Source organism: Streptomyces sp. NPDC043726, from assembly GCF_056436565.1.
The window spans coordinates 338,203-392,597 of the sequence record NZ_JBWKCI010000002.1 but is presented as its reverse complement, the minus strand read 5'-3'; the positions used below and the strand labels follow the sequence as shown (position 1 = coordinate 392,597).

General features: G+C 70.4%; 57 protein-coding genes and 4 pseudogenes (1 of these 61 running past the window's edge). 31 read left to right on the top strand and 30 right to left on the bottom strand.

The genetic code is table 11. The annotated features are described in order from the left end of the window. Window positions 1-923: the 5' portion of an FAD/NAD(P)-binding protein gene (locus AC068Z_RS06540; protein WP_478552905.1), read on the bottom strand. Its footprint begins 508 nt before the window's first position; 923 of the gene's 1,431 nt are visible here — the first part of the coding sequence; the start codon lies at window positions 921-923; its stop codon lies off the left edge, out of view. A gap of 164 nt (window positions 924-1,087) precedes the next feature. Here AC068Z_RS06540 and AC068Z_RS06535 point away from each other — a divergent pair, with 164 nt between their 5' ends. From AC068Z_RS06535 to AC068Z_RS06520, 4 genes and pseudogenes are all read left to right on the top strand, one after another. Next, window positions 1,088-2,251 carry a helix-turn-helix domain-containing protein gene (locus AC068Z_RS06535; protein ID WP_478552903.1) on the top strand — a complete coding sequence of 388 codons (1,164 nt, stop codon included), beginning with the start codon at window positions 1,088-1,090 and terminating at the stop codon, window positions 2,249-2,251. Further along, a pseudogene (locus tag AC068Z_RS06530) lies at window positions 2,239-2,316 on the top strand (aminoglycoside phosphotransferase family protein); the annotation flags it as partial. The gene AC068Z_RS06535 and the pseudogene AC068Z_RS06530, both read left to right, overlap by 13 nt. Before the next feature lie 95 nt (window positions 2,317-2,411). Continuing rightward, window positions 2,412-3,254, top strand: coding sequence for an alpha/beta fold hydrolase (locus AC068Z_RS06525; RefSeq protein ID WP_478552901.1), 843 nt, complete (start codon window positions 2,412-2,414; stop codon window positions 3,252-3,254). A gap of 75 nt (window positions 3,255-3,329) precedes the next feature. Next, window positions 3,330-3,881 (top strand): SMI1/KNR4 family protein, encoded by a 552-nt coding sequence (locus AC068Z_RS06520; RefSeq protein WP_478552899.1) that lies wholly within the window; start codon window positions 3,330-3,332, stop codon window positions 3,879-3,881. A 30-nt stretch (window positions 3,882-3,911) separates the two neighbouring features. On the opposite strand, the gene AC068Z_RS06515 is transcribed toward AC068Z_RS06520, so the two are convergent. Beyond that, window positions 3,912-4,589, bottom strand: coding sequence for a DUF4232 domain-containing protein (locus AC068Z_RS06515; protein WP_478552898.1), 678 nt, complete (start codon window positions 4,587-4,589; stop codon window positions 3,912-3,914). 450 nt (window positions 4,590-5,039) lie between these two features. On the opposite strand from AC068Z_RS06515, the gene AC068Z_RS06510 reads away from it, so the two are divergent. After that, window positions 5,040-5,453 (top strand): cytidine/deoxycytidylate deaminase family protein, encoded by a 414-nt coding sequence (locus tag AC068Z_RS06510; RefSeq protein ID WP_478553746.1) that lies wholly within the window; start codon window positions 5,040-5,042, stop codon window positions 5,451-5,453. Between the two features lie 16 nt (window positions 5,454-5,469). Here AC068Z_RS06510 and AC068Z_RS06505 read toward each other — a convergent pair whose 3' ends face one another. After that, complete coding sequence (locus AC068Z_RS06505) at window positions 5,470-7,077, bottom strand: FAD-binding oxidoreductase (protein WP_478552896.1); 1,608 nt, start codon at window positions 7,075-7,077, stop codon at window positions 5,470-5,472. 65 nt (window positions 7,078-7,142) lie between these two features. On the opposite strand from AC068Z_RS06505, the gene AC068Z_RS06500 reads away from it, so the two are divergent. Then, complete coding sequence (locus AC068Z_RS06500) at window positions 7,143-7,787, top strand: TetR/AcrR family transcriptional regulator (RefSeq protein WP_478552894.1); 645 nt, start codon at window positions 7,143-7,145, stop codon at window positions 7,785-7,787. Between the two features lie 61 nt (window positions 7,788-7,848). Here the strand turns inward: AC068Z_RS06500 and AC068Z_RS06495 are convergent, their stop codons facing one another. After that, the gene (locus AC068Z_RS06495) at window positions 7,849-8,589 is read right to left on the bottom strand and encodes a VOC family protein (protein ID WP_478552892.1); all 741 of its coding nucleotides are present in this window, start codon (window positions 8,587-8,589) and stop codon (window positions 7,849-7,851) included. 110 nt (window positions 8,590-8,699) lie between these two features. On the opposite strand from AC068Z_RS06495, the gene AC068Z_RS06490 reads away from it, so the two are divergent. Together AC068Z_RS06490 and AC068Z_RS06485 are read left to right on the top strand one after the other, a co-directional pair. Next, window positions 8,700-9,398: a hypothetical protein gene (locus AC068Z_RS06490; protein ID WP_478552891.1), complete on the top strand. Its 699-nt coding sequence runs from the start codon at window positions 8,700-8,702 to the stop codon at window positions 9,396-9,398. Window positions 9,399-9,496: 98 nt separating this feature from the next. Further along, complete coding sequence (locus AC068Z_RS06485) at window positions 9,497-10,537, top strand: hypothetical protein (protein WP_478552889.1); 1,041 nt, start codon at window positions 9,497-9,499, stop codon at window positions 10,535-10,537. A gap of 57 nt (window positions 10,538-10,594) precedes the next feature. On the opposite strand, the gene AC068Z_RS06480 is transcribed toward AC068Z_RS06485, so the two are convergent. From AC068Z_RS06480 to AC068Z_RS06460, 5 genes are all read right to left on the bottom strand, one after another. Beyond that, on the bottom strand, window positions 10,595-10,816 hold the full coding sequence (locus AC068Z_RS06480; protein WP_478552887.1) for a hypothetical protein: 222 nt from the start codon (window positions 10,814-10,816) through the stop codon (window positions 10,595-10,597). Between the two features lie 7 nt (window positions 10,817-10,823). Then, window positions 10,824-11,804, bottom strand: a complete 981-nt coding sequence (locus tag AC068Z_RS06475) for a tetratricopeptide repeat protein (protein WP_478552885.1) — start codon at window positions 11,802-11,804, stop codon at window positions 10,824-10,826. A 54-nt stretch (window positions 11,805-11,858) separates the two neighbouring features. Further along, the gene (locus AC068Z_RS06470; RefSeq protein WP_478553744.1) at window positions 11,859-12,347 is read right to left on the bottom strand and encodes a carboxymuconolactone decarboxylase family protein; all 489 of its coding nucleotides are present in this window, start codon (window positions 12,345-12,347) and stop codon (window positions 11,859-11,861) included. 2 nt (window positions 12,348-12,349) lie between these two features. Then, window positions 12,350-13,426, bottom strand: a complete 1,077-nt coding sequence (locus AC068Z_RS06465) for an NAD(P)H-dependent amine dehydrogenase family protein (protein WP_478552883.1) — start codon at window positions 13,424-13,426, stop codon at window positions 12,350-12,352. A gap of 303 nt (window positions 13,427-13,729) precedes the next feature. Next, the gene (locus tag AC068Z_RS06460) at window positions 13,730-14,461 is read right to left on the bottom strand and encodes a DsbA family protein (protein ID WP_478552881.1); all 732 of its coding nucleotides are present in this window, start codon (window positions 14,459-14,461) and stop codon (window positions 13,730-13,732) included. 500 nt (window positions 14,462-14,961) lie between these two features. Here AC068Z_RS06460 and AC068Z_RS06455 point away from each other — a divergent pair, with 500 nt between their 5' ends. From AC068Z_RS06455 to AC068Z_RS06440, 4 genes are all read left to right on the top strand, one after another. Beyond that, complete coding sequence (locus AC068Z_RS06455) at window positions 14,962-15,651, top strand: GAF and ANTAR domain-containing protein (RefSeq protein WP_478553742.1); 690 nt, start codon at window positions 14,962-14,964, stop codon at window positions 15,649-15,651. A 460-nt stretch (window positions 15,652-16,111) separates the two neighbouring features. Continuing rightward, complete coding sequence (locus tag AC068Z_RS06450; protein WP_478552879.1) at window positions 16,112-18,958, top strand: PQQ-dependent sugar dehydrogenase; 2,847 nt, start codon at window positions 16,112-16,114, stop codon at window positions 18,956-18,958. 17 nt (window positions 18,959-18,975) lie between these two features. Continuing rightward, window positions 18,976-20,757 carry a ThuA domain-containing protein gene (locus AC068Z_RS06445; RefSeq protein ID WP_478552878.1) on the top strand — a complete coding sequence of 594 codons (1,782 nt, stop codon included), beginning with the start codon at window positions 18,976-18,978 and terminating at the stop codon, window positions 20,755-20,757. Window positions 20,758-20,869: 112 nt separating this feature from the next. Next, the gene (locus tag AC068Z_RS06440; RefSeq protein ID WP_478552877.1) at window positions 20,870-21,256 is read left to right on the top strand and encodes a nuclear transport factor 2 family protein; all 387 of its coding nucleotides are present in this window, start codon (window positions 20,870-20,872) and stop codon (window positions 21,254-21,256) included. 37 nt (window positions 21,257-21,293) lie between these two features. On the opposite strand, the gene AC068Z_RS06435 is transcribed toward AC068Z_RS06440, so the two are convergent. From AC068Z_RS06435 to AC068Z_RS06425, 3 genes are all read right to left on the bottom strand, one after another. After that, window positions 21,294-21,782 (bottom strand): universal stress protein, encoded by a 489-nt coding sequence (locus tag AC068Z_RS06435; protein ID WP_478552875.1) that lies wholly within the window; start codon window positions 21,780-21,782, stop codon window positions 21,294-21,296. Between the two features lie 4 nt (window positions 21,783-21,786). Then, window positions 21,787-23,046, bottom strand: coding sequence for an arsenic transporter (locus AC068Z_RS06430; RefSeq protein WP_478553741.1), 1,260 nt, complete (start codon window positions 23,044-23,046; stop codon window positions 21,787-21,789). A 123-nt stretch (window positions 23,047-23,169) separates the two neighbouring features. Continuing rightward, complete coding sequence (locus AC068Z_RS06425) at window positions 23,170-23,670, bottom strand: PaaI family thioesterase (protein ID WP_478552873.1); 501 nt, start codon at window positions 23,668-23,670, stop codon at window positions 23,170-23,172. Window positions 23,671-23,762: 92 nt separating this feature from the next. On the opposite strand from AC068Z_RS06425, the gene AC068Z_RS06420 reads away from it, so the two are divergent. Next, window positions 23,763-24,230 (top strand): winged helix-turn-helix transcriptional regulator, encoded by a 468-nt coding sequence (locus AC068Z_RS06420; protein ID WP_478552871.1) that lies wholly within the window; start codon window positions 23,763-23,765, stop codon window positions 24,228-24,230. 10 nt (window positions 24,231-24,240) lie between these two features. On the opposite strand, the gene AC068Z_RS06415 is transcribed toward AC068Z_RS06420, so the two are convergent. The 3 genes and pseudogenes from AC068Z_RS06415 to AC068Z_RS06405 form a co-directional block, all read right to left on the bottom strand. Beyond that, the gene (locus tag AC068Z_RS06415) at window positions 24,241-25,776 is read right to left on the bottom strand and encodes a fused MFS/spermidine synthase (RefSeq protein ID WP_478552869.1); all 1,536 of its coding nucleotides are present in this window, start codon (window positions 25,774-25,776) and stop codon (window positions 24,241-24,243) included. Between the two features lie 75 nt (window positions 25,777-25,851). After that, window positions 25,852-26,517: a nitroreductase gene (locus tag AC068Z_RS06410; protein WP_478553739.1), complete on the bottom strand. Its 666-nt coding sequence runs from the start codon at window positions 26,515-26,517 to the stop codon at window positions 25,852-25,854. Between the two features lie 30 nt (window positions 26,518-26,547). Continuing rightward, window positions 26,548-26,907: pseudogene (locus tag AC068Z_RS06405) on the bottom strand (SCO4402 family protein); the annotation flags it as partial. 68 nt (window positions 26,908-26,975) lie between these two features. Between AC068Z_RS06405 and AC068Z_RS06400 the strand changes: the two are divergent. From AC068Z_RS06400 to AC068Z_RS06380, 5 genes and pseudogenes are all read left to right on the top strand, one after another. Beyond that, window positions 26,976-27,449: a hypothetical protein gene (locus tag AC068Z_RS06400; protein WP_478552867.1), complete on the top strand. Its 474-nt coding sequence runs from the start codon at window positions 26,976-26,978 to the stop codon at window positions 27,447-27,449. Between the two features lie 20 nt (window positions 27,450-27,469). Next, window positions 27,470-27,943, top strand: coding sequence for a hypothetical protein (locus tag AC068Z_RS06395; RefSeq protein ID WP_478552865.1), 474 nt, complete (start codon window positions 27,470-27,472; stop codon window positions 27,941-27,943). Window positions 27,944-28,312: 369 nt separating this feature from the next. After that, entirely contained in the window at window positions 28,313-28,852 is a 540-nt protein-coding gene (locus tag AC068Z_RS06390) for a hypothetical protein (protein WP_478552864.1), read from the top strand. 113 nt (window positions 28,853-28,965) lie between these two features. After that, window positions 28,966-29,661 carry a class F sortase gene (locus AC068Z_RS06385; RefSeq protein WP_478552862.1) on the top strand — a complete coding sequence of 232 codons (696 nt, stop codon included), beginning with the start codon at window positions 28,966-28,968 and terminating at the stop codon, window positions 29,659-29,661. Beyond that, window positions 29,589-30,369: pseudogene (locus AC068Z_RS06380) on the top strand (sugar nucleotide-binding protein). The gene AC068Z_RS06385 and the pseudogene AC068Z_RS06380 overlap by 73 nt, the downstream one beginning before the upstream one ends. A 23-nt stretch (window positions 30,370-30,392) precedes the next feature. Here the strand turns inward: AC068Z_RS06380 and AC068Z_RS06375 are convergent. After that, window positions 30,393-30,845 carry a MarR family winged helix-turn-helix transcriptional regulator gene (locus tag AC068Z_RS06375; protein WP_478552860.1) on the bottom strand — a complete coding sequence of 151 codons (453 nt, stop codon included), beginning with the start codon at window positions 30,843-30,845 and terminating at the stop codon, window positions 30,393-30,395. Window positions 30,846-30,898: 53 nt separating this feature from the next. Between AC068Z_RS06375 and AC068Z_RS06370 the strand changes: the two genes are divergently transcribed. From AC068Z_RS06370 to AC068Z_RS06355, 4 genes are all read left to right on the top strand, one after another. Further along, window positions 30,899-31,300 carry a hypothetical protein gene (locus tag AC068Z_RS06370; protein WP_478552858.1) on the top strand — a complete coding sequence of 134 codons (402 nt, stop codon included), beginning with the start codon at window positions 30,899-30,901 and terminating at the stop codon, window positions 31,298-31,300. Window positions 31,301-31,428: 128 nt separating this feature from the next. Then, a complete protein-coding gene (locus AC068Z_RS06365; RefSeq protein ID WP_478552856.1) occupies window positions 31,429-32,109 on the top strand; it encodes an SAM-dependent methyltransferase in 681 nt (226 codons plus the stop codon). A 194-nt stretch (window positions 32,110-32,303) separates the two neighbouring features. After that, on the top strand, window positions 32,304-32,507 hold the full coding sequence (locus AC068Z_RS06360) for a cold-shock protein (protein ID WP_478552854.1): 204 nt from the start codon (window positions 32,304-32,306) through the stop codon (window positions 32,505-32,507). Window positions 32,508-32,597: 90 nt separating this feature from the next. Further along, window positions 32,598-34,307: a DEAD/DEAH box helicase gene (locus AC068Z_RS06355; RefSeq protein WP_478552852.1), complete on the top strand. Its 1,710-nt coding sequence runs from the start codon at window positions 32,598-32,600 to the stop codon at window positions 34,305-34,307. A gap of 63 nt (window positions 34,308-34,370) precedes the next feature. Here the strand turns inward: AC068Z_RS06355 and AC068Z_RS06350 are convergent, their stop codons facing one another. The 6 genes from AC068Z_RS06350 to AC068Z_RS06325 all read right to left on the bottom strand — a co-directional run bounded on the left by AC068Z_RS06350 (window position 34,371) and on the right by AC068Z_RS06325 (window position 38,747). Continuing rightward, window positions 34,371-35,237, bottom strand: a complete 867-nt coding sequence (locus tag AC068Z_RS06350; RefSeq protein WP_478552850.1) for an endonuclease/exonuclease/phosphatase family protein — start codon at window positions 35,235-35,237, stop codon at window positions 34,371-34,373. Between the two features lie 81 nt (window positions 35,238-35,318). Continuing rightward, the gene (locus AC068Z_RS06345; RefSeq protein WP_478552848.1) at window positions 35,319-35,774 is read right to left on the bottom strand and encodes a GNAT family N-acetyltransferase; all 456 of its coding nucleotides are present in this window, start codon (window positions 35,772-35,774) and stop codon (window positions 35,319-35,321) included. 57 nt (window positions 35,775-35,831) lie between these two features. After that, on the bottom strand, window positions 35,832-36,314 hold the full coding sequence (locus AC068Z_RS06340; protein WP_478552846.1) for a GNAT family N-acetyltransferase: 483 nt from the start codon (window positions 36,312-36,314) through the stop codon (window positions 35,832-35,834). Window positions 36,315-36,376: 62 nt separating this feature from the next. After that, window positions 36,377-36,946: an AAA family ATPase gene (locus AC068Z_RS06335; RefSeq protein ID WP_478553737.1), complete on the bottom strand. Its 570-nt coding sequence runs from the start codon at window positions 36,944-36,946 to the stop codon at window positions 36,377-36,379. Window positions 36,947-36,995: 49 nt separating this feature from the next. After that, window positions 36,996-37,610 (bottom strand): LysE family translocator, encoded by a 615-nt coding sequence (locus AC068Z_RS06330; RefSeq protein ID WP_478552844.1) that lies wholly within the window; start codon window positions 37,608-37,610, stop codon window positions 36,996-36,998. Between the two features lie 27 nt (window positions 37,611-37,637). After that, complete coding sequence (locus tag AC068Z_RS06325; protein ID WP_478552842.1) at window positions 37,638-38,747, bottom strand: diaminopropionate ammonia-lyase; 1,110 nt, start codon at window positions 38,745-38,747, stop codon at window positions 37,638-37,640. 118 nt (window positions 38,748-38,865) lie between these two features. On the opposite strand from AC068Z_RS06325, the gene AC068Z_RS06320 reads away from it, so the two are divergent. Next, a complete protein-coding gene (locus AC068Z_RS06320) occupies window positions 38,866-39,786 on the top strand; it encodes a LysR substrate-binding domain-containing protein (RefSeq protein ID WP_478553735.1) in 921 nt (306 codons plus the stop codon). A gap of 111 nt (window positions 39,787-39,897) precedes the next feature. After that, window positions 39,898-40,536: a DUF1707 SHOCT-like domain-containing protein gene (locus AC068Z_RS06315; protein ID WP_478552841.1), complete on the top strand. Its 639-nt coding sequence runs from the start codon at window positions 39,898-39,900 to the stop codon at window positions 40,534-40,536. 65 nt (window positions 40,537-40,601) lie between these two features. On the opposite strand, the gene AC068Z_RS06310 is transcribed toward AC068Z_RS06315, so the two are convergent. Then, entirely contained in the window at window positions 40,602-43,577 is a 2,976-nt protein-coding gene (locus tag AC068Z_RS06310) for a carbohydrate binding domain-containing protein (RefSeq protein WP_478552839.1), read from the bottom strand. A 407-nt stretch (window positions 43,578-43,984) separates the two neighbouring features. Here AC068Z_RS06310 and AC068Z_RS06305 point away from each other — a divergent pair, with 407 nt between their 5' ends. Next, window positions 43,985-44,560 carry a hypothetical protein gene (locus AC068Z_RS06305; RefSeq protein WP_478552837.1) on the top strand — a complete coding sequence of 192 codons (576 nt, stop codon included), beginning with the start codon at window positions 43,985-43,987 and terminating at the stop codon, window positions 44,558-44,560. 15 nt (window positions 44,561-44,575) lie between these two features. Here AC068Z_RS06305 and AC068Z_RS06300 read toward each other — a convergent pair whose 3' ends face one another. Continuing rightward, complete coding sequence (locus AC068Z_RS06300) at window positions 44,576-44,839, bottom strand: hypothetical protein (protein ID WP_478552836.1); 264 nt, start codon at window positions 44,837-44,839, stop codon at window positions 44,576-44,578. A gap of 163 nt (window positions 44,840-45,002) precedes the next feature. Here AC068Z_RS06300 and AC068Z_RS06295 point away from each other — a divergent pair, with 163 nt between their 5' ends. The 3 genes from AC068Z_RS06295 to AC068Z_RS06285 are packed head-to-tail and all read left to right on the top strand — an operon-like array spanning window position 45,003 to window position 46,645. Further along, complete coding sequence (locus AC068Z_RS06295) at window positions 45,003-45,497, top strand: hypothetical protein (RefSeq protein WP_478552835.1); 495 nt, start codon at window positions 45,003-45,005, stop codon at window positions 45,495-45,497. After that, a complete protein-coding gene (locus AC068Z_RS06290; protein WP_478552833.1) occupies window positions 45,494-46,057 on the top strand; it encodes an SMI1/KNR4 family protein in 564 nt (187 codons plus the stop codon). Before AC068Z_RS06295 ends, AC068Z_RS06290 begins: the two co-directional genes overlap by 4 nt. Before the next feature lie 51 nt (window positions 46,058-46,108). After that, on the top strand, window positions 46,109-46,645 hold the full coding sequence (locus tag AC068Z_RS06285; protein WP_478552831.1) for a hypothetical protein: 537 nt from the start codon (window positions 46,109-46,111) through the stop codon (window positions 46,643-46,645). Window position 46,646: 1 nt separating this feature from the next. On the opposite strand, the gene AC068Z_RS06280 is transcribed toward AC068Z_RS06285, so the two are convergent. Further along, complete coding sequence (locus AC068Z_RS06280; RefSeq protein ID WP_478552829.1) at window positions 46,647-47,021, bottom strand: VOC family protein; 375 nt, start codon at window positions 47,019-47,021, stop codon at window positions 46,647-46,649. A 126-nt stretch (window positions 47,022-47,147) separates the two neighbouring features. Here AC068Z_RS06280 and AC068Z_RS06275 point away from each other — a divergent pair, with 126 nt between their 5' ends. Next, the gene (locus tag AC068Z_RS06275; RefSeq protein WP_478552827.1) at window positions 47,148-47,711 is read left to right on the top strand and encodes a dihydrofolate reductase family protein; all 564 of its coding nucleotides are present in this window, start codon (window positions 47,148-47,150) and stop codon (window positions 47,709-47,711) included. A 230-nt stretch (window positions 47,712-47,941) separates the two neighbouring features. On the opposite strand, the gene AC068Z_RS06270 is transcribed toward AC068Z_RS06275, so the two are convergent. Beyond that, window positions 47,942-48,934, bottom strand: coding sequence for an immunity 49 family protein (locus tag AC068Z_RS06270; RefSeq protein ID WP_478552825.1), 993 nt, complete (start codon window positions 48,932-48,934; stop codon window positions 47,942-47,944). 158 nt (window positions 48,935-49,092) lie between these two features. On the opposite strand from AC068Z_RS06270, the pseudogene AC068Z_RS06265 reads away from it, so the two are divergent. Then, window positions 49,093-49,523: pseudogene (locus AC068Z_RS06265) on the top strand (GNAT family N-acetyltransferase). 84 nt (window positions 49,524-49,607) lie between these two features. Here AC068Z_RS06265 and AC068Z_RS06260 read toward each other — a convergent pair. Further along, on the bottom strand, window positions 49,608-50,408 hold the full coding sequence (locus AC068Z_RS06260) for a sporulation protein (protein ID WP_478552823.1): 801 nt from the start codon (window positions 50,406-50,408) through the stop codon (window positions 49,608-49,610). Window positions 50,409-50,487: 79 nt separating this feature from the next. Next, entirely contained in the window at window positions 50,488-51,528 is a 1,041-nt protein-coding gene (locus AC068Z_RS06255) for a DNA polymerase Y family protein (protein WP_478553733.1), read from the bottom strand. Window positions 51,529-51,656: 128 nt separating this feature from the next. Here AC068Z_RS06255 and AC068Z_RS06250 point away from each other — a divergent pair, with 128 nt between their 5' ends. Further along, window positions 51,657-52,022 (top strand): DUF6233 domain-containing protein, encoded by a 366-nt coding sequence (locus AC068Z_RS06250; RefSeq protein WP_478552821.1) that lies wholly within the window; start codon window positions 51,657-51,659, stop codon window positions 52,020-52,022. Between the two features lie 3 nt (window positions 52,023-52,025). On the opposite strand, the gene AC068Z_RS06245 is transcribed toward AC068Z_RS06250, so the two are convergent. Together AC068Z_RS06245 and AC068Z_RS06240 are read right to left on the bottom strand one after the other, a co-directional pair. Then, entirely contained in the window at window positions 52,026-53,582 is a 1,557-nt protein-coding gene (locus AC068Z_RS06245) for an FAD-dependent oxidoreductase (RefSeq protein WP_478552819.1), read from the bottom strand. Continuing rightward, window positions 53,579-54,298 (bottom strand): class I SAM-dependent methyltransferase, encoded by a 720-nt coding sequence (locus AC068Z_RS06240; RefSeq protein WP_478552817.1) that lies wholly within the window; start codon window positions 54,296-54,298, stop codon window positions 53,579-53,581. The genes AC068Z_RS06245 and AC068Z_RS06240 overlap by 4 nt, the downstream gene beginning before the upstream one ends. Between the last annotated feature and the right edge of the window lie 97 nt (window positions 54,299-54,395).

Below are 54,395 nucleotides of genomic sequence, written 5' to 3'. Positions count from 1 at the left end.
GGGTCGTCGATCGCGGCGAACTGCCGCCGGAGCCGCCGGACCGGGTCCTCCTCCTCGGTGGCCAGGAGTTCGGCCGCGAACGCGTCGAAGTCCTCCCCGGCCGCGGCCAGTTCCGCGCGCAGCAGCCCGATGAGATCGTCGAGCGTGACCCGGCCCCGCGCCCGGTGCAGCTCCGCCACCCGTTCGGCGGTCACGTGCCGGGGGCGCCGGTCGTCCGGGCGCTGCCAGACGTGCGGCAGCACGCCGCTGCGCGACAGGAGCGTGATCGGCCCCCGGTGCCCGCGAGCGGCGAGCGACACGACGACGTCCACGGCGGTCAGTCCGGCGCCGATGACCGCCACGTCGCCGTCGTCGGGGATATGGCCGAGCGTGTCGGCCAGCGGGTAGGGGTCGGCCGTGAAGCCGGGGGTGCCGGCGAGCCCGTACAGGTCCGGGGGTGTCCCTCCGCCCACACACAGCGCCAGATGGGCTGCCTCGAACTCCCCAGTGTCGTGTGTGCGCAGCACGAGCCGGGCTCCGCGGCGGGCGGCCGCTGTCACCCGGGCGGCCACGACGCGCACCACCCGGCCCTGCTCGCCCAGGGCCGCGATGGCCTTCTCGGCGGTGTGCGCGAGATACTCGCCGAAGAGTGCACGCGGGACCAGCGGCTGCCCCAGCAGTTCGTCGACGTGACTGGCGCCGCGCTCGCCCAGCCAGGCCGCGTAGTGGCCGAAGTCGCCGTGCCGGATCGACATCAGGGCGGGGGGCGTGTTCACCAGCACCGAGTCCAGGTCCGGGGCGTAGGGCCGCCCTCGCCACAGATGGGGCGACGGCTCGAAGACCGTGATCGTGCCCGCCCCGCCACCCTCGGCGCCCTTTCCGGCGGCCAGCGCGTCCAACAGGCCGACCGCTGCCGAGCCGCCTCCGACAATCGCGATGTCCATGATCTCCCTCGTTGCTGGTCGTGTCGTACGTCCTCGACCTTGGCCAACGCCGCCGCCGAACCCCATCCCCCGCGAGAGGGGCGGGCGGCGGGAATGACCCCCTCGGATGAGGGGTTGGCGTCCAGCGGTGATCCGGGCAGGCTGACCGGCGGAGGGGAATGCACATGACCGATCCATCACAGGCGGTGCTGTCGGCCGCCGAACGGGCCGCCGACGCGGTGGAGTTGTTCAGCCGCGCCTCGGCCGGGCTGCGGCGGCTGGTGCCCTACGACTCGGCCGTATGGACGGCGGCCGACCCGGAGACGGGGCTGATCACGGCCCCGATGCTGACCGAGAACCTCGGCTCCGGCGAGGGCTGTGCCGCCTACTGGGAGAGCGAACTCCTGGAAGAGAACATCGTTCCGTTCCGCGAACTGGCCCGCGCGCCCGTACCTGCCGCCACCCTGCGCGCCGCCACCGGCGATCTACCCGCCCGCAGCGCGCGCTTCCGGCGCCTCCTGCACGGCCAGGGCGTCCACGACGAACTGCGCGCGGTCCTACGGATCGGCGACCGCCCATGGGGCCTGGTCAGCCTCTTCCGCGCCACCAACGCATTCGGTACGGCCGAACTCGCCCTGCTCGCCGGCCTGTCCCGCCCGCTCGCCGCCATGCTGCGCAGCCTCGCCCGGCCCTCCCCCGCGGCGCCCCCGACGCGGTCACCCGCACCCGGCCTGATCTTCTTCGACGAGTCCGGCGAAGCCACGTCGATCAACGACGAGGCACGGCACTACCTCGCACTGCTGCCGAAAGGGCCGTCCTTCCCCTCACCGCTGGGCCTGAAGCTGCCCATCTGGGTGATCGGCACCGCACTCCAGGCACGGGCCATCGCCGACGGCCGCGACCACGGCCTCGCCCGGGTGCGCATCCGCACCACCGATGGGCAGTGGCTGAACTGCCATGCCTCCACCCTCACCGGCGTCGGCGGCCGCCCCGGCCCGGTGGCCCTGGTCATCGAGCCCGCCGCCCCCACCGACCTCGCGGTCCTGGTCGCCGAGGCCTACGGCCTGACACCGCGAGAACTCCAGATCACCCAGCTCATCGCACGCGGCATGACCACCGCCGAGATCGCCACGACGCTGTTCATCTCCCCGCACACGGTCCGCGACCACATCAAAGCCGTCTTCACCAAGACATCCGTCTCCAGCCGAGGCGAACTCGTCGCCCGCGTCTTCACCGAGCACTACTGGCCGGCCCTCCCGGAACCGACCCACATCCAGCAGCCCGGCCGACCCGCGACCCACGCCCGCGTCATGCGGTCGGGATACGGCCCTGCTGGGTTCGCTGGCTGACCGAGCACGGCTTCGACCCGTTCGCGCCGGGCTGTGAGATCGACGTACTGAGATCCCGGCTGTGAGCCTGTGCGGGGTCAGGGCGCGATAGCGGAAGCTGCTTCGCGGAAAGCGATGAGTTTGCGCAGCGGATCAGGTCTCGTATGACGTGACTGGAAAGATGACCACGGTCAAGGCAAACGACATCGCACTCGGTATCGAGTCGTTCGGCGACGCCGACGCGCCGCTCGTCCTGCTCGCAGGCGGCACGACGATGCTCTCCTGGCCCGACGCGCTCTGTGAGCGCCTCGCCGCGGGCGGGCGCCGCGTGGTGCGCTACGACCTGCGCGACAGCGGAGAGTCGACGACGGCGGATCCGAACGCGCCCGCCTACACCCTGCGCGACCTCGCCGCCGACGCGGCCGCCCTCGCTGACGCCCTCGGCGGTGGACCCGCCCACCTCGCCGGGATCGGCGTCGGCGGGATGGTCGCCCAGGTGGCGGTGCTCGACCATCCGGGAGCGTTCTCGGCACTCACCCTGGTCGGCACCCGGCCGGTTGCGCCCGGCCCGACCGATGACGACCTCCCCGACCATGACCAGGCAACGATGCGCCAACTGTTCGCCCATCCGATGCCCGACTGGACCGACCGCGAGGCGGTGGCGGAGTTCGCCGCCCTCGGTGCGGAGATCCTCGGCGACGACCCCGAGGCGGAACGCGAGCGCGCCGCGCGCATCTGGGACCGCACCCCCAGCACCGCCCCCGCGGTCCACATGGCCAACCAGATGGGCATGGTGTTCTCCAGACTCGACTGCACACCACGCTGGCGGGAGCGGCTGCCCGAGGTCGATGTCCCCACGCTCGTCGTCCACGGCGCCCGCGACTGGTTCTTCCCCGTCGGCAACGGCGAGGCACTCGCCCGCGAGATCCCCGGCGCACGGCTGCTGGTCCTCGAGACGGCCGCCACCGCGCTCCCCGAAACGGCGGTCGGCGAGGTCGCGGAGGCGATGCTCGGCCTCGGGTAGCGGACGGCGCCTGCCCCGCGACCACGTGGGATTCCGAGCAAGGGAGGGGGGCCGAGCCATTGCTAGGGTCGCCCGGTGAACAGGTGGGACGAGAGCGACGTACGCGCACGGATACGGGCGATGGCCGCGCGGGATCCGGAACGGAAGCGTTTCGGCGCGCCCACGCACCGGTACGAGCTGGCGCCTCGACTCCCGGAGGCGGAGATCCGGGATTTCGAGGAGTGCCACGGTATCGATCTGCCGGCGGAGTACCGGTCCTTTGTCGCGGAGGTGGGCAACGGCCCTGCGGGCCCCGACCACGGGCTGATGCCTTTGACCACCCCCCGCCCGGAGGCCGACGAAGTGTGGGCCGTGGACGACGAGTGGCAGGAAGACCGCCTTCCGGGCCGGCTCGCCGAGCCGTTCCCGCTGCTGGACCCCCGGCCCGGCCGAATCGCCGCCCCAGCCGACGCCCTGACCCGGGGCACCCTCATGCTCGCCGAGCAGGGCTGCGGGATGTTCGTCCGGCTCGTCCTGAACGGCCCTCGATCCGGCGAGGTCTGGCAGATCGACCCGGACTGGGGCGGCTTCGTTCCGATCAGCACGGACTTTCGCACCTGGTACACCGACTGGCTGGAGAGCCCGTAAGACGGACCCGGGTCGGCCGGCTGTGCTGCCTCAGTAGGTGAGCGCGTCCTCGGCCGTACCGAAGAAGCTGGTGACCTGACCGTCGTTGACCGTGACGGGGCCGTCGTTGATCGGCACCGTCGCCGGGCTCTCCGCCGCGGTCAGCGCGACTTCCACTTCCCCTGCGCTCTTGCCGCCCGGGGTGTCGGCCTTCGAGAACATGATCCCGGCGTAGGCGCTCTCGCCGTCCTTCAGCATCCAGTCCTTGCCCTCGGGCCCCATGTGCTCGGCGGCGCCGTCGAGCCCGGGAATCGTGATGACGAGCTCGTTCGCGGGCAGCAGGCACGGGTCGCCGCTCGTGTTGGTCGCCGTCAGCAGCGCGTGGTTGACCGGCCTGGACGCGACCGTGACGTCGTAACTCATGTCCGAGGTCTCGCACATCCCCACTCCCCCGTCCTGACCGTCGCCGGAGTCGGGCGTCGAGGACGGCGTGGCGCCACCGCTGCCGGAGGAGCTGCCGCTGTCGCTGCCGCCGTCCTCCGGGGCGGCCGGCGAGGGCGACTCGGTGCCCTTGTCAGCACCCGCAGGAGAGGCGCTCGCCGGCGCGCTCGGCGCGGCACCGTCCGTCTCCGAGCCACCGTCGCAGGCGGTCAGCGCCACGACGCCGAACGACAGAGCGGCGAGTACGGCAGCGGTACGGCCTCGGCGTGAACGAACTGTGCGAGCCATGAGAAGTCCCCCGGGAGTTGGAATGTCCCGGTGATCGTGCCTCATGGCAGGGACGTTTCCGCCCCTCCACATCGACACAGGTCCGTCTGCGCACACGTTTGTGACACTGTGACAGCGGTGGCGCGTCACTGGGCAGCCGACTGTCGCCGGGCTCGTGTCCGCGGGCGGTACTTGGGCTCCTTGCCGCACCCGCAGACCGACAGCCCCTCGTAGCGAAGCCCTTCCCCCAGCACCGCCGCCACGACAGACCACCGGCGGGCATCCCGCCTGGGCGGCGGGGCGAAGTCATGGCCGGCACAAATGAGAGGCCGAGAACAGTTCGGGCACAGGTGCTCCAGCCGCCGATGGGCGTGCCGCTTGAAGCTGACACGGCACGAGACACACGCGTAGTGCAGCTTGTAGTAGGTCATGGCGTAGAAGCACACCGAATCACAGTACTGGGCAGAGAAGATCACCATGCAGACCCACCCCATCGACCACGAACTGATCCAGGCCGCAGAGCATGTCGCTCGCACTCGCTGCCGGGGCGACAACCACACCGTGGCAGCCGCCGCCCGCGCCGCCGACGGACGGATCATCACCGCGGTGAACGCCTACCACTTCACGGGAGGCCCCTGCGCCGAACTCGTCCTCCTCGGCGCGGCGGCCGCCCAGGGCGCCTACGAACTGGACACCATCGTGGCCGTGGGCGACCGGGACCGAGGGGTGGTGCCTCCGTGCGGTCGCTGCCGTCAGGTTCTGCTCGACTACTTCCCCACCCTCCACGTCATCGTCGGCCAGGCGGACCGCGTCCGAGCCGTCCGCATCACCGACTTGCTGCCCGAGAGCTACGTGTGGGCCGACCATCAGCTCGAGGCCGAGTAGACCGCGCCACACAACCTCAGCGGCGAGGATCGATGACAACCCCCGGATTGAGGACCCCCCGCGGGTCGAATACCGCCTTCCCGGCTTGCAGGGCCGTGGCGAAGAGGTCGGGGCGTTGCTGGTCGTACCAGGGGCGGTGGTCGCGGCCGATCGCGTGGTGGTGGGTGATCGTGCCGCCGGTCGAGACGAGGGCCTGGGAGACGGCCTGTTTGATCTCGTCCCACTGTTCCACCGTCCTGCCCCAGTGGCCCGCGGCGTAGATGCCGAAGTAGGGAGCCGGGCCGTCGGGGTAGACGTGGGTGAAGCGGCACGTCACGACACCCGTGGCGCCCACCTGGCGCATGGCGTCCTGGGCTGCGTCGTTGACGGCCGCGCGCAGCGTCTCGAACCGGTCCCAGGTGCAGGCCGTCTCGAAGGTCTCCACGATCATGCCCTGGGCGGCGAGCGCGTCGCGCTGGTACGGCATGCGCAGGAAGGCGGAGCGCCAGGTGTCGGCCGCGCCGGTGTGCGCGGTCCGGTCCGAACTGTCGGTGTATCGGGCCGGTTCGGGCAGGATGCCGCCGTGGTCGCGGCACAGTTCCAGGGCGCGTTCCATCCCGGCCGTGACGGGGTGGTCGGCGGATTCGAAGCCGAGGACCAGGACCGCGCTCGCGGAGCCGGCGTTGATCAGCGCCTCCACCGGGTCCAGGAGCCGGCAGTTGGCGGGGTTCAGTCCGGACTGGGACAGCGCGCGCACGGCCTGGACGCCGGCGTCGTAGTCGGTGAAGGTGACCGCGGCGCCGGCCCGCCAGCGGGGGCGGTCCTGGAGCCGTACCCAGGCTTGGGTGATGACGCCCAGGGTGCCTTCGGAGCCGAGGAACATGCGGTCCGGGGACGGCCCGGCGCCCGAGGCCGGGAGTCGGCGGGTTTCCAGCGCGCCGGAGGGCGTGATGACCCGCAGCGACTCGGTGAGGTCGTCGATGTGGGTGAGGTGGGTGGCGAAGTGGCCGCCCGCCCGTGTGGCGAGCCAGCCGCCGAGGGTGGAGAACTCGAAGGACTGGGGGAAGAAGCGCAACGTGTATCCGCGGGGCCGCAGTTGTGCCTCCAGACGCGGGCCGAGGGTGCCGGCCTGGACGAGCGCGGCGCGGCTGGCCGTATCGACCTCCAGGACCTGGTTCATGGAGGTGAGGTCCAGGCTGACGACCCCGGTGTACTCGTCGCCCACACGGGGCTCCACACCTCCCACGACCGACGAGCCGCCGCCGAAGGGGACGACCGCGATGCCGGCGTCGGTGCACCAGTCGAGGACCTGGACGACCTCGGCCTCCGACGTCGGGCGGGCGACGAGGTCGGGTACGTGGGGCAACCGGCCCAACAGCGCCCGTACGACATCGCGGAACGCCTGCCCGTGGCTGTGGGCGAGCCGATCGCGGACGTCATCGGAGACGATGCCCTCCAGCGCCGACGGCGCGGTGATCCCGCTCGCGGCGACGTCGAAGGAGGCGATGGGGGGCGCCGGATGCACGGTCAGGTCGGCGTCCGGCAGCAACTGTGCGGTGCGTCGGGTGAGTTCCTCGCGTTCCGGCCCGGTCACGGCGTCCTCGACGTTGCCCCATCCCCACCACGAACGCGTTTTGCCGCTCACCGCCGCACCACCGATCTGAACGAAGGGTAAGTTACCTGCCGGTCAATCTGGCATAGAGTGCAGGCATGAGCAAGGAGAAGGCCACGCGCGGGGTGGGCACCAAGGGGATGCCGCGCAAGGAACGAGAACAGCTGATCCTCGACGCGGCGGCCGAGGAGTTCGGCAGGAAGGGCTACGCACGCGGCTCGACGGCGGACGTGGCGGCGCTCGCCGGCATCACCAAGCCCCTGATCTACGAGTACTTCGGCTCCAAGGACGGCCTGTACCTGGCCTGCCTGAACCGGGCCGGCGCCCGCCTCGTAGAGGCCGTCACCGCCGCCGTGACCGGACCCGCCGACCTCACCCGGGCCGCCCGCACCATGCGGGCCATCTTCCGGACACTGGAGTCCCGCCTGCACGACTGGGAGCTCGTCTACGACCCGACCCTGCTCCCCGGCACCGAACTCCATGGGGCGGCCACCGTCCACCGACGGGAACTCAACCGCCTGGGCGCGGCCGGTGTCACCGAGTTCCTCGGCGGCTCCCCCGCCACCGAACCGCTCGACGCCGACTTCGCCACCCACCTCTGGTACGGGACCGTCAGCGCCTCGGTCGCCTGGTGGCGGCACCATCCCGAGCAGACCGCCGCCGAGATGAACGCCCGCTTCGAGCGGATCTTCGCCCTCCTCCATCCCCCGGGGGCTGCAGAGGCCACGGCGGGACGTTCCTGACGCGCGTAGGGCGCGCCTCGCGTCCGCCGAGGCCCCGGCGTCGGCAGTGCGGTGCTTCGCGTCAGGACAAGGCAAGGACGCAGAACTCGTGGTCCTCCGGGTCGGTCAGGCACGTCCAGGGGACGTCGCCCTGGCCGACGTCGAGGTCCATGGCGCCGAGAGCCCTGAGCCGGGCCACCTCCGCCGCTTTGTCGTCACCGGGGTACGGCAGCAGGTCGACGTGGACACGGTCCGGCACGGTCTTCACGTCAGGGGTCCGGATGAACTCCAGGTACGGGCCGACGCCTTGGGCGGAGCGCAGCACCGCCTGGTCGTCGGTCACCTCGTGCAGGGTCCAGTCCGTCGCCTCGTCCCAGAACCGGGCCATGACCCGCGGATCCGAACAGTCGACCACGATCGCGGCGATGGGCCCGGTGTCCCGGTAGATCTCGCGGGGCTCCAGCACGCAGAACTCGTTGCCCTCGGGGTCGGCGAGGACCGTCCACGGTACGTCGCCCTGCCCCACGTCGACGGGCGTCGCGCCGAGGGCCTGCAGCCGCTCGACCAACTCCGCCTGGTGGGCCGCGGAGGTGGTGGCGAGGTCGAGGTGTACGCGGTTCTTCGTCGCCGTCTTGGCCTCCGGGACGGGAACCACGTCGACGCCGACGAAGACCGGGTCCGGCCAGACGAGGCCGCCGGCGGGTCCGACGTAGGTGGCCACGCCGGGACTGTAAGCACTCCATCCGAGCGCCTCCGCCCAGAAGCCGCCGACCCGCGAGGCATCAACCGCCTTGATGATCACGTGCACAGGTCGCAGCGCCATGCCGATGATCTTATACGCCCGCCCCACCACGGTCTCCGGTCCGACCGGCCCGGCACGCGCGCACTCACGAGCCGGTGGTGCAATGCGGTCGCGTCCCCTACGGTCTGCTGGTGGTGATCAGATTTGGCGCGCGGCGCAGGCTCGGCGTCCCGGACCCCGAGGCGCGGCTGCGCTTCGAGGCGGAGCAGCGGGAGACCGGCGGCGGACCCGGGCGCCGACTGCTCGTGGTCGACGGGGACCCCGCCTTCGAACTCAGCTTCTGGTGCGGAACATGCCCCTTCCTCTTCTGCCGGTTGGAGACCGCCCGGCAGACGCTGTCGCTGGAGAGCGTGCGGGAGCGGCTCACCGCAGAACTGGCCTCTCCCGACGACGACGGCGTGCTCGATGCGTTCGGCGCGTTGCTGCCCGAGGGCGAGTACCTTCCGGTGCTGCTCCGCGTGGAGCCCCGTCTGGTCGTTCCCGGCCAGCAAGGGGACTACTCCAGCGGTGAGCAGGTGGCCACGCGGGAACGCGTCGAGGAGTACGTCGGACTCATGGGCCGAGGAACGGTCCCTACGGCTGTGGCGGTCTCCACTCTGGATGTGTGCGAGCCCGCCGCCGGACGGCCGGAGGACCATTACCGGCACTGGGGTCTGACGCATTTCCTCCTCGACGGCCACCACAAACTGGAGGCCGCGGCCGCATCCGGCCGCCCGGTGCGACTCCTATCACTCCTCGCCCTGGGTGAGGGCCTGGCCGACGCCGAGGACTGGGCCCGGCTGCCCGCCCTGCGCGCGCAACGCCGCACGGCCCGAGTGTCCGGCGCCTGAAGCGGCGGACGTGATCGCGGAACAACGCAAGAACCGCCCGACGCCACCGGGACCGGCCGTGCCGGCTGTCGGCGGGGGCGATCGTAGACTCGCGCGCCATGGAAGAGATCGTCAGGCTGGGAGAGATCAGCTGCCCATCAGGGGCCCTGGTCGTCATTGACGGCGGACTTCTGGGGCTGTGGAGCGGAGAGCGGTCGCCGGCGGAGATCGATCCTGCTCTGCTCGGCGTCGACGACCCGGCGACGGCTGCCGAAGTACTCAACTCGGTGGACTTCGCCGTCGTCGGCCCGGACGCCTCGGCCGCGGCCCGCAGCTTCGACCGGCAGCCGGGCGCCATGCTCCACGACATCCCGGCCTCGCAGGCGGTGAAGCTCGGCAGGATGTTCGATGAGCACTGCACGGCCGCTGGTCTGGACGCTCGCTTGGAGGCGTTGCCGCACCGCGAACCACACGCCCGACGCGCGCGCCGCACTGCCGATGAAGGCGGCGGCGGTTTCCTGATGTTCGGGGTGCCTGTCGTGGTGGCCGGAGGGCTGCCCCGCGATCGTCATCTGCCGGTGTTCGCTTCGCGGGTCGATCGGGGCGACGGAGCCGGACCGCGTCGGTCGGAGATGTCGGTTCGGCTGAGCGACGTCCCGGTGGAGTCATCCGTGCTGTTGGGTGACGTCGGCGTCGACCGGGCCCGCGTGCTGTTCGGAGATGCCGACGCCCTGAACCTCTGGCAACACGACGAGTCCGTCGACGGGTTGGCCGACGTGGCCTTTTGGGGCGCTGCCGAGGAGGAAGCCGCCGCAGCGTTCGCGGCTCCGGCGCTTGGCGAACCCGGCGAGGACGGCATCCGCGGGTGGACCGGGCTGACCGTGGCGGAAGCCATCGAGAAGGTACTCACCCTGCAGCGCTGGAAGGAGCGGACCGGGCGCCGCATGATGGTGGACTTCCGTCCCCATTCCCATCACTGGCAGGTCATGCGCCAGGTTCGCGCCTCCGAAGCCGAGGCCGGAGCGGTGGACGTGGGCGACGCCCGACTGCTCTGCGCGATGACGAGCTGGGGAGACGGCTGCTTCCCCGTGTGGGCCGACCTGGACGCGTCGGGTGCGGTGGTCGCGGTGCGGGTGAGCTTCTCCGACGCGCGCGACTGAAAGGTCGTTTCACCTCGGTGGTGGTCCAGCGGATGCTCAACTGGGAGCCTACAGGGGTCAGTTCCAGGGTTCCCGGTACGGGTCCTCGCCCAGCACCTGCGCTGCGGCCCGGCAGAGGTCTTCGCCGTACAGCTGGTTGCTGCCGTATGCGGAGCCCCACAGGTCGGTCGCGGCCTGGGCCACGGCGCGCCAGCTGAAGTCCTCGTCGACGCGCCAGGTGCGGATCTGGACCGCCATCTCCCTGCTGATCGTCGCCGGATCCACGAGATTGTGGGTCATTTCGGCCTCAGGTGTCCGTGATGCGGCGGGCGGCAGCCACCAGCCCGGCGGGCAGGGCGGGGCCGGCGCAGGCGTGGTCGATCAGCAGGGCGAGGTAGGAGTCGTTCGGCAACTCCGGTGCCAGATCGATGAGTTCGCGAAGCTCGGCGGGCGAGCCGGTCAGGCGTGCCCGGTAGGCCGCTCCGGCCGCGCGCAGGGTGAGTTCGGTCGGCTCGTACGTCAGTCCCTGATCGACCCGCTGGACCGCCGACGTGAAGTCGCCCTGCTCGGCGTGCACATCGGCCAGGTCGAGACAGAGCGACCAGTTGGCCGGGTCCAGGGCGAGCGCACGCTCGAACGCCGCCACGGTCCGTTCAGGCTCGCCCAGCTTGCGCCAGGTACCCGCTCGCACGACCTCCGTCAGCATGATCCGCTCGACGGCGTCCGCCTGGTCGCAGAGGGCGAACGAGGCGTCGGTGAGACCGCAGGCCCGCAGCAGGATCGCCATCCTGGCCAGCGCTTCCGGCACCGGCTCGCGGGCGGAGACCGCCTCGATGGCATCGAACCAGGGACGCATCCGTTCGCGCATGCCGTCGGAGTTCAGGTCGTGGCCGTAGTCCATCGTCCGCATCGCGGCCTCGGCCAGGGCGTCCGCCGTCACAGCACTCAGAAACCGGTCATCGCTGAACCAAGGGGCCCTCGCCCAGGCGATGCTGGGCTGCGCACCCGTGACCGAGCCCATCGCCAGCGCGGCCTCGTCCATGTCGCGTTGCAGGAAGCAGACGTACGACCGCGCCAGCACCGCCCGCAGGGAGCCGGCGTCCTGAACGGCCTCGGCCAGCTCCGAGGGCTTGTCCCGCCACAACTCGGCCAGCGCCTCGTAGGGCTCGGGGTTCTCGGGCGCGGAGGCGATGGCACCCGCCAGATAGTGGACGGCTGCCGCGGGGCTGCCCCCACAGTGCGCCATCACCCGCGCGAGGCCTATTCCTGCTGATCCCTGATGCGACACCGTCCGAGGGTATCCCTGACCTGGACGCCTTCCGGCCGGTGGGTCGGGTGGGGGTCAGGAACGCTGTGGCGTCGGCAGCACACAGGTGCTGTCGAGTCCCAGGACGTGGTTGAGGCGGCCGAACGCCAGCCAGGAGCCGATGCTCATGCTCAGTTCGACGATCTCCGCCTGGCTGTAGTGCGCCGTCATCCGGGTCCAGAAGTCGGCGTCCAGGTTGTGGTGGTCGCTCGCGTAGCGCTCCGCGTACTCGGCGGCCAGGCGGGTTCGTTCGTCGAAGGCATCCGTCGTACGCCAGTCCGCAACCGCGTCGAGGAAGCCCTCCTCGACCCTCTGCCCGTCCCGTTCGGTGCGCCAGTCCAGGCAGAAGAGGCAGCCGTTGATCTGGGCGATGCGCAGGCGGGCGGCCTCGAACTCGCGCAGTCCGAGGGTCGTGTGCTCGTAGACGGCCAGGGAGAACGCGCCGGCCGCGGCGCCGATCCCGGGGACCATCTCGCCCCAGACGTAGGTGAGGGGGTCGGCGCCCTCGGGGATGTCGATCTGCATCATCACTTCTTTCCCAGCCTGCCCGCCGCGGGGCGCAGCGGGACGTCGAGTGCGTCGTAGAGACCCGGTCGGGCCTCGGCCAGCCAGTCGATGGCGTTCACCAGTCGGCCGGCCGCGGTCGCGTTGCCACCGGCCGCCCTGTTCTCCCCCTCGTCGGTGGCCTCGACCGTGACCTCGATGCGGGGACGTCCTTCGATGACCACGCGGTGTGCGCCGGCCCCGCCGTCCGGTGGTGTCGGCCAGTCCGGTGCGCAGGTGGCGTGAACACGGGTGACGTGTTCGATGACGATGCGCGGCTCGCCCTGCACGATGCCCTGTACTTCCAGGCGTACCGCTCCCTGCGTACCGGCCGGGAACTCCCCCATCCGGGCGGTGACGACCGACGCCTCCAGAGCCCGGCGCTCCAACTTCTCCTCGATACCGTCCAGTTCGGCACCCAGGGCCCGTGCCATCATCCGCAGCTGGCCGCCCCAGATCATCGTGGGGATTCCTTCGGCGAGCATCAGCGGCTGATAGTCCAGTGGGTGTCCCATACCGACCAGGTCGCGGACCGCTTCCTCCTGGTCGTACGTCGAGTAGTCGAAGATCTCCTGGCACCGGACGGCGTCGATGTCGGAGCCGAGCCCGCTGACCAGCAGGGGGAGCACGTCATTCGCCCAACCGGGGTCCACGCCCGACACGAACAGCGAGCCTCCCCCGGCCAGCGCGGCCTGAAGCAGCGGGCCGCGGATCTCCTCCGGGGCGTTGGTGCAGTCGTACATGCCGTAGAGGGACGGTGTGACGACCACCGCGCCCGCGCGCAGCGCCCGGCAGACGTCCTCGATCGCGCCGTCCGGGCGGACGTCACCGGACGCCGTATACACGACCGCGCGGGGGCCGTTGGAGAGGACCCCGTCCACATCGTCCGTCGCCGGCACACCGAGACGCCCATCGAGTCCGGCCAACTCGCCCGCGTCCTTGCCGACCTTGGCCGGACTGGACACCAACACCGCTGCCAGGCTGAGCAGCGGGTGCGCGGCGACGGCTCGGACGGCCGCGCGTCCCATGTTCCCTGTGCCCCACACCACCGTCGAAATCATGGGCGGAGGGTAACGATGCGGCCCAAAACTTCCCATAGTCATGCAACAGGCAAAGAGTGCGGACTCTCCGGGCTGTTGAGGCGTTCGAGGGCGGCGACGGGACGTCCATGAGTTCCGACGGCGCCGGGCATCGTCGAGGCCGGTGACCGGCTCGGCGCCTGGGCGGTACGGGTGGGCAGTGCCACCCTCTACAAGGTGCTGGCGGCCCTGGTCGCGTTCGCCCGCCGCAGCCGTGACGGGAGCTTCGCCGTCCCCAGCGCCGACGTCCGCTTAACGGCGCCGAGGGACGAGCGGGCGGGCGTTCTACAGAGTGGTCTCCTCCCACTCCCACGGATTGGCGTGGATCCGCTGAAGGAGCTGGGCGAAGGTGTCGCTCTCGAAGAGGATCGCGTTGTACTCCACCGGGATCTGCTTGTCGTTGATCACCACGGTGGGTGTACCGGGGCCTTCGGGATCCTGCGCTCCTCCGGCCCGCTCGTAGGCCTTCTCCGAGGCAGTCACGAAGGCGCGGTACTTCATGGACGTCACGGCCGCGTCGAACTCCGGACTGCGCAGGCCATCGACTTGGTCGGCCAGTTTCAGCAGGTAGGCGCTGGTGTAGCCGTCGACGTTCTCCTCGGGAGCGTTGTCGTAGAGCACCTCGTGGTACTCCACGAACCTGCCCTCCTCCAACGCTGCGCGCAGCGCGTTCACCGCTCTCTTCGATCCGCTGCCGCCGGCCCTGTCGTCCAGGAAGGAGGCGAGGGTGTACTCGGTTCTGGCCTGGCGATCGAGCATTGCCTGCCGAAGTCGGGGGCCGCCGCCGATCGTCTCGAACTCCTCGCAGGCCGGGCAGCGGGGGTCCTCGTACAAGCGCACCTTCAGCTGCGCGTCGGGGTCGCCGACCACAATGGTGGTGCCGTCGGCACCGAGCTTCTCCGGCAGATCCTCCGCACTTTCGAACACTGGGGCGGCCTGCGGCGCGCTCTGCCCGCATCCCGCCACCGTCAGCACCACGGCCGCACCCAGCACAGCCCACCAGCCCCCACGCATCATGCGTCATCCCCTCCCCAGAGAACAGCGCGACCCTAGATCATCGGTGCGAAAATCGCAGCAGGAAGATCTTTTGATCCGCCCACAGACGGCCTCTCGGCGCGCACCCTCAATCCGGCGCCCCCACCACGAGAGCCGTCGGCACGCGGAAATCCAGCCGGTGCCGCCTGATCGCACGCCTCCGCCCAGTCGTACGCAACCTGCTCCTCCGGAGGCCGACCCCTCCATCGGGTCCGCCGACGACGTCACCGACCGGCCGCCGGCGACGCAGATCCGTGCCCCGCGACGGCTTCGCCGCCGCGCATCCGCCCCCACGACGACCGCACGGACCCACGCCCCGCCCGACGATCAGCACCCGCCGTGTCCGCGCCCCGGGCCGCTCACGTCGCTCCGACGACACCCGTCAGACAACGCCGCTCACAACCCCGCCCAGGATGCGAACCTAGCGGTAGGGCCCCCGCGGGCACGGATCGAGCGAGGCGGAGCGAGAGGTGGCAGAGGCAATGGACTGGGCCCGTTTCGCAGAGCAGATGGCGTCGATGGCGCGGGACCTGCTGTCGCAGGAGTCGCTCACCGGCACTCTGGAACGCATCACCGCTTCGGCCATCGAGCTGGTGGAGGGCTGCGAGGCGGCCGGCATCCTGGTGCTGCACAGCAACAAGATCCAGTCGCTGGCGCCGACCGAGCCGCTCGTCATGGAGAGCGACCGTTTGCAGGAGCGGCTCGGCGAGGGCCCGTGCTTCGACGCCGCCCACACCAAGGACGGCGAGCGCGTGCTGCGTATCCGGGATTTCACCCAGGAGCAGCCGCGCTGGCCCGCCTTCGCCCCGCAGGCCCATGAACTCGGGGTGGGCAGCATGATGGGCTTTCTGCTCTACACCGACGACGAGGAACTCGGCGCCCTGAATCTCTACTCCCGCAAGCCGGGAGCCTTCACCGAGACCAGCGAACTCGCCGGCTGGCTGCTCGCCTCGCACGCCGCGGTGGCCTTCTCCAGCGCCCGCACGCACGCCCAGATGGAACACGCCATGGCCACCCGCCACACCATCGGGGAGGCCATGGGCATCCTCATGGGCAGCCACGATCTTTCCGAGGAACAGGCGTTCGACGTCCTGCGCCGGTACTCCCAGGCCCACAACGTCAAGCTCCGCGAGGTCGCGCGCCAGATCTGCGAGCGGGGCAGCCTGTCATGACCACACGGCAGGCTCCCCACCCCCGGCTCCCCCGGCACTTGGTCTGAACCAGAGGAGCCTAACCAGGTCAGCCCCCTAGGGGAACGCCGCCAACCCGGCCTGCCCCCCAAGTCCCCTTACTCGGGCGTTTGATTCCCCAGTCCCGCCACTCATCTCATAGCGAACGCGAACTCGCCCACGACCCGGCGCCGTGCGGCGCACTCACGCACGTCCGTCGGCCACACGGCTTCCACCAGCGCAGTGCTCACACGGGCACCCCCGACTTTGTCCTGATCACGGAAAAAGCTGAAGGATCTGACGCGAAAGGGGTTACGCGCCCGGACCAAGGCCGCTAACTTCCTTGAAATGAACCGGTCACGCCCATGAAGCCCGGTTCGACGGCGCGACGGCGCGCGCCGGTTTCTCCCCTTTTCAGGACCGATCGTGTCCTGCTGCCATCCCCACACCTCGGGAGACGTCTGTGCGCACAAGACAGCTCAGACCCAGACTCGTCCGTTCCCTGGCCCTGGCAGTGCTGTGTGCCGCCGGCTGCCTGACACCGGGCACCGCGGCCGCCGCGGCGCCGGACCCGGCCGACGGCGCGAGCGCGGCGGCCGCGGAGTTCCAGCAGGTCACGCTGGCCAAAGGCGTGGCCGAGATGGGCGAGCCCATGACTCTCGCCGTCCTGCCGAACCGCTCGGTCCTGCATACCTCGCGCGACGGCACCGTCCGGCTCACGGACGCGGCGGGCACCACCACCGTGGCAGGCAAAATCGACGTCTACAGCCACGACGAGGAAGGCCTCCAAGGCATCGCCGCGGACCCGGCCTTCACCTCCAACCGCTTCGTCTACCTCTACTACGCCCCCAAACTGAGTACGCCCGGTGGCGACGCTCCCTCCGACGGCTCGGCTTCCGACTTCGCGCCGTTCGACGGCGTCAACCGGCTCTCCCGGTTCGTCCTGAAGACCGACAACACCCTGGACCTGACCAGCGAGAAGAAGATCCTCGACGTTCCGGCCTCGCGCGGCATCTGCTGTCACGTCGGCGGCGACATCGACTTCGACGCGGCGGGCAACCTCTACCTGTCGACCGGCGACGACTCCAACCCGTTCGCCTCGGACGGCTACACCCCGATCGACGAGCGCTCCGGCCGCAACCCCGCCTACGACGCCCAGCGCTCCTCGGGCAACACCAACGACCTGCGCGGCAAGGTGCTGCGTATCAAGGTCAACGCGGACGGGACGTACTCCGTCCCGAGCGGCAACCTCTTCGCGCCCGGCACCGCCAAGACCCGCCCCGAGATCTACGCGATGGGCTTCCGCAACCCCTTCCGGATGAGCGTGGACAAGGCCACCGGCATCGTCTACCTCGGCGACTACGGCCCCGACGCCGGAACGGCCTCTCCCGGGCGGGGGCCCGAGGGCCAGGTCGAGTTCAACCGGATCACGCAGGCGGGCAACTTCGGCTGGCCGTACTGCACCGGCAAGAACGACGCCTACACCGACTACGACTTCGCCTCTGGCGCCTCGGGCGCGAAGTTCGCCTGTTCCGCGCCCAGGAACACCTCACCGCGCAACACCGGCCTGATCGACCTGCCTCCGGCGCAGCCGGCCTGGATCCCGTACAACGGCACGTCCGTACCGGAGTTCGGCGGCGGCTCCGAGTCCCCGATGGGCGGCCCGGTCTACCGCTACGACGCCGCCTCCACCTCCGAGGTCAAGTTCCCCCAGGAGTACGACGGCGACTACTTCGCAGGCGAGTTCGGCCGCCGCTGGATCAAACGCGTCGAGGCTGCCGGAGACGGCACCGTGCAGTCCATCAACCCCTTCCCCTGGAGCGGCACCCAGGTGATGGACCAGGCCTTCGGCCCGGACGGCGCCCTGTACGTCCTCGACTACGGCACGGGCTACTTCAACGGCGACGAGAACTCCGCCCTGTACCGCATCGAGCACGTCACCGACGGCCTCGCCCCGATAGCGCAGGCCAAGGCGAACGTCACCTCCGGAAAGTCCCCGCTGGCGGTCACCTTCTCCTCGTCCGGCAGCTCGGATCCGGACGGCGGCGCTCTCAGCTACGCCTGGACCTTCGGCGACGGGGCGACCTCCACCGCCGCAAACCCTTCGCACACCTATACGGCCAACGGCCAGTACACGGCGACGCTGAAGGTGACGGACCCGACCGGCAAGAGCGCGACGGCCTCCGTGCAGATCACCGTCGGCAACACCGCGCCTACCGTGAAGATCGACCTGCCCGCGGACGGCCGTATCTACGACTTCGGCGCCGCGATCCCGTTCAAGGTGACGGTGACCGACCCCGAGGACGGCACCATCGACTGCTCCAAGGTGAAGGTCTCCTTCATCGTCGGACACGACAGCCACGGCCACCCGCAGACCTCGGCCACCGGCTGCACGGGCACGCTGCAGACCCTGGCCGACGGCGAACACGACCCCAACGCCAACATCTTCGGCGTCCTCGACGCCGAGTACACCGACAAGGGCGCGAGCGGCCAGCCCGCGCTGACCACCCACGACCAGCACATCATCCAGCCCTCCCACCGGCAGGCCGAGCACTACGGCGACTCCGCCGGCGTCCAGGTCGTCAGCCACGGCCCGGCGCACGGCGGCAAGACCGTCGGCTACATCGAGAACGGCGACTGGATCTCCTTCACGCCGTACGCCCTCGACAACGTCACCCGGTTCACCGCCCGGGTCTCCTCCGCGGGCGCGGGCGGCACCATCGAGGTCCGCAGCGGGTCCCCGACCGGTGCCCTGCTCGGCACGGCGACCGTACCGGTGACCGGTGGCTGGGAGACCTTCCAGGACGTGACCACCGGCCTGACCAACCAGCCCAGCGGGACCACGAAGCTGTACCTGGTCTTCAAGGGCGGCGCCGGATCGCTCTTCGACGTCGACGAGTTCTCCTTCACCACCTCCGGCGGCGGAACCCGCGCGGGTGCGGTCAAGGGCGTCAACAGCAAGTGCCTGGACGTCGACAACGCCGGCACCGCCGACGGTACGAAGGTCCAGCTGTGGACCTGCAACAGCTCCACCGCACAGAACTGGACCATCGCCGGGGACGGCACCATCCAGGCGCTCGGCAAGTGCCTGGACATCTCCGGCGGCGGCTCCGCCGACGGCACCAGGATCCAGCTCTGGACCTGCAACAACACCGGCGCCCAGAAGTGGGCACCCCAATCCGACGGAACCGTCCGCAACCCCCAGTCCGGCAAGTGCCTCGACGCGTCCGGCGGCACCTGGAACGACGGCACCGCCGTCCACCTGTGGACCTGCCACACCGGCGCCAACCAGAAGTGGACCCTTCCGTAGAAAGGAGGCGACTCGACATGCGTACGCGACTCAAAGCGGTTCTCGGCCTGTTCACCGGCCTCGCGCTCTGCCTGACCCCGCAGGCCACCGCCCTGCCCGCCCCGGCGGATCAACCGGCCGCCCCGACCCGACAGGCCGCGCCGGCCGCCCGCCCCGCGGCACAGGCGGCCGCCGATCCGGCGTACAAGATTCTCGTGTTCTCCCGGACCGCGGGATTCCGGCACTCCTCGATCGACGACGGCATCGCGGCACTGCGGGCCCTCGGCACGCAGAACAACTTCACCGTCGACGCGTCCGAGGACCCCCAGGTCTTCACCACCGGCAATCTCGGCCAGTACAAGGCGGTCGTCTTCCTCTCCACGACCGGTGACGTGCTCGGCGACCCCCAACAGACCGCGTTCGAGCAGTACATCAAGGGCGGCGGAGGCTACGTCGGCATCCACGCGGCGGCCGACACCGAGTACGGCTGGCCCTTCTACGAGGGCCTGGCCGGCGCACTGTTCCACTCCCACCCGGCGATCCAGTCCGCCACCGTCGAGGTGGAGGACCGGGCCCACGACGCCACGGCCCACCTCGGCGCCACCTGGCAGCGCACCGATGAGTGGTACAACTACCGCACCAACCCCCGCACCACCGCCCATGTGCTCGCCTCCCTGGACGAGTCGAGCTACTCGGGCGGGAACATGTCCGGGGACCACCCCATCGCCTGGTGCAAGGACTACCAGGGCGGCCGGGCCTTCTACACCGGCGGCGGCCACACCGATGAGTCCTACACCGAACCCGCCTTCCGCCGTCATCTCCTCGGCGGCATCCGCTGGGCGGCCGGCATGACCGAGGCGGACTGCCGCCCGGAGACCGGCTACACCTCCCTGTTCGACGGCTCGTCCACGACCGGCTGGCGGCAGGCGGGCCCGGGCGGCTTCACCCTCGCCGACGGCAGTCTCACCTCCTACGGCGGACTGGGCATGCTCTGGTACGCAGGCAAGGAGTTCACCGGCGACTACTCCCTCAAGCTGGACTGGAAGGCCGCCGGCGACGACAACTCCGGTGTCTTCATCGGCTTCCCCGCCTCCGACGACCCCTGGTCGGCGGTGAACAACGGGTACGAGATCCAGATCGACGCCACGGACGCGGCCGACCGCACCACGGGCGCGGTGTACGGGTTCAAGTCCGCCGACATCGCGGCACGCGACGCGGCGTTGAACCCGCCGGGCGAATGGAACACCTACGAACTCCGGGTCACCGGCGAACGGCTGGAGATCTTCCTCAACGGCCGCAAGATCAACGACTTCACCAACACCGACCCAGCCCGCAGCCTGAAGCAGGGCCACATCGGCATCCAGAACCACGGCGACGGAGACGACGTGGCGTTCCGCAACATCCGCATCGACGCGGAGGGCGGCACGTCGCCCGGTCCTCGCTCGGGTGCGGTGAAGGGCGTCAACGGCAAGTGCCTGGACGTCGACAACTCCAACACCGCCGACGGTACGAAGGTCCAGCTGTGGACCTGCAACGGCTCGGGCGCGCAGAACTGGACCATCGCCGGGGACGGCACGTTCAAGGCGCTGGGCAAGTGCCTGGACGTCTCGGGCGGCGGCTCCGCCGACGGCACCAGGATCCAGCTCTGGACCTGCAACAACACCGGCGCCCAGAAGTGGGCACCCCAGCCCGACGGCACCGTCCGCAACCCCCAGTCCGGCAAGTGCCTGGACGCATCCGGGGGCACCTGGAACGACGGCACCGCCGTCCACCTGTGGACCTGCCACACCGGCCCCAACCAGAAGTGGACGCTTCCCTGACCGGGTGAGTGACCGATAGGAGCCCCCCGCGGGACACATGACGGTGAGGGCCGGGGTTTCCCCGGCCCTCACTGGTGCACGGCTCCCGGCGGCAAGAGGGGAAAATGCGACGGTGAATCATGCACCGGACGAGGTGAAGCGGGCCGTCGAGGGCGAACTGCGCCTCATGGACCCCACCGTGCGCGCGTCGCGATCCGCGGCCGCGGAGCTGCTGGACCCCGAGTTCGTCGAGGTCGGCGCGTCCGGCCGGCGATGGACCTACGACGAGATGCTCGCCGCGCTGCCGGAGATGGCGGGCGGTTCGCAGGAAGGCCCCCGCTACCGGCCGTCGGACATCACGGGCGTCGTACTGGCACCCGGGCTCGTGCACCTCACCTACGAGACCGTGATCGACGGCCGGCGGGCGCGCCGCAGCTCGCTCTGGCGCGCGCGGAGCGACGGGACGGGCTGGCGGATGTACTACCACCAGGCCACACCCGTCCCGCCGGAAGCCGACTGACAGGGCTCTCCCGGCGTCGGCGGGGTGCCCCCACCCGTCAGCGACGAGGCGGCGGGGGCGGCAGGGTGGACAGGCCCGGCGACGGCTCCGGCCAGACCAGCAGCACCGGACAGGGGGCGTGGTCGACGACGAAGCGGCCCGCGGGGCCGAGGCTGTGCGGTCCGAGGTGGGTACGGTCCCCGTCGCGGGCAAGGACGAGCAGGTCACAGCCCTCGGCCGCGGCGACGACCTCGCGCTCCACGCGCCCGGTGCGCTCGCTGCGCGTACAGGGCCGCCCCAGGCGTTCGGCGGCGGCTTCGAGCAGTTCCTGCCCGGACACGGCGGCCAGATGTTCCACGCGCGTGCCCGGGTCGCGCTCGGGATGCCCGCGGCCCAGCAGACCGGCGAAGGCGCCGTGTGCCGCGCCGGGGACGTCGGCCGGAGTGACGTGCAGCAGGACGATCGCGGCGTCCGCCGGGGCATGGTCGCGGGCGGCGTCCACGCAGGCGGGCCAGGTGCCCTCGACGATCCAGACGACCACGGCCATGGGCTCAGCCTCCTCCGATCACGGTGAGCGAGACCCACAGTGCCAGCACCGCCGCTCCCAGACTCGCCGGTACCGCGTACACGCCGAGCCGGGTGAACTCCTTCAACCGCACCTCACCGTCGTGGGCGTGGACGATGCGCCGCCACAGCAGGGTGGCCAGCGAGCCCGCATAGGTGAGATTGGGGCCGATGTTCACCCCGAGCAGGACGGCGAGCACGGCACCGGGCCCCGACGGAGCGGTCAGCGGCAGCAGCACCAGCACCGCGGGCAGATTGTTGATCACGTTCGCGAGTACGGCGGCCAGCGCGGCGACGGCGAACAGTTCCGGCAGCCCGGTGCCCGCGGGGATCAGCCGCCCCAGAGCGTCATCGAGCCCGTTGTCCACGACCGCCCGCACCACGATCCCCAGGGCGAGCACGAAGGCGAGGAAGGGAAGGGAGGCGGCGCTGAGCAGCGCCCGTGGTGTGGTGCGGCGCCGGAGCAGGGCTCGCACGGCGAGGACCAGGGCGCCCGCTGTGGCCGCCCAGGCCGGGTCGATCCCGACCGCCGAGGTCAGCACGAACCCGGCCAGCGTGCACCCGACGGTCACCAGCGAGAACATCGGCAGTCGTGGTGTCTCGGCGGCGGAGGGGGCCTGGGCTCCGGCGTCCAGGTCGGTGGCGAAGAAGCGGCGGAGGACGACGTACTCGACCGCGATCGCGGCGACCCACGGCAGGGCCATCAGCGCGGCGAACCGGGTGAAGCTCAGCCCGCTGGCCGAGAACGCCAGCAGGTTCGTCAGGTTGGAGACGGGCAGCAGCAGTGAGGCCGTGTTCGACAGGTGGGTGCAGGCGTACACATGCGGTTTGGGGCGTGCTCCGAGCCGGGCCGCGGTGGCGAACACGACCGGCGTGAGCAGCACCACCGTGGCGTCCAGGCTGAGGACCGCCGTGATCGCCGACGCGGCGAGGAACACCTGGCCCAGCAGGCGCCGTGGCCGTCCCGCCGCGCTGCGCGCCATCCAGGCACCGCACGCCTGGAACAGCCCGTCGTCGTCACAGAGCTGAGCCAGTACCAGTACGGCCGCCAGGAAGCCGATCACCGGCCCGAGCCGTTCGACTTCGTCCAGCGCGTCGTGCAGGGGGATCGCCCCGGTACCGATCAACAGCGCGGCGGCCGGGACGGCGACCACCGCCTCCGGCCATCCGAAGGGGCGGATGACCGCACAGGCCAGTACCAGGACGAGCAGGGCCACGGAGAGGGCCTCCGCGAGCTGGGTGTTCAGGACCAGTTCCTTCCGCGCGACGGCGGCCGAACCGCCTGTACATCACACCGAAAGGTACTGGGCCCGGCTGGGGATCCTGGGTACCGAGCCCTTCGCGCTCTCCGCGCCCTCCGTGCCGGCCGCTCAGGTCGCCGCAGGAGGCACGGGGAATATCAGGCAGCTGCTCGTGGCGTGGGCCAGCAGGCGGTCCTTCGCGTCGACCAGCCGGGCCTCGGCGAGCGCGGTCTGCCGGCCCCGGTTGACGACCGTGCCGATGGCCCGGACCGGACCCGTGTCCGCCGTGACGCGCCTGAGGAACTTCACGTTCAGGTCGAGCGAGGTGTAGCCCATGCCGGGTGGGAGCGTGGTCTGTACGGCGCAGCCCGCCGCCGAGTCGAGCAGGGTCGCGTAGACCCCGCCGTGCACGCTGCCGATCGGGTTGTAGTGCTCCTCCCCCGGCGTCATCGAGAACACCGCCCTGCCCTCGGCCACCTCGTCGAGCGTGAAGTCGAGGGTTGCGGAGATCGGCGGCGACGGCAGGCGGCCCGCCAGCATCTCCGCCAGGAAGTCCATGCCGGAGGCGCGGCCCACCGCGGCGGCACTGGTCGCGGGGTCGTCCCATTCGTAGGTACGTGTGCGTCCCATGTTTCGGCATCCTCTCCGCTGACTTCGTCGATCGAAGCTAGCCCGGCGCTTCCCTGACTGTCAAAGGAGAAGTCAGCGCTTAGCATGAGGGCATGGAGTGGCTCGACGTCAGCACCGAGAACTGTCCCGTCCAGAACACACTCGATCTGGTCGGAGAGAAGTGGACGCTGTCCGTCCTGCGGGACGCCGCCAACGGCATCCGACGGTTCGACGACTTCCGGCGCCACATCGGACTGTCCGAGGCGGTCCTGAGCGACCGGCTCCGCAAGCTGACCGAGGCCGGTGTCCTCAGGACGGTTCCCTACCAGGAGCCGGGCAGCCGCTCCCGCAACGAGTACAGGCTGACCCGCAAGGGCTGGGACCTGTGGCCCGTGCTCGTCGCGCTGGGCCAGTGGGGCGAGGCCCACGCGGCGGACCCCGCGGGCCCGGTCGTCGACATGCGGCACGTCGGCTGCGAGGCACCGGTCCGCGTCGTCGTCGAATGCACCGAGGAACACGTCGCCCTGTCCCCCAGAGACGTCTCCGCCCGCCCGGGCCCCGGCGCGCGCAGACGGGCGTAGGACTCCTCGGTCACTGGCCGCTTCGCGGGCTGTAGGGCTGCAGGAGCTGGTCGACGGGTGCGTAGTCGTCGGTGAGCAGTTGGGCGTCGCCGATCCAGGTGGTGAGGTCTTCGCCGGTGCTGACCTTCCAGCCGGTCTTGCGGATGTCCAGCGCTTCCTGGGTCGCGGCGAGGTCCACGGGCCGGTCGGAGGCGATGACGACCAGGTTGCCGCCCTCGGGAGCGGCGGCCGGGTCGAGGCCGATGTCGACCGGCTTGCCGACCAGGGCCACGTGCTCGAAAGTCTCGGCGAGGGTGGCCACTTCCGCACGGGCGAAGGACAGCCGACCGTGATCGATGAGGTTGGCGACGTACACGCCGTCCTCGTCGAGCACCCGCCGTACGTCCGTCATCGCCTCCACCGTGGTGAGGTGCCACGGCACGCTGACGCCCCCGAAGGCGTCACCGACGACGAGATCACGACTGGCTGTGCCGAGCCGCCGCAGACCCAGCCTGCCGTCCTCGGCGCGTACGTCCATCCCGGCGGGCGAGCCCAGACCGAGCTGGTCGCGGTTGATGCGTACGACCCCGTTGTCGATCTCGGACACAAGGCTGCGCGTCCCGGGGCGGGTCGCCTCGAGGTAGCGCGGAAGCGTCAGCCCGCCTCCGCCCACGTGATAGGCCGTCAGCGGCTCACCTTCGGGGAAGGCGGCATCGACCACGGACGCGATGGCACGCACGTACGCGAACTTCAGGAAGGTCGGGTCGTCGATGTCGACGTAGGAGTGGCGCAAGCCGTCCAGCACGAGGGTGCGGCCGCCGGGCCGGTCGGGGTCTGCGACGACCCGCGCGCAGTGGTACCGGGTCTCCGTGTCGCAGCTACCGGGCGCGACCGTGGCGGCGAGACCGCCGGCCACGAGCGCGAGAGCCAGCGCAGGGGTGCCGGTCCAGCCGCGGGTCCGCCACTCGACCAGCGCCGAGCCGACCACCAGCAGGGTCCCGAGGCCGATCAGTATCCCGCTGACCGAGAGCCGCGACACCAGGACGAAGCCGGTGAGGACGGTGCCGAAGATGGCGCCGACCGTGCCGACGCCGGACAGCCGGCCGACCACCGTGCCGGTCTCGGCGAGGCTGGTCAGACGCAACTTGGTCACGATCGGCGTCACCGCGGACAGCATCGCGCCCGGCACCAGGATGGTCAGCGCCGCGATCAGCAACAGCAGCGCCGGGGCCCATTCCGCCGTCGTGCGCAGCACGGCGGGGGTGAGCGCCACCACCACGCCCGACACCCCGAGCGCGGGGCCGATGAGCCGACGTGGATTGACCTGGTCCGCGATGACGCCGCCCAGCCAGGAACCGAAGGCGATGGCGGTCAGGGCGATGCCGATCACCATCGTGCTGGTCTCGAGGGTGAGACCGAGGTACGGCGCCAGCAGCCGCAGAGCGACGATCTCGACCACGAGGACCGCCGCCGAGGAGGTGAACACCAGCAGGACGGCGGCACGGGCACCCAGGCCGTACGCGCGAGGCGTGCCCTCGGCGACAGGCGTGGCAGGCGATCCGGTCACGGGCGACATCCTTCCACGCGGTTCAGCCACAGCAAGCAACTGAGCGAACCCTGCTGATGGTTACGGGCCACCGGGTCACGGTCCGATGAAGCTGACCGTCTCCGCGAGGTCCGCGCGGCCGGTCCGCGTCCGCGGCCCGCCTTCCTTCTCGAACCCCACCGCGACACCGCAGACCAGAACGAGCCCGTCGTCGGCCCCGACAGCCTCGCTGACGGTCTTCCGGTACATGGTCCACATCACCTGAGGGCAACTGTGCAGCCCCTCCGCCCGCAGCAACAGCATGACGGTCTGCAGGTACATCCCCGCGTCCGCCCACTGCCCGGGCCCCATCGTCCGGTCGACGTAGCAGAACAGAACGACCGGCGCCCCGAACGCCTCCGCGTTCAGGGCGGCAAGCTTCACCGGCCTGTCAGGATCGTCGCGCTCGACGCCCAGCGCCTCGTACCGCTGCGCGGCAGCGGCGGCGAAGCGGTCCAGATACGGCGAGACCAGTTCGGCCGGGTACATCGGATACTCCCGCTCATCACCCCGGTCCCCCGACCGGGCCCTGGCCGTCGCGCGCCGCTTCAACTCGGCCAAGGGCTCGCCGCTCACGACGAACACATGCCACGGCTGCAGATTCCCACTCGACGGAGCTCGCGCAGCCGCCTCCAGCACCCGCCCGAGCACGTCCATGGGCACCGCCTCACCACTGAACGCCCGCACGGCCCGCCGACTTTCCACGGCCTCATATACATCCACGGTTTGTCGTGCCGCGGCCTGGAGGTCATGGGTGACCATCAGCCGAGCCAGCCTGCCCGCGACCGCGACCACGTCGTTCCAAGCGGGAGCATCGAGATAGGCCTCGTCCGGGGCAGCGGGACCCACGTCCTCCTGTACGGCGGAGTAGACCTCACCCAGCTCTCTGATGAGCCCGACCTCGTCTTCGGTCCGAAGGCTCTTGCCCAGCCACGGCCCGGGATCGTCCGCGTCGCAGAAGTCGTCGAACAGAACGTGGACCACGTAGTCCAAGTCCTCGAACTCCTCCGGCCGCAGCCAGACATCACGCTGCCAAGAAGGACTCGCGAGGGCCAGAACCGCAGTCACGACATGAAGCCGGAACGCAGGGAGCTCAATGCCGTGATCCGTCACGCACCGAGCCTATGGCCAAGCGTTGGAGCCGTGCCCGGTGTCAGAGGTGGCCAGTAGCCTCGGGCGCTATGGGGATTGAGATCGATGTGGTGGCGGCGTACCCGATCAACGATGAGGTGGAGAGGGTGCTCGGGCTGGCCGAGGCGGTGGGCGAGCCCGTCAACGTCACGTTCATATGGGAGGGGGGCGAAGAGACCGAGCGCGCCGTGCTCGTACCAGCGGCCACGCTGGCACGCTGGGAGCACTGGGCACCGACTGCGTACGTGACAAGTGACGCTCGGGGCGAGAGCGGAGCCGCACCGGAGAAGCGGGAACTGGCCCATCCGGCGGAGTTCGGCGAGTTCACGCTCTTTCGCCGCCGCGCGGGAGGCCGCACGGCGGTCGCTCGCGGAGGCGTGGTGGTCGCCGAGCTCCTGGACCCCGCCGAGGCGCACTGGCTCCAGGAGAGGGCCCGCGATGTCCAACAGAGCTTCATGGATCCGAAGCAGAAGGCGGCCTTCGAGGAATTCCTCGCCCGCCAGGCCTCCCTTGACGACCAGTGACGGGCCGACCAGAGCAGCCGGTGGACATCACGGTGCAGTGGATCAAGACGTCCTGGACGAAGCAGTCCCGGGGCGGGGAGGCCGCTGCCCGAAGGAACACGGTGCCGTTGGGGTTGGCGCTGCCTCGGTTGCCCGCGGGGTTCGCCCATTACGTCGACATGTCCGAGCATGACGGATTCGAGCGACGTGAGAGCCGTAAGGATCTTCGCCATATCGGCGTGAGCCTGCGGGACGAAGGCGACCGCCTCCGGGTGCTCGCTCGCGTGGAGCCGCTGTTCGGATTGCCGCCCCGGCCTCGCAGGCCCCCAGCTGTTCGGCTCCTTCCGGGCCATTGGGTCCGCTGGCAGCTGAACTACCGGTTCAGCAGTGCCTCGGGGATACGCGGCTGGTCGTATTGGCTCGACACGTTCAACATCGCCTACGGCCCCGTCGACCAGGACATCTTCCTGTCGGAGCCGACCGTGCTGATCGATGAATGCGGGCCTCTCCGCTAGACCTGTCCAGACGGGAAAGCGGCACTGAGGTCCGGGCCAGTTCTCCTCCCCCGAGCCAAATGGAGTATCAGCGGGTAGGGGAGCGAGTTCGGGGAGTGCGGTGCCTATCGCTTCGGTCGTCGCTTAGGGGGCGTGATCGTTCCACCGCAGATCACGAGCGCAGCCACCGTCAGATCGGGGCGGCCTCTGAGGGGGCCCGGCGATTCCGGCCGAGGCCTGACATTCCGGCAGACAGCCGACGGTCCGTCACCCGGCGGGTCGTCCTGAGTGGCGAGCGCCGCGTTCCCCGCTGACTGTGGATCACGTCGATGCGGGACCAACCAGTTGATGCAGCATCAGCGGCCCGCTCATCGGCAGAAGGGATGTCAGATGCGTTCTGCACGCACTCTGCTCGCCACGGCGGCGGCTTCGGCCGTCGTCCTCCTCGGTGCTCCCGGCGCCTACGCCGCCGGAGACGACTGGGACCACGAGGACTCCTCGTACAGCAAGGAGCACGGCAAGGAGTACGGCAAGGAGTACGGCGACGAGCACGGCAAGGACCACGGCAAGGAGTCGCGCCATGACTCCCCCCGCGGCGGCATGCACACCGGCGGCGGCGCGCTCTCCGCGGTGACCGCCCCTCAGGAGGACCACAGCGACAAGGACTACGGCAGCGGCAAGCACGACGAGGACTCCTGGAACGGCAAGAAGGAGGACTCCTCGGGCGGCAAGCACGAGGAGGACTGGGGCGGCAAGCACGAGGACGACTCCTGGAAGGGTGACCACGAGAAGCCCAAGGGCGGCATGCACACCGGTGGCGGCGGGCTGGCCTCGCCGACGATGACCGCCGGTGGGCTCGCGGTCCTGGCCGTCGCCGGCACCGGTCTGTACGCGGCGCGCCGGAAGAAGTCGGCCGGAAGCGTGGCCTGACCATGCCGGATGACATAGCCGCCGCGGCCGCCACGCGTGTGCCGCGTGGCGGCCCCGCGGCCCCCACACAGCCCGTCCGCTCTGCTGCTGTGCCCAGGTGAGGTGGTGTCCCGATGGCAGCTCGTCCTACTTCCCGCACCGATGCCGACGCCGATACGGCTCAGACGACATCAGGGTTCCGAACCCGGTTGCTGATCCTGTTGGCCGTGGCCCTGACGGTGCTGGCCATCATCGTGTTCGGCGACGACGAGCCGTCCAGCACCGCCACCCAGTCGGCTCCGGCGCGGTCGGTCGCCTCGGCTCCGCCTTCAGGTCGGCCGGCTGGTGGACCGGCGGATCGTCCGGCGTCCAAGCACCTGCCCCGCTCGAAGCCCGTACGGCTGCTCATCCCGAAGATCTCCGTGGACGCCCCCTTCACGGCGCTGGCCATCGGCCGCAACGGGCAACTCGACCCCCCGCCCGCCGACGACGTCAACCTCGTCGGCTGGTTCGCGGAAGGGGCTTCACCCGGGGAAAGGGGCACCTCGGTGATCGCCGGCCACGTCGACACGGCCACCTCACCCGCCGTGTTCGCGGAGCTCGGGGAGTTGGAGAAGGGCGACGTCTTCCACGTGAAGCGGGCCGACGGACGCAGGGCGACCTTCGTGGTCGACAGCGTGGAGACCTTCGCCAAGGACGACTTCCCCGACGAGCGGGTCTACGGCGACACTCCCCAGGCCCAGGTCCGGCTCATCACCTGCGCGGGCGACTACGACCGCGCGGCCAAGGACTACACGGACAACCTCGTGGTCTTCGCCCACCTCAAGTGACGGGCCGGGAAACAGCCGCGACGTACTCCACCGACCCCTCCAGCCCGCGCGGCGCAACGGGGCACCAGTCGGACCTGTGCACCCCGGCGCACATCGATGACGTACGGGCGGCCCCTCACCCCGCTGTCGTCGTCAACGCGACAAGCGGAGGCATCCACTGAACCGTCACCGCCGACGGAGCATCCCATGTGGCGGCAGCCGCGACGAAGCGCGGCGAAAGCCGCCGCCGAGACCGCCGTGCGACTGCTCGCCCCCGCCTCCGCCGTCGCGCGCACGTCACTGATCATCGGACACGGCGCCTCCGTGCACGAACGCCTGGCCCATGACCTCATCGCCGGCACCCGCGAGGGGGTTCTGTTCACCGACGACATCCGCTGCCCGGTGCATGTGCAGGATCTCGCCTCCGGCCTGCTGGACCTCGCCGCGTCCGACGAAGCGGGGATGTTCCACCTCGGCGGGGCCGATGCCCTCAGCCGTCACGAACTCGGCGTTCTCATTGCCCGACGCGACGGGCTCGACGCGTGCCGGCTGTCGGCAGGACGCCGAGCCGACAGTCCGCTTCCCGGCGCCCTGGACGTCCGTCTCGACAGCAACGCCACCCAGCGACGCCTGCGCACCCGGCTGCGCGGAGCGAGAGAGTTCCTCCGAGGCCAGACCTCCCAGCCGGGTGGCCGTTCGGGGACGCGGACGGACTGCCGGGAGCTCTGAGCGGGGACCACAACGAAGTCGCCTCAGCGAACCGGCCCGCCCCGGCTCATCTCGTACAGCGCGGAAAGGCTGCGCAGGAATGCCTCGCGGTCGGCTGCCGGAAGCCGGCCGAGGAGGCGTTCCTCGCCTTCCTGGACGGCCGCTGTGACCGTGTCGCGGAGCCGTCGGCCGTCCGGGGTGAGTGAAAGCAGCCTGGCTCGGCGGTCGTCGGGGTCCGGGCGGCGGGTCAGGAGCCCGCGTGATTCGAGGTCGTCGAGTACGGAGATGATCCGCGTCTTGTCGGCGTGGATCGCCTCGGCCAACGCGGCCTGGGTGCGCAGCGGCCGCTCGTCGAGGTGCGACAGCACGGCGTAGGCCCACATGGTCAGCCCGTGTTCTTCGAGGATCGGTTGCTCGGCTGCCATCAGGGCACGGCCGAGCGGGACGACCAGCGCGGCGAGGTCGGGCCTGTCCCCGTTGCCGGTAGCTGCGTTCATGGCAGCGAACCTACCCGTTGACAGGATCGTACGCATGAATAGATCGTAGGCAGATGCTTACTAATATTCTGCGGTCGACCTGGGCGCCCGGGCCCGATCACGGCCGGGACGGCCCCGTCCTCGTCAGCGTCACCGACTTCCGGCTCGATCACGCCCGGGACCTGCCGCGGGTCTACCTCGCAGGCAGACGGCTCGCCGCGGGCTGGCCGGACCTGGAGGGCGCCCACGGGATGTGGCTGTGGGCGCGTCCGACCGCCCGGCGCTGCGGTGCGGTGGCCGTCTGGCGTGACGAGGCGGCACTGCACCGGTTCGTCGGCTGGCCGCCCCACGTCGCGGTCATGCGCGCCTACCGGGGGAAAGGGGCGCTGACCTCCAGAACCTGGTCCACCGACACCTTCGACCCACGGGAGACCTGGGCCCGGGCCGGACGCGAGGTGCTCGACGTGCCCGCGTAAACCGGCTTGTGCACCCGCGCGTACGTCGGCTTGAGTGGGTGCCCGTGAGCGCATTGAATGATCTTGTACGTCCGGACCGGTACCCGCGTTCGTCGCGCTACGACCCGGCGTGGCTCGTGGGCCTCGACATGGGACCCAATCCACTGTGGCTGCTGGAGGACCTGGCCCGGGATCTTGATCTCCGCCCCGGGATGAAGGTCCTGGACCTCGGCTCGGGCAAGGGCGCCACGTCGGTGTTCCTGGCCCGGGAGTACGGCGTGGAGGTCGTCGCCGCGGACTGGTGGATACCGGCGGAGGAGGCGACGGCGGTCTTCTCCGAGGCGGGGGTCTCCGATCGGGTGACGGCCGTACGGGCGGAAGCTCATGCACTGCCGTTCGAGCCGGACAGCTTCGACGCGATCGTGAGCATCGACGCGTTCGAGTACTTCGGTACGGCCGACGGCTACCTGCCCTACCTGGTCCGGTTCCTGGGCCCCGGTGGCCAACTGGGCGTGGCGACGCCCGGCTTGACCCGGGAGGTGCGGGAACTCGGGGCCGTTCCGGCGCACATCAAGCGGGTGGTCGGCTGGGAGGCCATCGCCTGGCACACCCCCGAGTGGTGGCGCTTTCAGTGGGAGATCACCGAGCTGGTGGACGTCACGTCAGCGCGGCTGCAGCAGGACGCCTGGCGGGACTGGCTGCTGTGGGCGCGGGCCTGCGCCGAGGTCCAGCCGGACGGCCTCAAGGCCAACCAGCCGGTGATCGACATGCTGACGGAGGACGGTGGGGAGTTCCTCTCCTTCGCCCTGGTCACCGCCCGCCGGAAGTGAGCACGCAGGGGCTCCGACCAACCCGGGCCGCGTCGAAGATCGACAGCAGTCCCCGATCTGTGCTAGAGTTCAGGTATTGCAGTTGTGGTACCCATGAACCTATGTGCGCCTGACGGGAATACTCTCCTTCGGGCGCATTATTTGTTTTTCCGGCATCTCCGGATGGGGCCTCTGCCTACCAGAAGGAGAACGTCATGGCACAGGGAACCGTCAAGTGGTTCAACGCCGAAAAGGGTTTCGGCTTCATCGAGCAGGACGGCGGCGGCCCCGACGTCTTCGCCCACTACTCGAACATCGCGACGCAGGGCTTCCGTGAGCTCCAGGAGGGCCAGCGGGTCACCTTCGACGTCACGCAGGGCCAGAAGGGCCCCCAGGCGGAGAACATCACCCCCGCCTGATCGCCCGGACGCGTATTCCGCTCGACCGGGGTCCGCACCATCACGGTGCGGACCCCGGTCTGTGCTGTCTTCAGGAAGGCAAACCACCGCATGCCCCGCAGGCCCCAGAAGTCGAACCGGCGCCCCTCGTCACCCTCACCGTCCGTATCGGCTCCCAGGGAATTCCGACTGCCGGAAAACACCACGCCCGCGCTTCCTCCCGTCGAGGACTTCGCCGGGATGGGCCTGCCCGCGGGCATCCTGAAGACCCTTGCCGCGCAGGGCGTCACCTCCCCCTTCCCCATCCAGGCCGCCACGCTGCCGAACTCGCTCGCCGGCCGTGACCTGCTGGGACGGGGCCGCACCGGCTCCGGCAAAACCCTGGCGTTCGGTCTCGCACTGCTGGCCCGTACGGCCGGACTGCGCGCGGAGCCCAAGGCACCGCTCGCCCTCGTGCTGGTGCCCACCCGGGAGCTCGCCCAGCAGGTGACGGACGCGCTGTCGCCGTACGCGACGGCGGTCAACCTCCGGACGGCCACCGTGGTCGGCGGGCTGTCCATCACCAAGCAGGCCGGCCAGCTCCGGCGCGGCGCCGAAGTCCTCGTGGCGACCCCCGGCCGGCTCAACGACCTGGTGGAACGCGGCGACTGCGTCCTCCGTGACGTGCGCATCACGGTGCTCGACGAAGCCGACCAGATGACCGACATGGGCTTCCTGCCGCAGATCACCAAGGTGATCGAGCAGGTGCGGCCCGACGGGCAGCGCATGCTCTTCTCGGCCACGCTGGACCGCAACATCGACCGTCTCGTGCAGCGGTTCCTGACCGACCCCGTCGTGCACTCGGTGGATCCGTCCGCGGGCGCGGTGACCACCATGGAGCACCACGTGCTCCATGTCCTGGACGAGACCGACAAGAAGGCGGTCACCACGCGCATCGCGGCGCGCGACGGCCGGGTCATCCTCTTCCTCGACACCAAGCGCTCCGCCGACCGGCTCGCCAAGCGCCTGTTGGCCGTCGGCGTCCGCGCCGCGGCACTGCACGGGGGCCGCTCCCAGCCGCAGCGCAACCGCACGCTGGAGCAGTTTAAGAACGGCCAGGTCACGGCACTGGTCGCGACGAACGTCGCGGCCCGGGGCATACACGTCGACGACCTCGACCTCGTGGTGAACGTCGATCCCCCCACCGACCACAAGGACTACCTCCACCGCGGCGGCCGTACGGCCCGCGCCGGCGGTTCCGGCAGCGTGGTCACGCTGGTGCTGCCCGACCAGAAGCGGGATGTCACCCAGCTCATGTCGCACGCGGGCATCCGCCCCCGGACGGCCCGCGTCACATCCAGCGACGTGGCGCTGACGACGATCACCGGCGCCCGCGAGCCGTCCGGTGTGCCCGTCACGATCGAGGTGCCCGAGCCGACGCCGCCGACGGTGTCCCGCACGAGCCGCAGGAGCGGCGGCGAGCCCGGCAAGCAGTCCCGCCGCCGCGGCGGACGGGCCGGAGCGGCGGCAGGTGCCGCCCGCGGTACCGACAACCGCGGCTCGGACCGCCGGACCTCGGCCGAAGCGCCCGCGGCCGGCAGCACCACGGCGACCGGCAGGCGCGGTTCCACCCGCCGGACGGGAGCAGCCGGGGCCGCCACGGGTGCCGACGCGGCGGGCGGGCGCACTGCCGGCCGCCGGTCCGGAGCCCCGCGCGCGGCGACCGCCGCCAACGGCACGGACGTGCGGGGATCGGGCCGCCGGGCCACGTCCGGCGGTACCGGTGCCAACGGCGGCCGCGGCTCCGAGCGCCGGGGCGCCCGCCGTAACCCTGCGACGTAAGGCCTGTCCCGGAGGCTCATGCCCCCGGGGCCGGACCTGCCTGTCGCGGACGGCCTGAAGGCTTCAGGCCATGTCCAGGTCGGTCTGCAGCGGGTAGTGGTCCGAGTACGTGGTGGGCTGCACGCGGTGGGTGAGCGGGACGATGCCTCGCAGGAAGATGTAGTCGAACTTCAGCTGCCACTCGGTGGTCACCTCGCAGGTGCCGCCGGCCGACGGATGACACTGCGGGTCGGCGTCGGCGGCCAGCTTCCACATCGGGGAGAGTTCGGCAGCCTCCGGCACGGCGTTGAAGTCGCCGAGGACGATGGCGCGGTCGTGCCGGGCGACCACCTTGGCGAGTACGGACGCCTGCTCCGCGCGGATCTGCTCCTGGCGTCGTTCGGCGAGATGCGTGTTGAAGACCCGGACCAGCCGGCCGTCCACCCGCGTGGTGACGGCCATGTACCCGCGGTCCTCGGAGCCGCCGTCGGGGTACTCCACGTTCACCCGGTCCGTCATGGGCGCCGCCGACAGGATCGCCTGGCCGTAGGCTCCCGGCCGCCACGGCGCTCCGCCGCAGCGGCTCCACTTGCGCAGGACCGTGCCGTACTCGACGTGGTAGACCAGCCCGTGGAGGTTCTCCAGGTGGTCCCGGATCCGCGCGACGTCGCCCTCGCACGCTTCCTGCAAGCCGACGACCTGGGGCGCGTACTTGGCGATCTGCGCCGCCCGGTTGACGTTGCTCTCGTCGCACGGGTTGCAGAGGTTCCACGTCATGACCCGGTTCGGTACGACGTCTTTGACGGCACCGGCGGGCCGTGCGCCGTCGCTCTGCTCACTGGCGCCGACGAGCACCAGACAAGCCACGACCATGGCGCCCGCGAGCAACCGCGCGCTCTTTCCGAGCAACATCGCCTCCTGGCTGTGGACACCCTCGGTGTCTGACGTCATCCGACGCCTTCACCTACGAGGTTATGTGACGGCGTGTGCGCCAACACCCGCTTCCAGCTCGCCACCAGGCAGACTGGCCGGCTATAGCTCCCGCTCGGCGACGATCTCGCCGTCCACCACTTCGCCGGTGACACGGAAACCGAGGCGTACGTAGAAGGGTTCCGGGCCGCCCTCGCCCGGCTGCCAGGACACCCACAGCCTCCGCTCGCCGCGCCGTCGCGCCTCGGCGCACACCGCCGCCACCGCGAAAGTGCCGTACCCCTGGCCCTGCCGCTCCGCGGCGATGTTCAGCCGCCACAGATAGCTCCGATACGGCTCCACCTCGTGCGCCGGGTCGAAGCCGGCCATGACGAAGCCGACCACCTGTTCGCCGTCACAGATCACCCGGGGCCAGGCGACCTCCCCGTACGCGTACGCCTCGGCGAGGGAGGTGACCACCGGGTCGACGAAGCGCTCCTGGCCGGGACGCAGCCGTACGCGGCACACCGCATCGACGTTCTCCGGCGTCACCTTCGCCAGGTGTACGGCCGAACTCACCAATGGACACTCCTCACTTGAGCCTCCACTTCCGCAGTGCTGTTCGGGCGGGCGGGGTCAGCCGTGCAACATGAGGAGCAGCTCGTCGACTTCCTCGCCCCGACCGTTCGCGAAACCCCTGTCGCTGCCGGTGACCACGAATCCGCACTTCTTCAGGACCTGGAGGGAGCCGGCGTTGTCCGCCACCGCGCGGGCGTGCAGCGGTCGCTCCGGTACGACGTCGAGCATCTCCCGCAGCGCCGCGGTGGCCACACCCTGGCCCCAGTACTCGCGCCCGATCCAGTACGTGACCTCACGCTCCTCGGGCGGGCCGAACACGGCGATGTGCCCTACGACCTCTCCCCCGCTGTCACCATCGACGACCGTGCGCATGATGGCCGCCGGATTCTGCCGGTTCCGTGCCCAGTGGGCCTCGAAGTGCGCGTGGTCCGACGGGTCTTCGGCGGTGAACGCTGCCATCCGGATGCTCTCGGGATCGTTCATCTGAGCGTAGTAGACCGGGAGATCGGCATCTCTCACTTCACGCAACATGACGTGCATCCAGGCCTCCGGGGCGACAGACGATCGTACGTGGACGCGTGCGCCGTACGACACTTCACCGATCATGCCAGGCGATCCGGGCGGGCGTGGGCCGCTTCCAGCGGGGGCAGTTCGGCCAGGCCGGTCTCACGCATGATGCGTTCGACGGTGTTCGCGAGGGTGCTGTCGGCTCCGATGACGGTCTCGATGCCGGCGGGCAGCAGGTCGCTCGCGCGGTACCAGGCACGCAGATCCCGCTCCGTGACCTGCGCGAGGTACTCCAGATCGGGTTTGGTCGCGTGGCGCGCCAGGGTTTCCGGGAAAGGAACGTCCAAGTAGTAGCAGCGGGTGACACCTTGGTGCGCGCGAACCAGGTCCTCGAGCATCTCGCCGTAGTGGTCGGCGTAAAGGATTCCCTCCACGACCACGTGATAGCCGGCGTTCAGCGCATAGCGGGCCGTCAGATCGATGAGCCCGATGTTCACGGCGCCCGGCCGGTCGCGCTCGCGGAGCACCACCCGGCGCAGGTTGTCCTGCCCGACCAGCGCGACGCCCCGGCCGAATCTCTCCCGGATTCCGGCTGCCACCGAGGATTTGCCCGACGCCGAGTTCCCGCGCAGCACGATCAGCCGGGTCTCTGCACTTCCCACCACCACCCTGAGAACGCTAGCTTCCCGGCGCCGAGCAGTGTGCGGATCAGCCCTACGTGGTGGCGGCCAGCAGGCCGAAGCCGATCAGTGCGACGCCTGTGGTCCTCCCGAGGGCGCGGTGGATGTGTGGCCTTTCGAGGACGTGCCGGGCTTTGGCGAGCAGGAGTGTGCAGCCGCCCAGCCAGGTGAGGGTGAGGGCGGTGTGCAGGAGTACGAGGAGTGTCATGGCCCAGGCGGCCGGCAGCTGGGGTGGGGCCAGGGTGGGCAGGAGGCCGGTGTAGAAGACGGCGATCTTCGGGTTGAGGACGTTGCTGACCAGGCCCGTCCGCCATGGACTGCCGACGGGGGCAGGGCCGGGGTCCGCCGGGTCGGCGGGTGCCGAGCGGCGGTGCTGCCACAGTGCCTGCGAGCCGAGGAACACCAGGTAGGCGGCGCCGAGGAGCTTGACGGCCAGGTAGGCCGTGGGTGAGGCGGCGAGGACGGCCGAGAGTCCGGCCACGGTCAGCACGCCCCAGAGCAGCAGTCCGGTCGCGATGCCGCCGACGGTTCGCAGCGCGTCCGCGGGGCCGGCCGCCAGGGCTCGCCGGGTGACCACGGCCATGTCCGGGCCGGGCACGATGGTCAGCAGGCCGAGGACGCCGAGCGCGGCCAGGAGGTGGGTCAGCATGCCAGGGGTCTTTCCGGTGTCGCGTTCTCAGTGATCGGGCGTGGCGTGCGGGTTGGCGGCGGTGCCCTCCGTGCTCAGCAGTACGACCACCGAAGTCGGGCCGAGGCTCAATGCGCTACGGCGTTCCGCGGCGCCCGTGCCGGTGAGGGCCGCGCGCAGTCCGGCGAGCGAGGCGGCGCCGCAGGGGCCCGAGGAGACGCCGGCGGCAGCGAGGTCCCTGGCCGCGCGGGCGCTGTCGGTGTCGGCGATGGCGACCGCCGCGTCCAACCCGCCGTACAGGTAGGGCCAGGCGATGCTTGAGGGTGTGCCGCAGTTCAGGCCGGCCATGGTGGTGCTGCTCGTGGTGACGCTGACGGGTGCGCCGCGGGTGAGGCTTTCCAGGACGCAGGCCGCGGCCTCCGGCTCCACCGCCAGCAGCGCCGGGGCGTGCCCGGAGCGGCGGCTGCGGTAGTGGGTGGCCACCGCCTGTGCCAGCGAGCCCACGCCCACGGGAACGGCGACGAGATCGGGACCGTCGAGGATCTCGGCGGCCGCCAACTGCTCGTCGATCTCGCTGCACAGGGTGGAGTAGCCCTCGACGATCCATCCCGGGATCCGCTCGTAGCCAGGCCAGGCGGTGTCCTGGACCAGGACCGAATGCGGCGCGGCGGCCGCCCGGGCCGCCAGGCGCACCGCCTCGTCGTACGGTCCTGGGACCTCGGTCACCTGGGCCTGTTCGGCGGCGATGGCCGCCACGGCCTTCGGGTGCACGCCCTGCGGGACGAAGACATGGGCGTGCTGGCCGAAGTGACGTGCCATGCGGGCCACCGCGCGGCCGTGGTTGCCGTCGGTGGCGGTGACCAGGGTCAGCGGAACATCGTCCGAGCCGTTCGCGGCCCGCTCGGCAAGGGTTCGGTGCACCGCCCAGGAGGCGCCCAGCGCCTTGAACGCGGGCAGTCCCAGACGGAACGACTCGTCCTTGACGAAGACCCGGCCGACGCCCAGTGCATCCGCTAGCCGAGGGAGTTCCGTCAGGGGGGTGGGCGTGTAGTCGGGCAGCGAGGCGTGGAAGTCCCGTACCTCGGCGGGGGCGGGTTCACACCGCCAGGTACCGGCATCGGGTCGGGCGAACCATGGGAGCAGGGCGTTGTCGGACACAGGAACAGGGTCCGCCGTGGTCGTATGATCGGTCCAGCGGATCTTTCCGATCTATACTCGTCGGAAATTCCGACCAATGAGCTGCCGAGTCCGCGAGGGCGGGGAGAGCGGGCTTCCCGTGTTCGATCTGCACCGACTGCGCCTGTTGCGTGAACTCAAGCACCGCGGCACCCTGGCAGCCGTCGCCGCCGCCCTGTCCTACGCCCCTTCCTCCGTCTCCCAGCAGCTCTCCCAGCTGGAGGCCGAGGTCGGCGTGCCGTTGCTGCTGCCGGTGGGACGGCGGGTACGGCTGACCGAGCAGGCCGAGATCCTCGTCGCCCACACCGAGGCGGTCCTGGAACGGCTGGAGCGCGCGGAGGCGGACATCGCCGCCTCCCTCACCGACCTGACCGGCACCCTCCGTATCGCCTCGTTCCAGACGGCCGCCCTTGCCCTCGTCCCGACCGCGCTCGGCCTGCTGCGCGACCTCCACCCGCACCTGCGCGTCCACGTGACGCAGATGGAACCGGAAAAGGCCCTTCCCGCCCTGCAAGCCCGCGACTTCGACCTCGTCCTCGCCGAGGAATACCCCGGCAACCCCAATCCGCGCCCGGCCGAACTCGAACAGCGGGACCTGCTCGACGACCCCCTCCACCTCGCCCTGCCCGAGCCGGCCGCCGGATCGGACACGGACGGCCCGATGGCAGCGCTGCGCGCGCTGGCGGATCACCCGTGGGTGATGGAACCCGAGGGAACAGCGGCCCGTCACTGGGCCACGACGCTGTGCCGCGACGCCGGCTTCGAACCCGACGTACGGTTCGAGACCACCGACCTCCTGCTCCACCTGCGCCTCGTCGAGCAGCGCCATGCCGCGGCTTTCCTCCCCGATCTCGTCTTCGGCGCAGGGCCCACGACCGTCGCCCTGCGCCCACTCCCCCGAGGGCGGCACACCCGCCGTATCTTCACCGTCGTACGCCGTGGCCGCGGCCGGCACCCTGCCGTCCAGGCGTGCCAGGCCGCCCTCCTGCGGGCGGTCGCGCTCCGCGCCGGTCAGGTGTGAGTGCCTGCGCTCAGCGCCCGGCCGTGATCATTGTCGCGATATAGCGCTAGTCTTCTTCTCGCGCCGCTGCCCGCGTCGCACGGAGACGTGCGACAGGACCAGGACGGAAGCATGTCGGGAGAGATCTCGCCCCTCGGTAATGGCTCCGGCCCCGACTCGTCGCCCGGGATTCGGGCGTCCCACGCGGACCGGGACCGGGTGGTGGACGTGCTGCGGATCGCGGCGGGGGACGGTCTGTTGACCGCGGACGAGTTGGACGAGCGCCTGGAGACCGCGCTCGCGGCCCGGACTCTCGGGGAACTGGCCGTGCTCACTGCCGACTTGCCACCCGTGTCGGAATCGGGCGCGGTGGCCGGCGCCGAGGTCAAGGACGTCATCCGGATCGAGCAGGTGCACAGTGGCAAGGTCGAGCGCACGGGGCGCTGGGTGGTGCCGCGGAAGATCGAACTCGCGGTGTACTGGTGCGATGTCACGCTCGATTTCACGGATGCCGTGATCACGCAGGACACCCTGCGGATCGACGTGGATATGGCGGGCAAGACCCTGACGCTGGTCACGCGGCCGGGCATCGTGGTCGACACGGACGGCTTGAAGATGGTGCACAGCAAGGTCAAGTACCGTCAGGATCCGGCGCATTCGGGTACCCCGGTCACCCTGCGCGTGGAATTGGTCGGCCAGAAGGCCCACGGCCGCGTGGTGGTACGGCCCCCGCGCCGGTCGTTCGGTCGCCGGCTGTTCAGGAACGGCTGAGAAGGTGACCGTGAGGGTGCGGCGCGGGGGCCGGCGGTGTTCGCTGCCGGCCCCGTGCCGTAGGACTATTTGAGGTAGGGCCCGGCGGATCCGATCCTGCCGGTTCCGTTCAGGACGTATACTCGGAGATTGCCCTTGCCGGGTGCGGCGACCGTGAGCCGGCCGTCGGTGACGACCCTCGTGTCGCCGGTGACGGCGTCGGTGTAGGTGCCGTTGGGAATGCCGGTGTAGGTGGCGCCGTGGGTGACGGTGATGAGGGCGAAGCTGTCGGTGCTGCCGTTGGTGTAGCGCCGCTTGAAGGCCATCTCGCCGGTGATGCCGTCGGTGGAGTACTGGCCCATCTGCAGGGCGGGGACCGCCCGGCGAATCTCGTTGAGCCGCTGCACGTGCTTGACCAGAGGCTGCTGCAGCGTGGTGGCGACGGCGCCGGTGGCGGAGGTGACCTTGGAGAAGTCGGAGGCCTGCACGTCGCCGGTGACGTGGTCGCCGTAGTAGGCGCGGCCGGTCGTGGCGAGCGGGCAGGTGGGGCCGCAGTCGATCTTCTTGCCCTTCTGGAACTCGATCTCCGATCCGTAGTAGAGGGTGGGGATGCCGCGGAAGGTCCACATCAGGGACATGTTCTCAGCCCAGGCGTCGGTGCCTCCGGTGTAGCGCTCGCCGCTCTTGTTGGGGCCGTAGTCGTGGCTGTCGACGTAGACGACGTTGTAGGTCGCGTCGTTGTAGCTGTCGTCCGAGTCCTTGCCGTTGTGGAAGGCATTCGTGGCGTCACCGAAGTTCATGTGCATGCGCATGTCGATGACGTTCATGCCGGAGAACTTGCTGTGGTCCGGGGTGTGGTAGGCGTTGCCGTTCAGGAAGGCGTTGGTGGAGGTGGGCTGGCCGGCCGGCCCGAGCTGCTGCTCGTAGTCGTACATCTCCAGCGCCGCCGTGGCGTCGTCGGCGCTGTACTCCTTGCGCTCCTTCCACGTGAAGAACTGGGCGGAGTGGTTGACCGAGCCGCGGTTCCACTTGTCGTTGACGAAGGCCGCGACTTCGCCGAAGACGAAGAAGTTCCGTGCGGCCTCGGCCCCGTGCTGCTGGGCGACGCGTTCCTGGATGGCGGGCAGGAAGCGACGGTTCCAGGTGGTGCGCGGGATGTGCACGGCCGTGTCGACGCGGAAGCCGTCGACGCCCATGTCGATGTACTTGTTGTAGGCGCCGATCAGGTAGTTCTGCACCTGGGCGTTCTCGGTGTTGAAGTCGGCGAGGTCCTCGTGCAGCCAGCAGGAGCGCGAGTCCTCGCCTTCCCAGTTCCCGATCCAGCAGTTGTGGTAGAGCGCCTTGGGGAACATGCCGGAAGTCGGGCTCGGCCACTGGCAGTTGTAGATGCGGTACCCCTCCGGGGAGGTGTACTGCGTGGGCTTGCCCCAGTCGACGCAGGTGTTGCCGGTCGGCTCGGCGGTGGACCACAGGTCGCCGTTGTAGTACGACTTGCCGCTCTTCGCGTCGACGGTCAGGCCGTCGTACTCGAAGCCCGGCTGCTTCTCGTCGTAGTACCAGCTCCACTGGGAGTCCCGGACGCCGTAGACGGTGGGGACGAACAGGCCCTTGGCGCCCCAGCGGGAGGAGTGGTTGTAGACGACGTCCTGGTAGATCTTCATGCCCTTGGCGTGCGCGGCGTCGATCAGGTCCTGGTAGGAGGCGCCGGCCGACTCCAGGCGGGGATCGACCTTGTAGAAGTCCCAGCCGTGGTAGCCGTGATAGTCGTAGTCGGAGCGGTTGAGGACGACCGGGGTGATCCACACCGCGGAGAAGCCGAGGCCCTTGATGTAGTCGAGCTTGTTCACCAGGCCCTTGAAGTCGCCCCGGAACATGGGGTCGTCGTTGGCCGCGTTGCCGGACTTCTGGTGCTGGCTTCCGCCGCGGTTGTTGGAGCTGTCGCCGTCGCTGAAGCGTGCGGTCAGGACGAAGTAGACGGGGTCCTTGCGCGGGTCGGTGCCCAGGGGCTTGCCGGGTGCGGGGGCGGCGGGCTTCTCCCCGGTCGTCGCCGCGGCGGGGGCGGAGGCCGCGGAGACGTTGCCGGCCGCGTCGACGGCCCGGACGGTGTAGGTGTACGTGGTCTTCTCCTCCAGGCTCGCGTCGGAGAAGACGGTCGAGGCGATGTCGGTCACGACAGTGCCCCGGGTGCCGCCGGTACGGGTCACCTGGTACTTGGTGACGGCCTTGTTGTCGCTGGACGGCTCCCACGTCAGCACGACGGACACGCCGTCGGCCCGGGCGGTCACGTCGGCCGGGACAGTGGGCGCCTCGGTGTCGGGGGCCTCGCCGGCGCAGGGGTCGCCGGAGTTCTGGGTGACGGTGTTGTTCCTGACGGTGGTGACGCCGACCGGAAGTGCGTAGTCGGCGCCCCTGTTGTTGTCCCAGACGCCGTTGCCGTTGTTGAACGCGGCCTTCATCGAGGTGGCCGTGCCGAGGTCGATGTCCTTCTGCCACCAGCCGTTGCAGGCGGCCTGCATACCGGCTCCGGGCACGGTGGTCCAGGCTCCGCCGGCGGGCTGGTAGTGGATGTTGGCAGTGGTCCAGCCGAGGGCCTCGGTGGAGTAGTAGACCGTGGCCGTGTTGCCGTCCGGATCGCCGCCGCCCGCGCAGGGATCGGAGTGGGCCACCACGCCGTCCTTCACGGTGATCGTGCCGGTGCCGAGGTCGTAGTTCTGGCCCGCGTTGTTGTCCCAGGTGCCCGAGCCGTTGTTGAAGGTGGCCTGCAGTCCTTCCGCGGATCCGAGGGTGATGGTCTTCTTCACCCAGTCCGTGCAGGCGGTTTCCATCGCCACGCCCGGGACCGTGGTCCAGGCGCCGCCGTCGGGCGCGTAATGCAGGTTGTACTGCGTCCAGTTCTTCGTCTTCGTGTAGTAGAAGACCGTCGCCGTGTTGTCGACGACGGCCGCGGGAGCGGTCGCGGGCGAAGGGTCGCCCGATGGCACGGACACCAGCCCCAGGACCCCGCCCGCGGCCAGCGCGGCGGCCAACGGGCGTCTGAGCAGGCGTATGCGGGTGCGTTTCATGCATCTCTCCACGGGAGTCACCACACTGGAAGCACAAATTGAAACTTGCAGAAAGCCCTTACAGCTGCGGGAAGCTACCGGCACCTGACGGTGACGTAAAGAGATCTGACAGAACCAGAGGTCAGACAGGTCCCCACAACGCAGCGGCGGAGGGCCACCCCTTCAACAGCGCTTACAGGTATGGGAGTTACGCACCCTTCGGGCAGGAATGTGCGGCCTCTGTGTTGCAAGGAGCACCGCAAGCTTGCCGTCGACGCAAAGCGCCACGTTGCGCCACCCCTTCCGCCACGTAGAAATATGCACCAGCATGGGCGACACGAATTCCGGCCGTACCCGCGGTAATTCGCTCAACCCTGTGCGCTGTCGTAGGGAAACCGTCCGGCCGCCACCCTCCCGGCAGGAACGCGATGAGGAATCACACCCAGCAGGCAGTCGAATGGCTCGCCGCCGCCGCGATCGATCCCCGGGCCTGCAAACGGGACTGGCAGACGGACAGGGGTACGGCCGTGCTGGGGGCCGGGCGGTTCTGGGACGTGCTGAGCGTGCCGGAGGAACTCGGCCTGTTCGCGCTGGACGTGCTGCTGCGCTCCGAGCATCCCGGCCCTGGCGTCGGTCCCGGTGTCGGCCCCGTCCTCGCCGACTTCGCCGCCCACCGCGTGGGCTTCTTCCTGCCGCCGGATCCCCGCAGCCGCTGGGTCGGCGACGGGATCCGCTACGCCGGCAAGGGCACGTGGATCGCCGTCCCGGCACCTCAGCGGTCCAACGGCCCCCTGCGCTGGCTCGTGCCGCCCGACGGCAGCGGCACCCTCTGTTCCCCCGACGCCGTGGAAGTGGCCTTTCAGCAGGCCGCAGCCATACTTGCCGCCCTGCTCGACCCGTCCCGGCCCGGCCGCCGCCCAGGAGTTCAAGCGGCTGAGGCGGAGGTCCACAGACGGGTGCTGCGGGCACGAGGCGCCGCGGACAGGGGCCGACCGCCGGCCTGAGCGCCCTGCCCGGGTCTACGGCACGCCCACACGTTCGCGGCCGACCGGGTCCCTGCCGAAGCCCCACCGGTCGAGCCTCCCGGTGGCGAAACCACCGGCCAGGGCGGCCCATTGAGCGTCGTGCCCGCCCGGCACCATGCGCCCCTGCGCCCACCACTCCGCCACCAGAGCGGCATAGATCGGCGGGTTCGTCCCGTACGCGTCCGTGGGGTCGGGCCACGGCAGCTCGTGCCTCCCGTGTTGCAGGAGGCACCCGGTCGTGGTGGTAGTGCGGTCCATGACGCTGCAACGCCGCCGGTGCGCCGGTGGTACGCGGGTACCCCCGGATGCAGCCGCATCGAGTGAGCGCACTTACCTCGATCGGGGCCATGTTCTTGTCGGACAAGATGGGCATCCGCCCGGCTGAGCGGCGGTGTCAGTGGGTTCCTCTACGGTGCCCGGTATGAAGCATTGGATACACGGCCCGCTTCCGCACCACGAGGAGACCAACGTCGTCTTCTTCCGCGGCTTGTCGCTGGACTCCCTCACACAGGGGCTCCTCGGCCAGCGGCGCATGCCGCTCGCGTACGGCAAGGGGGCCGACTGGGGGCTGATGATGCACGAGATGCTCAGCTGGGACAGCGACGACCACGAACACGCCGACTACCGGCGGCTGTGCTCGGACGGCGGCGAACTCGCCGTCTTCGTGACCGAGCCCTGCTGGGCGAAGGCCCACCGTCCCTGGTTCGACTACTACCGCGACGGGAGCCTGATCACCGGGTTCAGTTTCGAGAATCTGCGTGACCGGGTGGGTGAGAATCCTGACCTGCTGCTGACCGATCTCGCGGCGGCGCAGCTGATCGGGCCGCAAGCGGATCTCAACGGGGATGACAGCGAGGAACGGACGGTGAAAGCCATCGCAGGCTTTTTCTCCCTTCCCGAACTCGAGATGTCATGAGCGAGGGTCGTATCTGGGTCGAGCGAGTGATCGAACTGACCGGGTGGGAACCGCTCGGGATCTCCGTCGACTGGGCGGCGATCGAGGCGGAGCTTCGGGTGCGGCTGCCGAAGGACTACAAGGAGCTCTGCGAGGCGTTCGGCGGCGGCACGTTCAGTGATTCCGTCTACTTCGAGGGGTGGTTCGAGGGGTGCGACGAAAGCCCCTCGTTCGACTTCCTGGCACAGTGGCGGTCCTGGCTGGCGACCGATCAGGACAGCGCGCTCGGAAGCGTCTCCGCGGTCCACCCGCACGCGATCTACCCGCCGGGCGGGAAGGGGCTGATCCCCTGGGGCTCCACGGAGTGGGCTGACGGTTACTTCTGGCTGATCGACGCGGAGCGGCCCGGCGGCTGCCCCGTCCTCGCGACGGCCGAGGACGGCGGGGCATGGCACCGGTACGACATGTCCACCGCGGAGTTCCTCTACCGCATCCTCGCCGACGCCGATTTCCTGCCGTTCGGGATCGCGCGGTACGCACCGGACCCGACCTTCAAGCCCGGTTCGGACGACCGGACTTGATGTGCTGGCGGTTCGCGTGTCGAGCCTCCCCGCCTTGGGTAGATCCGGCGAATGTCGACGAATGCGGTCACACTGATCGTTGGCGCCACAACCGCGATCGTTGCGCTCTCGGGCTATTTACTGACCCAGGCCGCGCAGCGAAAGAGTACCGAAACGCAGTACTACGCTCAGGCACTGGAGGCGCTCAAAGAATTCGAGGAGATGCCGTATCGAATACGGCGAAGGGCATCTTCCGACGGCGAGACACGTTCGCTGATCGGAGGGCAGCTGAGCGACGCCTACACCAGAATCGAATTCTTTCGGGCCTGGCTCAGGATCCATTCGCCCCTGACCGGCGAGGCGTACTCAATCCTCCTGAAGAGGAGTCATCGAGCACTTCGGCAGCAAGTACGGCAGGCCTGGGAAAGCCCGCCGATCGCCCATGACTCCGACGCTCACCTGACCGGGGAATTCGATTTCGACAACTTGTTGGAGTGGGAGCTGTGCATTCGGGTCGCTCGGCGAGAGCTTTCTCTCCTGGCCCCGCTCTACCGGAGGGGGACTCGGCGAGCGATCCGGAGCTTCTCTGAGCGACATCCTGATCGATGATTCAAGCGGCTCGGTCGGATTCGCTGCGGAGGACGCAGAATTCGTTGCCTTCGGGGTCGGCGAGGACGGCCCAGCCCGTGCCGTCGGGGTTGCGGTGATCGCCGACGAAGGTGGCACCGATCTCCAGCAGCCGCTCCACCTCTTGGTCCCGCGAGGTCTCCGGGCGCAGACACAGATGGACCCGGTTCTTGACCTTCTTCGGCTCGGGCACCTCGTTGAAGTACAGCACCGGGCCCTCCGCCAGCAGCACCTGCGTCTCGCGATCACCCGGTTTGGCATCCGGGTCAAGTGGGCGGCCGGTCACCCTGCTCCAGAACAGGGCCAGCTCATAGGCATCCGCACAGTCGATCGCCACGTTCTGCAATACCGAAACCATGCGCGCCAGCCTTCCCGACTTCCACCCCGGACGCCACCGAGTTGCCGAAGCATCAGGGCGCGTCGCGATGAGTTCCGCGGGGTCCGGCGGTCGTACTGTCTGTGGCGTCGGCGATGAGGAGTTCTGATGCGTAGCGTGACCTATTCGATGAGCGTCTCACTGGACGGCTACATCACCGGGCCGGACGGTGGCATCGACTGGACGGTGCCCGCCCCGGATGCCTTTCGCTTCTGGATCGACGAGATCCAGGAGGTCGGCGTCCACCTTCTGGGGCGGCGGCTGTACGAGACGATGCTCTACTGGGAGACCGCCGAACAGGAGCAGTCGCTCGACGACGCCGAGCTCGAGTGGGCCGCGCTCTGGAAGCCGCTGCCCAAGGTGGTGTTCTCCACGACGCTGTCGGAGGTGCAGGGCAGTGCCCGCCTGGCCTCCGGCAGCCTGGCGGAGGAGATCGAGCGGTTGCGCGCCGAGCCGGGTGCGGGCGACATCGCGATCGGCGGCGCGACGCTCGCCGCCGAGGCGGGATCGCTGGGGCTGATCGACGAGTACCGGACCCTCGTCTACCCGGTGCTGGTCGGCGGTGGCACCCCGTACTTCCCCCGTGAGGAGCGCCGCGTGGACCTCGAACTCGTCGAGACCCGCACCTTCAACTCGCAAGTCGTCTACCTCCGCCATCGGGTGAAGCGGTAGGCCACGTCTTTCGGATCATCGCGAACGGCGCGGGCTGAGGCTCGGCGCCGGCGGGGCAAGCGGGGGCGCGGGGCGTGGAGATCCGGCAGATGGCGGTCGCCCGACGTCTCGAACACCTGGCGCGTCGGCATCCGTGCGCTGAGCGCGGGCGTCTTCGGCCGCGCGCTCCTGTCGGCGCGGTACTCCCGCGAGATCACGCCCGTTGCAGCCTTGTCTCGCCCCCGGATGGCCTACTTGGCGGCCCAGTAGCCCAAGTTGTTCCGGTTCCCCTCCGCCGCCCGGCGCATCGCGTCCGGCGATCCCAGCAGTCCGTACGGCAGATACCCGGACCGGACGCCGAGTTCCCACCCATGGACCTGGACGGCGAGGCAGGCCAGGGCGAGGGTGCCGAGCGGGAGGAGGGAGCGGGGCGCGGGATCACCGGCTTCGGCCTCGACGCTCTCCCGGTACGCGATCAGCCGGGCGACGAGGGCGTCCTCGAAGGCGGGCTGGTCGTCGTCGAGGAGTACGCGGAGCAGCCGCTGGTCCGCGCTCAGCGCGTCGCCGACCTCGTCGAGCCGCCGTGCGGCCTCCGCGCGCTCCCCGGCGTCGGGCTTGCGCAGCGGAACCGTCGGCCAGTCGCGGGGCAGATGCCCTGCCGCCTCCGTGAGATACGGGCACAAGGCGTCCATGGCGGCGAGGTCGGCGGGGTCGGAGACGGAGGTGTACCGGTTGTAGGGCACGCCGTCACGGATGGCGGGCGCGTAGTCGCCGCGCAGCAGCAGCCCGGTGACCCGCTCCCAATCCCACACATGCCCGCTGACGACACACATCTCGAACACGTCGAGCCAGGTCCGCGCGGTGGGCGCCTCCCTGACGACGTCCCGGAAGGTGATGGGCCCGTCCCCGAACTCGTCGTCGTCCGGGTCCGTGCTGATCCGCTCCCCGACGAGGGGGAACCGGAGTTCCTGGTCTCCCTCCGGGAAGCACATGATGCTCAGCACTCCGTGCACACACTCCGCGGCGGTGACGGCGACCGTGCCGGCCGCGGCGTCGAGGCCAGGCTCCGTCACCGTTCGCGCGGCGACATGGTCGAGCAGTTCGTCCGCCATGGCCCGGATGAGCGTCGGCGAGATGCTGCCGTACCGCAGCGAGTGCCAACGCGTGTAGGCCCGCCCGTCGATGTCGTCGAGCGCCTCGGCCAACCGCTGTGCGCTGACCTGATGGCATGCCACTTCCCGCACGTGCCCCGTCCCTTCATGAACTCCACGGCTGAACGATCACGTTATCAACGGGCACTGACAGCACTGGAGCCGAGAGAAATGGCCTGGGCCAGGTCACTCGTGAAGGGGAGCAAAACGCCTCCGCGCCAGTTGATTTGACGGCCTGTTAGCGTGCACGGGTGGAAGATCTGGGACTTGTGGCCTGGCCGCCCGCGCCGATAAAGACCAAGCGCCTCGTGCTCCGTGCGCCGTTGGCGCGGGACCGTGCGACGTTCATCGAGCTGCTCGCCTCGCTGGGAGTGTCGTCGTCGAGCTCGACGGGGTGATGATCGGCCAGATCCTGCTCAGAAGGGCAACCGGGCACTGCCGCCCGGCTGCCGCAGGGAAGGCCGACCTCGGCTACCTGTTCCTGCCGCGGGCGTGGGGATTCGGGTACGCGGCCGAGGCGTGCGTGGCCGCACTGGACTGGTTCGACGGTGCCCTTCCCGGCGGAGCCGGTGGTGCTCACCACCCAGCTGCGAAGCTGGGGTTCACCGAGGTGGAGCGGTTCCAGGCCTGGGACGCCGAGCAGTGGCTCGGCATGCGGTCCCCGCTCACGCCGTCCGACTGAGTTCGTAACGGAACCCACGTCTGGGGCTCCCGCACGGGGGGCGTTCATGCGCGAACCCAGCAGCGCCCTCGCTCCCCTGGGCGCTCAGTCCTCGGTGCCTGCGTGGCCCTGGTCCAGGGCGGCGACCTCACCGATCCAGCGCTGCACTTCCTCCACGAAGTCCACCCGGCCGACGTCGTGGTGAGCGGCGACATAGCGCAGGGCCGGCGGTTTGTCGTCCCAGAGTTTCTTGTGCAGCGCCGCCCGACGGAGGTAGATCTCGCAGCCGACGGCGTTGTTGTGGAAGGTCAGCTCCAGCTCCCGCGGTCCCTCGTAGCCGACCCCCCGGGTGAGCAGAAAGCTCTGCCGCAGATAGAGGTAGTACTCGGTGTCCGGGATCGTCGAGTCGACGATCTGGGAGGTCGTGCAGACGTAGCCCGCGGCGGTGAAGGCGTCGAAGACGGCGGTGTGCAGAGGCAGCGCGGCGACGCGCACGGGATCGGCGTCCGTCTGGGCGCTGATGCCCCCTGCCTCGACCTTGGTGTGCAGGGTCAGGGAAACCCCGTGGAATTGCTGCCCGTTCACCTCGGACAGCGGCGTCCCCCACCTGAGCCGCTCGCGGAAGGGCGACCGCCTCTCCTCGCCTTTCTTCAGGGTGAACCAGCCGCTGGCGGCGGTAGAGGTGAACGAGTGGCCCTTGTCCTCGCCGCCGTCGCCCTTGTGGACGCCCAACGGATCGACGAGCGCCTCCAAGTGGATCGACTGCACCTCCACATCACGATCGGGAGCGCGCAGCACCACCTCACCGGTGAGCATCCCTCCCGGTTCGACGGGATCGGACTGGATGACGGTGTCGACTTCGAGCGGTATCTCGCCCTTGTCGCCCCACAGACGCCTGAAGACCATGCGCGCAGGCTAACCGCCCTGGCCTGCGCCCAAAAGATCTTTTCGCCGCTGGCGGAGCCCCGCGTTGGCTGACCACGGCTTACGGGGAGACGGTCGAACACCTCGTGGGTGACGAGCTGTCATGTCCGGTGCCAGCTAAGCGCCTACTCGGCCGGAGAGGCCAACTGGAGCGCTCAGCCAGACCGATGACGTGGGGGCCGAACTTGTCCCGGACGCGGTCCATGGCCGCTTCGGCGGCGAGGCGGTTTTCGCGGGCGTCGTCGAGGGTGATCTGCCGGGCGACCCGGTCTGCGTCGATGAGGTCTTCGCCCTGCAGGGTCAGTGCGGTCAGGCGTCCGCGTTGCAGGCCGGCGCCGTCCAGCAGCCGGTAGGCGATCAGGCGCAGGTCGTCGTCGTGTGCGGACGGCTCGGCCAGGCGACGGCTCTTCTCCCAGGTGGCGCCGCCGGCGAAGGTCAGCCGCAGGGTCAGCGCGCGAGCGGCCTGGCCGCGCCGGCGCAGCAGCGGGCCGAGTCGGCCGACCAGGTGGAGCAGGGCGGCGCGGGCTTCGGGGCCGTCGAGCGTGTGGCGGGGGAAGCGGTGGGTGACGGTCGCGGAGGCGGGCAGGGCGCGGGGGACGACGGGGCGTGGGTCGATGCCGCGGGCGCGGTCTGCGGCCGTTCGCCCGGCGCGGCCGCCCAGCAGGCGCTGCACCGTGGCGGGCGGGACAGCTGCGAGCAGTCCGACGCAGTGGATGCCGTAATCACGCAGGATCTCGGCCTGGCGCGGGCCGATGCCGTGCAGGGCGTCGACGGGGAGTGGTCCCAGCCACCCGCCGACCTCGTCGGGGGCGATGGCCAGGACTCCCCCGGGTTGCGGGACCTGGGCGGAGGCGGTGGCGGCGACGGTGATCGACGGGCCGATGCCGACGCGTACGTCGACGCCGAGCCGGGAGATCGTGCGCACCCGCAGCATCTCGCCCAGTCGGCGGGTGTCCGCGCCGTAGTACCGCAGGGCGCCCTTGAGCTCCACCAGTGCCGCGGTGGGCGGCACGGCCTGTACGACCGGGGACAGTTCCGCCAGCTGCTCCAGGACCTGCCGGTAGGTCTCCTCCGGCAGGCGGTCCGGGCAGCGCACATGCATCACCGTCGACACCTCGTGTGCCGGTGCGTCCGTGGTCACGGCATCCACCTCCCGCTCTCCACGTTATCGAACAGAAAATCGAACACGCGAGGGCGCGAGTGGTGGATCATGAGCATAGAATCAAAAATGTGTTCGATGACCTGCCGCCCGACCTGGACCGCCTGCACACGCTGCGGGTCTGGCACGCCATGTGGCTCAAGCGCATCGATCACAAGATCGCGGCGCTCCAGAAGCGGCAGGCCGAACAGGAACACGGCCGGCGCAGCCGCCCGCAGCCGCCGGAGTGGATCGTCGAACTCGGCATCGGGGACGGACGGCCGCCGGTCGAGGTCCACGCCGGTGACTGCCACATGGCCGGGCCCCGGCGCCGCCCCGTCAGCCGCGACGAGGCGCGTCGGCTGATCGCCGCCGGGCTGCGCGCCTGCGTCCACTGCCAGCCGGACACCCAGCTGCACATCCTCGACTTATCGACCCGGCCTCGGGCCGGGGGCTGATGCTCAGCCGCTCACCCGGTCGGCCAGGCGGCGCAGCAGCGCGGTACGGCCGTGCTCGGGCACCGTCCACAGGGTCTGCCCTCGCACCCCCCAGCCCTCCAGCAGGGCGTTGGCGGCCAGCAGGCCGGTCGTCGCCGCGCGTTCCATCAGCGCCACCGGCAGGTCGGTGCGCACCAGGTCACCGGCGACGACGAGGCCGGGGTGTGGGGTGCGGACGGTGGGGCGGTCGGCGTATCCGCCCACCGGGAAGAGCGGGCAGTCGGCCCGCCATTCGTGGCGGGAGTCGACGACATCGGCCGTGCGGGTCTCCGGGTAGACGCGGTGCAACTGCTCCACGAGCCGCTTCTGTTCGACGTCCCGGGAGGCGTCGGGCGGCAGGGCGTAGGCGTGGAGCTCCACCACGGATCCTCCGGTGCGGGCGGCCCAGCGGGCGGCCTCGTCCTCCCAGCGGTCCAGCACGCTGATGTTGTCGAGCGTGCCGAAGCCGCTGGTGCCCAGAAAGCCCGGCCGGGTACAGGCGACGGGCCGGTCCAGCCAGAGCCGGCTGACCAGGAAGGGAGGAGCGGTGCGCAGGCGGGCGACTCGCTCGCGCCAGGGCGCGTCGCCCAGGCGTTCCGAGCCCGCGACCACCGAGCGCAGACCGGCGGTGTCGAGCGCGAGGACCACCGCGTCGTACCGCCGCTCGGCCCCGCCGGCGGCGACCTCGAAGCCGCCGATCCGGGCGGGCGTGATGTGCTCCACCGTCGTGGCCGTGCGCAGCTCGGCGCCGTGCCGCAGCAGGTAACGGGTCAACGGATCCCACAGGGCCGTGGGGAACGAAGCCCGGGGGACGTCGAACAGCAGGCCCTCGGCCGAGCCGAGGAAGTAGATGTGGAACATCAGCGCCATCTCGGCCGCCGACAGCTGCCTGGGGTCTGCGAAGAAGCTCCGGGAGAACACCTCGAACGCCAGATGGCGGGCGCGCTCGGGGAAGCCGACGGCGTCCAGGAAGTCGTGCGCGCTGGTGTCGTCGAGGCGGGTGTAGATGTCCGGGACACGCACGTCGAGCAGGGGCAGGGCGGCCACCGGGTCCATGGCGGGCAGGTCGCGCAGCCGGAAGGAGCGGCTGCGGGCGACGAACCCCAAAGCGCTCCACGGCGGGGTGCGCGGCACGTGCCGGAAGCTGTCGTGCAGCCCGCTGCCGTGCAGCAGGGGGTAGTCGGGCAGGCCGGTCAGGCGGGCCAGGGCGGGGTCGGTACGGCGCAGCAGTCCGCGGAGGTTGTAGTACTGGCGGAAGAAGGCGTGGAAGCCCCGGCTCATGGCGGTCGTACTGCCGTCGCTCAGCCGGATGCTCCAGCCGCCCACCCGCCCGCCAAGGTAGGGCTCCCGTTCGTACACGGTCACGGCCACACCGCGTTCGGCCAGTGCGGTGGCCGCGGCCAGGCCCGCGATGCCGCCGCCGACCACGGCGACGGCGGGCCGGCCGTCGGCCTTCGGGGCTCCTGGGCGCGGGTGCAGGACGCGGGCGCGGCGGTCCCGGCCGTGGCGGGCGGCGGGCCCGCGCCTCGGGGAGCCGGTCATCGGCGGGGCTCCCCGCGCCGGGCCACGAAGGTATGGGTGATGCCCGTCTGCCAGCCCGGCAGCGGCAGGGCGCGGACCCGGTCGAAGCCTGCCGCGCGGATGCGGGCGGCGAACCGGTCGGCGGTGTCGAAGTCGACGACACTGCGCCACAGATGCCGGTACAGCGCCCCGTCGCCCAGAACGGTCGCCGCGGGCTGGACGATGCCGCGGCACACCAGGGTCCACACCGCCCGGTCGGCGGACCGGCCGCTGAGGGTGTACTCGTGGACGCCCAGCCGGCCGCCCGGCCGCAGCATGTCGAGGGCGGTGGCGAGGACGGCGTCGGGGTCCGCGACGTTGCGGAAGAGGTAGGCGGCGAAGACCGCGTCGAACGGCCCGCTCACCCCGGCGTCGGCCAGATGCTCGGCGGGTGCGTGGACCAGCCTGACGCCGTCCGCCCAGGGCTTGGCGGCGGCCCGGGCCAGCATGCCGGCGGAGGCGTCGACGGCCGTGATGTCGGCGGCGGGCAGGAGCGAGCGGAGGGCGGCCGTGGAGGCGCCCGTTCCGCACCCCAGATCCAGCAGGCGCAGCCCTTCCCCGTGGCCGGGCAGTCCGAGGCGGCGCACCGAGCGCCGCAGATGCGCGTGGTAGCCGGGGTTGACGGCCACGAGCGCGTCGTAGCTGCGGGAGGCATGGTCGAAGGCGGCGGCGAGACGCTCGTCGCGCAGCAGGGTCATCAAGGCTCCGTGAGCTGAGGGGAAAGGGCGGGTCAGCCGGGGGCACGGCGGCGCTCGTGCCGCCGAGGGCGCCATGACGGCGCCGGTCCGGGAGCGG

Excerpts from the sequence above, each read along its gene's own strand:
- AC068Z_RS06535 (WP_478552903.1), top strand. The coding sequence starts at position 1,088 with ATGACCGATCCATCACAGGCGGTGCTGTCGGCCGCCGAACGGGCCGCC.
- AC068Z_RS06525 (WP_478552901.1), top strand. The coding sequence starts at position 2,412 with ATGACCACGGTCAAGGCAAACGACATCGCACTCGGTATCGAGTCGTTC.
- AC068Z_RS06515 (WP_478552898.1), bottom strand. The coding sequence starts at position 4,589 with ATGGCTCGCACAGTTCGTTCACGCCGAGGCCGTACCGCTGCCGTACTC.
- AC068Z_RS06500 (WP_478552894.1), top strand. The coding sequence starts at position 7,143 with ATGAGCAAGGAGAAGGCCACGCGCGGGGTGGGCACCAAGGGGATGCCG.
- AC068Z_RS06495 (WP_478552892.1), bottom strand. The coding sequence starts at position 8,589 with ATGGCGCTGCGACCTGTGCACGTGATCATCAAGGCGGTTGATGCCTCG.
- AC068Z_RS06485 (WP_478552889.1), top strand. The coding sequence starts at position 9,497 with ATGGAAGAGATCGTCAGGCTGGGAGAGATCAGCTGCCCATCAGGGGCC.
- AC068Z_RS06480 (WP_478552887.1), bottom strand. The coding sequence starts at position 10,816 with ATGACCCACAATCTCGTGGATCCGGCGACGATCAGCAGGGAGATGGCG.
- AC068Z_RS06470 (WP_478553744.1), bottom strand. The coding sequence starts at position 12,347 with ATGCAGATCGACATCCCCGAGGGCGCCGACCCCCTCACCTACGTCTGG.
- AC068Z_RS06465 (WP_478552883.1), bottom strand. The coding sequence starts at position 13,426 with ATGATTTCGACGGTGGTGTGGGGCACAGGGAACATGGGACGCGCGGCC.
- AC068Z_RS06460 (WP_478552881.1), bottom strand. The coding sequence starts at position 14,461 with ATGATGCGTGGGGGCTGGTGGGCTGTGCTGGGTGCGGCCGTGGTGCTG.
- AC068Z_RS06455 (WP_478553742.1), top strand. The coding sequence starts at position 14,962 with ATGGACTGGGCCCGTTTCGCAGAGCAGATGGCGTCGATGGCGCGGGAC.
- AC068Z_RS06445 (WP_478552878.1), top strand. The coding sequence starts at position 18,976 with ATGCGTACGCGACTCAAAGCGGTTCTCGGCCTGTTCACCGGCCTCGCG.
- AC068Z_RS06435 (WP_478552875.1), bottom strand. The coding sequence starts at position 21,782 with ATGGCCGTGGTCGTCTGGATCGTCGAGGGCACCTGGCCCGCCTGCGTG.
- AC068Z_RS06425 (WP_478552873.1), bottom strand. The coding sequence starts at position 23,670 with ATGGGACGCACACGTACCTACGAATGGGACGACCCCGCGACCAGTGCC.
- AC068Z_RS06420 (WP_478552871.1), top strand. The coding sequence starts at position 23,763 with ATGGAGTGGCTCGACGTCAGCACCGAGAACTGTCCCGTCCAGAACACA.
- AC068Z_RS06400 (WP_478552867.1), top strand. The coding sequence starts at position 26,976 with ATGGGGATTGAGATCGATGTGGTGGCGGCGTACCCGATCAACGATGAG.
- AC068Z_RS06390 (WP_478552864.1), top strand. The coding sequence starts at position 28,313 with ATGCGTTCTGCACGCACTCTGCTCGCCACGGCGGCGGCTTCGGCCGTC.
- AC068Z_RS06385 (WP_478552862.1), top strand. The coding sequence starts at position 28,966 with ATGGCAGCTCGTCCTACTTCCCGCACCGATGCCGACGCCGATACGGCT.
- AC068Z_RS06375 (WP_478552860.1), bottom strand. The coding sequence starts at position 30,845 with ATGAACGCAGCTACCGGCAACGGGGACAGGCCCGACCTCGCCGCGCTG.
- AC068Z_RS06370 (WP_478552858.1), top strand. The coding sequence starts at position 30,899 with ATGCTTACTAATATTCTGCGGTCGACCTGGGCGCCCGGGCCCGATCAC.
- AC068Z_RS06365 (WP_478552856.1), top strand. The coding sequence starts at position 31,429 with ATGGGACCCAATCCACTGTGGCTGCTGGAGGACCTGGCCCGGGATCTT.
- AC068Z_RS06360 (WP_478552854.1), top strand. The coding sequence starts at position 32,304 with ATGGCACAGGGAACCGTCAAGTGGTTCAACGCCGAAAAGGGTTTCGGC.
- AC068Z_RS06355 (WP_478552852.1), top strand. The coding sequence starts at position 32,598 with ATGCCCCGCAGGCCCCAGAAGTCGAACCGGCGCCCCTCGTCACCCTCA.
- AC068Z_RS06350 (WP_478552850.1), bottom strand. The coding sequence starts at position 35,237 with ATGACGTCAGACACCGAGGGTGTCCACAGCCAGGAGGCGATGTTGCTC.
- AC068Z_RS06340 (WP_478552846.1), bottom strand. The coding sequence starts at position 36,314 with ATGCACGTCATGTTGCGTGAAGTGAGAGATGCCGATCTCCCGGTCTAC.
- AC068Z_RS06330 (WP_478552844.1), bottom strand. The coding sequence starts at position 37,610 with ATGCTGACCCACCTCCTGGCCGCGCTCGGCGTCCTCGGCCTGCTGACC.
- AC068Z_RS06315 (WP_478552841.1), top strand. The coding sequence starts at position 39,898 with ATGTCGGGAGAGATCTCGCCCCTCGGTAATGGCTCCGGCCCCGACTCG.
- AC068Z_RS06310 (WP_478552839.1), bottom strand. The coding sequence starts at position 43,577 with ATGAAACGCACCCGCATACGCCTGCTCAGACGCCCGTTGGCCGCCGCG.
- AC068Z_RS06305 (WP_478552837.1), top strand. The coding sequence starts at position 43,985 with ATGAGGAATCACACCCAGCAGGCAGTCGAATGGCTCGCCGCCGCCGCG.
- AC068Z_RS06300 (WP_478552836.1), bottom strand. The coding sequence starts at position 44,839 with ATGGACCGCACTACCACCACGACCGGGTGCCTCCTGCAACACGGGAGG.
- AC068Z_RS06295 (WP_478552835.1), top strand. The coding sequence starts at position 45,003 with ATGAAGCATTGGATACACGGCCCGCTTCCGCACCACGAGGAGACCAAC.
- AC068Z_RS06290 (WP_478552833.1), top strand. The coding sequence starts at position 45,494 with ATGAGCGAGGGTCGTATCTGGGTCGAGCGAGTGATCGAACTGACCGGG.
- AC068Z_RS06285 (WP_478552831.1), top strand. The coding sequence starts at position 46,109 with ATGTCGACGAATGCGGTCACACTGATCGTTGGCGCCACAACCGCGATC.
- AC068Z_RS06280 (WP_478552829.1), bottom strand. The coding sequence starts at position 47,021 with ATGGTTTCGGTATTGCAGAACGTGGCGATCGACTGTGCGGATGCCTAT.
- AC068Z_RS06275 (WP_478552827.1), top strand. The coding sequence starts at position 47,148 with ATGCGTAGCGTGACCTATTCGATGAGCGTCTCACTGGACGGCTACATC.
- AC068Z_RS06260 (WP_478552823.1), bottom strand. The coding sequence starts at position 50,408 with ATGGTCTTCAGGCGTCTGTGGGGCGACAAGGGCGAGATACCGCTCGAA.
- AC068Z_RS06255 (WP_478553733.1), bottom strand. The coding sequence starts at position 51,528 with ATGCATGTGCGCTGCCCGGACCGCCTGCCGGAGGAGACCTACCGGCAG.
- AC068Z_RS06245 (WP_478552819.1), bottom strand. The coding sequence starts at position 53,582 with ATGACCGGCTCCCCGAGGCGCGGGCCCGCCGCCCGCCACGGCCGGGAC.
- AC068Z_RS06240 (WP_478552817.1), bottom strand. The coding sequence starts at position 54,298 with ATGACCCTGCTGCGCGACGAGCGTCTCGCCGCCGCCTTCGACCATGCC.